The organism is Streptomyces sp. NPDC018031, assembly GCF_044327625.1.
Classification (GTDB): Bacteria; Actinomycetota; Actinomycetes; order Streptomycetales; family Streptomycetaceae; genus Streptomyces.
The window spans coordinates 1-57671 of record NZ_JBIRFT010000003.1; the positions used below are offsets into that span (position 1 = coordinate 1).

At 73.9% G+C, this 57671-nt stretch carries 47 protein-coding genes and 1 riboswitch (1 of these 48 running past the window's edge); of the genes, 16 read left to right on the forward strand and 31 right to left on the reverse strand.

Going from position 1 to position 57671, the window contains the following annotated elements:
• The first annotated feature begins 268 nt into the window (after nucleotides 1–268).
• On the forward strand, nucleotides 269–1906 hold the full coding sequence (locus ACH4B3_RS10290; RefSeq protein ID WP_398462356.1) for an alkaline phosphatase D family protein: 1638 nt from the start codon (nucleotides 269–271) through the stop codon (nucleotides 1904–1906).
• A gap of 124 nt (nucleotides 1907–2030) precedes the next feature.
• Here the strand turns inward: ACH4B3_RS10290 and ACH4B3_RS10295 are convergent, their stop codons facing one another.
• Nucleotides 2031–2669, reverse strand: coding sequence for a dienelactone hydrolase family protein (locus tag ACH4B3_RS10295; protein WP_398462357.1), 639 nt, complete (start codon nucleotides 2667–2669; stop codon nucleotides 2031–2033).
• 81 nt (nucleotides 2670–2750) lie between these two features.
• On the opposite strand from ACH4B3_RS10295, the gene ACH4B3_RS10300 reads away from it, so the two are divergent.
• Nucleotides 2751–3833, forward strand: coding sequence for a mechanosensitive ion channel family protein (locus tag ACH4B3_RS10300; RefSeq protein ID WP_398462358.1), 1083 nt, complete (start codon nucleotides 2751–2753; stop codon nucleotides 3831–3833).
• Here ACH4B3_RS10300 and ACH4B3_RS10305 read toward each other — a convergent pair.
• The 5 genes from ACH4B3_RS10305 to ACH4B3_RS10325 all read right to left on the reverse strand — a co-directional run bounded on the left by ACH4B3_RS10305 (nucleotide 3795) and on the right by ACH4B3_RS10325 (nucleotide 8603).
• Nucleotides 3795–5384 (reverse strand): Na+/H+ antiporter, encoded by a 1590-nt coding sequence (locus tag ACH4B3_RS10305; RefSeq protein WP_398462359.1) that lies wholly within the window; start codon nucleotides 5382–5384, stop codon nucleotides 3795–3797. The genes ACH4B3_RS10300 and ACH4B3_RS10305 overlap by 39 nt on opposite strands.
• A 221-nt stretch (nucleotides 5385–5605) precedes the next feature.
• Entirely contained in the window at nucleotides 5606–6094 is a 489-nt protein-coding gene (locus ACH4B3_RS10310; protein WP_398462360.1) for a GNAT family N-acetyltransferase, read from the reverse strand.
• Nucleotides 6094–7035, reverse strand: coding sequence for an RluA family pseudouridine synthase (locus ACH4B3_RS10315; protein ID WP_398462361.1), 942 nt, complete (start codon nucleotides 7033–7035; stop codon nucleotides 6094–6096). Before ACH4B3_RS10315 ends, ACH4B3_RS10310 begins: the two co-directional genes overlap by 1 nt.
• A 124-nt stretch (nucleotides 7036–7159) precedes the next feature.
• Nucleotides 7160–7795: a signal peptidase II gene (locus ACH4B3_RS10320; protein ID WP_398462362.1), complete on the reverse strand. Its 636-nt coding sequence runs from the start codon at nucleotides 7793–7795 to the stop codon at nucleotides 7160–7162.
• Between the two features lie 79 nt (nucleotides 7796–7874).
• Nucleotides 7875–8603 carry a TraR/DksA family transcriptional regulator gene (locus ACH4B3_RS10325; RefSeq protein WP_398462363.1) on the reverse strand — a complete coding sequence of 243 codons (729 nt, stop codon included), beginning with the start codon at nucleotides 8601–8603 and terminating at the stop codon, nucleotides 7875–7877.
• A 620-nt stretch (nucleotides 8604–9223) separates the two neighbouring features.
• On the opposite strand from ACH4B3_RS10325, the gene ileS reads away from it, so the two are divergent.
• Nucleotides 9224–12361 carry an isoleucine--tRNA ligase gene (ileS, locus tag ACH4B3_RS10330; protein WP_398462364.1) on the forward strand — a complete coding sequence of 1046 codons (3138 nt, stop codon included), beginning with the start codon at nucleotides 9224–9226 and terminating at the stop codon, nucleotides 12359–12361.
• A gap of 409 nt (nucleotides 12362–12770) precedes the next feature.
• Here the strand turns inward: ileS and ACH4B3_RS10335 are convergent, their stop codons facing one another.
• The 16 genes from ACH4B3_RS10335 to rsmH form a co-directional block, all read right to left on the reverse strand.
• The gene (locus ACH4B3_RS10335) at nucleotides 12771–13859 is read right to left on the reverse strand and encodes a DivIVA domain-containing protein (RefSeq protein ID WP_398462365.1); all 1089 of its coding nucleotides are present in this window, start codon (nucleotides 13857–13859) and stop codon (nucleotides 12771–12773) included.
• 49 nt (nucleotides 13860–13908) lie between these two features.
• The gene (locus ACH4B3_RS10340; protein WP_398462366.1) at nucleotides 13909–14205 is read right to left on the reverse strand and encodes a YggT family protein; all 297 of its coding nucleotides are present in this window, start codon (nucleotides 14203–14205) and stop codon (nucleotides 13909–13911) included.
• Nucleotides 14206–14280: 75 nt separating this feature from the next.
• On the reverse strand, nucleotides 14281–14922 hold the full coding sequence (locus tag ACH4B3_RS10345) for a cell division protein SepF (RefSeq protein WP_398462367.1): 642 nt from the start codon (nucleotides 14920–14922) through the stop codon (nucleotides 14281–14283).
• Between the two features lie 123 nt (nucleotides 14923–15045).
• Complete coding sequence (locus ACH4B3_RS10350; RefSeq protein WP_398462368.1) at nucleotides 15046–15765, reverse strand: YggS family pyridoxal phosphate-dependent enzyme; 720 nt, start codon at nucleotides 15763–15765, stop codon at nucleotides 15046–15048.
• Nucleotides 15762–16529: a peptidoglycan editing factor PgeF gene (gene pgeF, locus ACH4B3_RS10355; protein WP_398462369.1), complete on the reverse strand. Its 768-nt coding sequence runs from the start codon at nucleotides 16527–16529 to the stop codon at nucleotides 15762–15764. Before pgeF ends, ACH4B3_RS10350 begins: the two co-directional genes overlap by 4 nt.
• 12 nt (nucleotides 16530–16541) lie before the next feature.
• The gene (gene ftsZ, locus ACH4B3_RS10360) at nucleotides 16542–17792 is read right to left on the reverse strand and encodes a cell division protein FtsZ (protein WP_398462370.1); all 1251 of its coding nucleotides are present in this window, start codon (nucleotides 17790–17792) and stop codon (nucleotides 16542–16544) included.
• Nucleotides 17793–18080: 288 nt separating this feature from the next.
• Nucleotides 18081–18872, reverse strand: coding sequence for a cell division protein FtsQ/DivIB (locus tag ACH4B3_RS10365; protein ID WP_398462371.1), 792 nt, complete (start codon nucleotides 18870–18872; stop codon nucleotides 18081–18083).
• Nucleotides 18873–18949: 77 nt separating this feature from the next.
• Complete coding sequence (gene murG / locus ACH4B3_RS10370) at nucleotides 18950–20044, reverse strand: undecaprenyldiphospho-muramoylpentapeptide beta-N-acetylglucosaminyltransferase (protein WP_398462372.1); 1095 nt, start codon at nucleotides 20042–20044, stop codon at nucleotides 18950–18952.
• A gap of 6 nt (nucleotides 20045–20050) precedes the next feature.
• Nucleotides 20051–21487 (reverse strand): putative lipid II flippase FtsW, encoded by a 1437-nt coding sequence (gene ftsW, locus ACH4B3_RS10375; RefSeq protein WP_398462373.1) that lies wholly within the window; start codon nucleotides 21485–21487, stop codon nucleotides 20051–20053.
• A gap of 57 nt (nucleotides 21488–21544) precedes the next feature.
• Nucleotides 21545–23029: a UDP-N-acetylmuramoyl-L-alanine--D-glutamate ligase gene (murD, locus tag ACH4B3_RS10380; protein ID WP_398462374.1), complete on the reverse strand. Its 1485-nt coding sequence runs from the start codon at nucleotides 23027–23029 to the stop codon at nucleotides 21545–21547.
• Nucleotides 23026–24090, reverse strand: a complete 1065-nt coding sequence (mraY, locus tag ACH4B3_RS10385) for a phospho-N-acetylmuramoyl-pentapeptide-transferase (protein ID WP_398462741.1) — start codon at nucleotides 24088–24090, stop codon at nucleotides 23026–23028. The genes murD and mraY overlap by 4 nt, the downstream gene beginning before the upstream one ends.
• Entirely contained in the window at nucleotides 24087–25517 is a 1431-nt protein-coding gene (murF, locus tag ACH4B3_RS10390) for a UDP-N-acetylmuramoyl-tripeptide--D-alanyl-D-alanine ligase (RefSeq protein WP_398462375.1), read from the reverse strand. Before murF ends, mraY begins: the two co-directional genes overlap by 4 nt.
• Nucleotides 25518–25580: 63 nt before the next feature.
• A complete protein-coding gene (locus ACH4B3_RS10395; RefSeq protein ID WP_398462376.1) occupies nucleotides 25581–27329 on the reverse strand; it encodes a UDP-N-acetylmuramoyl-L-alanyl-D-glutamate--2,6-diaminopimelate ligase in 1749 nt (582 codons plus the stop codon).
• 11 nt (nucleotides 27330–27340) lie between these two features.
• A complete protein-coding gene (locus tag ACH4B3_RS10400; RefSeq protein ID WP_398462377.1) occupies nucleotides 27341–29359 on the reverse strand; it encodes a peptidoglycan D,D-transpeptidase FtsI family protein in 2019 nt (672 codons plus the stop codon).
• 112 nt (nucleotides 29360–29471) lie between these two features.
• The gene (locus ACH4B3_RS10405; protein ID WP_398462378.1) at nucleotides 29472–29891 is read right to left on the reverse strand and encodes a septum formation initiator family protein; all 420 of its coding nucleotides are present in this window, start codon (nucleotides 29889–29891) and stop codon (nucleotides 29472–29474) included.
• Nucleotides 29892–29946: 55 nt separating this feature from the next.
• The gene (rsmH, locus tag ACH4B3_RS10410; protein ID WP_398462379.1) at nucleotides 29947–30906 is read right to left on the reverse strand and encodes a 16S rRNA (cytosine(1402)-N(4))-methyltransferase RsmH; all 960 of its coding nucleotides are present in this window, start codon (nucleotides 30904–30906) and stop codon (nucleotides 29947–29949) included.
• Nucleotides 30907–31299: 393 nt separating this feature from the next.
• Between rsmH and ACH4B3_RS10415 the strand changes: the two genes are divergently transcribed.
• The 4 genes from ACH4B3_RS10415 (at nucleotide 31300) to ACH4B3_RS10430 (ending at nucleotide 36995) form a co-directional block, all read left to right on the forward strand.
• The gene (locus ACH4B3_RS10415; protein ID WP_398462380.1) at nucleotides 31300–31866 is read left to right on the forward strand and encodes a beta-class carbonic anhydrase; all 567 of its coding nucleotides are present in this window, start codon (nucleotides 31300–31302) and stop codon (nucleotides 31864–31866) included.
• Between the two features lie 196 nt (nucleotides 31867–32062).
• Nucleotides 32063–33178: an AAA family ATPase gene (locus ACH4B3_RS10420; protein ID WP_398462381.1), complete on the forward strand. Its 1116-nt coding sequence runs from the start codon at nucleotides 32063–32065 to the stop codon at nucleotides 33176–33178.
• Entirely contained in the window at nucleotides 33178–34551 is a 1374-nt protein-coding gene (locus ACH4B3_RS10425; protein ID WP_398462382.1) for a DUF58 domain-containing protein, read from the forward strand. Before ACH4B3_RS10420 ends, ACH4B3_RS10425 begins: the two co-directional genes overlap by 1 nt.
• Nucleotides 34548–36995 (forward strand): transglutaminaseTgpA domain-containing protein, encoded by a 2448-nt coding sequence (locus tag ACH4B3_RS10430; protein ID WP_398462383.1) that lies wholly within the window; start codon nucleotides 34548–34550, stop codon nucleotides 36993–36995. The genes ACH4B3_RS10425 and ACH4B3_RS10430 overlap by 4 nt, the downstream gene beginning before the upstream one ends.
• A 1172-nt stretch (nucleotides 36996–38167) precedes the next feature.
• On the opposite strand, the gene ACH4B3_RS10435 is transcribed toward ACH4B3_RS10430, so the two are convergent.
• From ACH4B3_RS10435 to ACH4B3_RS10445, 3 genes are all read right to left on the reverse strand, one after another.
• A complete protein-coding gene (locus ACH4B3_RS10435; RefSeq protein ID WP_398462384.1) occupies nucleotides 38168–38569 on the reverse strand; it encodes a DUF3040 domain-containing protein in 402 nt (133 codons plus the stop codon).
• Between the two features lie 267 nt (nucleotides 38570–38836).
• Nucleotides 38837–39628 carry a methyltransferase gene (locus tag ACH4B3_RS10440; protein ID WP_398462385.1) on the reverse strand — a complete coding sequence of 264 codons (792 nt, stop codon included), beginning with the start codon at nucleotides 39626–39628 and terminating at the stop codon, nucleotides 38837–38839.
• Nucleotides 39629–39904: 276 nt separating this feature from the next.
• Nucleotides 39905–40477 (reverse strand): SAV_6107 family HEPN domain-containing protein, encoded by a 573-nt coding sequence (locus ACH4B3_RS10445; RefSeq protein ID WP_398462386.1) that lies wholly within the window; start codon nucleotides 40475–40477, stop codon nucleotides 39905–39907.
• A 309-nt stretch (nucleotides 40478–40786) separates the two neighbouring features.
• Between ACH4B3_RS10445 and ACH4B3_RS10450 the strand changes: the two genes are divergently transcribed.
• The 4 genes from ACH4B3_RS10450 to ACH4B3_RS10465 all read left to right on the forward strand — a co-directional run bounded on the left by ACH4B3_RS10450 (nucleotide 40787) and on the right by ACH4B3_RS10465 (nucleotide 46540).
• A complete protein-coding gene (locus ACH4B3_RS10450; RefSeq protein WP_398462387.1) occupies nucleotides 40787–41776 on the forward strand; it encodes an ATP-binding cassette domain-containing protein in 990 nt (329 codons plus the stop codon).
• Nucleotides 41748–43832 carry a YhgE/Pip family protein gene (locus ACH4B3_RS10455; RefSeq protein WP_398462388.1) on the forward strand — a complete coding sequence of 695 codons (2085 nt, stop codon included), beginning with the start codon at nucleotides 41748–41750 and terminating at the stop codon, nucleotides 43830–43832. Before ACH4B3_RS10450 ends, ACH4B3_RS10455 begins: the two co-directional genes overlap by 29 nt.
• Before the next feature lie 53 nt (nucleotides 43833–43885).
• Complete coding sequence (locus ACH4B3_RS10460) at nucleotides 43886–44524, forward strand: TetR/AcrR family transcriptional regulator (protein ID WP_398462389.1); 639 nt, start codon at nucleotides 43886–43888, stop codon at nucleotides 44522–44524.
• 474 nt (nucleotides 44525–44998) lie between these two features.
• The gene (locus tag ACH4B3_RS10465; protein ID WP_398462390.1) at nucleotides 44999–46540 is read left to right on the forward strand and encodes a phytoene desaturase family protein; all 1542 of its coding nucleotides are present in this window, start codon (nucleotides 44999–45001) and stop codon (nucleotides 46538–46540) included.
• Between the two features lie 167 nt (nucleotides 46541–46707).
• Here ACH4B3_RS10465 and ACH4B3_RS10470 read toward each other — a convergent pair whose 3' ends face one another.
• From ACH4B3_RS10470 to ACH4B3_RS10490, 5 genes are all read right to left on the reverse strand, one after another.
• Entirely contained in the window at nucleotides 46708–47721 is a 1014-nt protein-coding gene (locus ACH4B3_RS10470; RefSeq protein ID WP_398462391.1) for a hypothetical protein, read from the reverse strand.
• Nucleotides 47722–47760: 39 nt separating this feature from the next.
• On the reverse strand, nucleotides 47761–48681 hold the full coding sequence (gene metF / locus ACH4B3_RS10475; RefSeq protein ID WP_398462392.1) for a methylenetetrahydrofolate reductase [NAD(P)H]: 921 nt from the start codon (nucleotides 48679–48681) through the stop codon (nucleotides 47761–47763).
• Nucleotides 48682–48835: 154 nt separating this feature from the next.
• Entirely contained in the window at nucleotides 48836–49510 is a 675-nt protein-coding gene (gene thiE / locus ACH4B3_RS10480) for a thiamine phosphate synthase (protein ID WP_398462393.1), read from the reverse strand.
• A 70-nt stretch (nucleotides 49511–49580) separates the two neighbouring features.
• Nucleotides 49581–49946: an Rv2175c family DNA-binding protein gene (locus tag ACH4B3_RS10485; RefSeq protein WP_398462394.1), complete on the reverse strand. Its 366-nt coding sequence runs from the start codon at nucleotides 49944–49946 to the stop codon at nucleotides 49581–49583.
• Nucleotides 49947–50045: 99 nt separating this feature from the next.
• Nucleotides 50046–51383: an NAD(P)/FAD-dependent oxidoreductase gene (locus tag ACH4B3_RS10490; RefSeq protein ID WP_398462395.1), complete on the reverse strand. Its 1338-nt coding sequence runs from the start codon at nucleotides 51381–51383 to the stop codon at nucleotides 50046–50048.
• 159 nt (nucleotides 51384–51542) lie between these two features.
• Nucleotides 51543–51657: riboswitch (TPP riboswitch) on the forward strand.
• Here ACH4B3_RS10490 and thiO point away from each other — a divergent pair.
• From thiO to ACH4B3_RS10515, 5 genes are all read left to right on the forward strand, one after another.
• Nucleotides 51654–52871 carry a glycine oxidase ThiO gene (gene thiO / locus ACH4B3_RS10495; protein ID WP_398462396.1) on the forward strand — a complete coding sequence of 406 codons (1218 nt, stop codon included), beginning with the start codon at nucleotides 51654–51656 and terminating at the stop codon, nucleotides 52869–52871. It overlaps the preceding riboswitch by 4 nt.
• Nucleotides 52868–53068, forward strand: coding sequence for a sulfur carrier protein ThiS (thiS, locus tag ACH4B3_RS10500; protein WP_398462397.1), 201 nt, complete (start codon nucleotides 52868–52870; stop codon nucleotides 53066–53068). The genes thiO and thiS overlap by 4 nt, the downstream gene beginning before the upstream one ends.
• Nucleotides 53069–53070: 2 nt before the next feature.
• A complete protein-coding gene (locus tag ACH4B3_RS10505) occupies nucleotides 53071–53871 on the forward strand; it encodes a thiazole synthase (protein WP_398462398.1) in 801 nt (266 codons plus the stop codon).
• Between the two features lie 337 nt (nucleotides 53872–54208).
• Nucleotides 54209–56146 (forward strand): Stk1 family PASTA domain-containing Ser/Thr kinase, encoded by a 1938-nt coding sequence (gene pknB / locus ACH4B3_RS10510; RefSeq protein WP_398462399.1) that lies wholly within the window; start codon nucleotides 54209–54211, stop codon nucleotides 56144–56146.
• A 294-nt stretch (nucleotides 56147–56440) separates the two neighbouring features.
• Nucleotides 56441–57283, forward strand: coding sequence for a deoxyribonuclease IV (locus tag ACH4B3_RS10515; protein WP_398462742.1), 843 nt, complete (start codon nucleotides 56441–56443; stop codon nucleotides 57281–57283).
• A gap of 283 nt (nucleotides 57284–57566) precedes the next feature.
• Here ACH4B3_RS10515 and ACH4B3_RS10520 read toward each other — a convergent pair whose 3' ends face one another.
• Nucleotides 57567–57671 carry the 3' portion of a MerR family transcriptional regulator gene (locus tag ACH4B3_RS10520; protein WP_398462400.1) on the reverse strand. It continues 246 nt past the right edge of the window, so 105 of the gene's 351 nt are visible here — the last part of the coding sequence; its start codon lies off the right edge, out of view; the stop codon is at nucleotides 57567–57569.

The window sequence follows — 57671 nt, forward strand, 5'->3', positions numbered from 1 at the left end:
CGTCACGGGGGATAGGCGGACCTGGCACATGTCCCGCCGGTTGGCGTACTGGGGGGGGTGGTCCGCCATCTTTATGTTTGCGGCGGGGGGGGGGGGGGGGGGGGGGGCGGGGCGGGCCGGCCCGCCCCCCGCCCACCGTGAACCACCGGGCGTTCCCGGTGGCGGCCGCCGGCCCGGTGGCCCACCGGATGACGGGCGGACGAACTCTTGGATTTCGTCCGCCCGTTCGACTTACCAGCGGCCCTACTTGGCAGTAGGGTGTGCGCCCGTGACCCCCCGAGACCCCATTTCGCGCCGCTCCGCCGTCACGGCCGTAGCCGCCACCGCCGCAGTCCTGCCGTTCGCCACCGGTGTCACGGCCGCCCGAGCCGACAGCGGCGGCCCGGAGTTCCTGCACGGAGTCGCCTCCGGTGACCCGCTCCCGGACGGCGTCCTGCTGTGGACCCGGGTGACGCCGGAACCCGGCGCCGAGCCCGGCTCCGGGCGCGGCCCGCAGCTCGACGTGGAGTGGCAGGTCGCCGAGGACGAGGCGTTCGGCCGCATCGTGGCGAAGGGCACCGTGCGGGCGTCGGCCGCCGCGGACCACACGGTGAAGGCCGATGTGCGCGGGCTGCGGCCGGGCACCGCCTACTTCTTCCGGTTCACCGCGGGCGGGGCGCAGTCACCGGTAGGACGCACCCGGACCGCGCCGGCCGAGGCCGACGCCGCCGGCTCGGTGCGGTTCGGCGTCGTGTCCTGCGCCAACTGGGAAGCCGGCTACTTCTCGGCCTACCGCCATCTGGCCGACCGCCGCGACCTGGACGCGGTGCTCCATCTCGGCGACTACATCTACGAGTACGGGACCGGCGCGTACCCCGAGGAGAAGTACGCCGTCCGGGCGCACTCCCCCGCGCACGAGATCACCACGCTCGCCGACTACCGGGTGCGGCACGGCCGGTACAAGACCGACTCCGACCTGCAGGCGATGCACCGGGCCCACCCGGTCATCGCCATCTGGGACGACCACGAGTTCGCCAACGACGCCTGGGCGGGCGGCGCGGAGAACCACACCCCGGGCGCGGAGGGCGACTGGGCGCGGCGGGTGGCCGCGGCCAAGCAGGCGTACTTCGAGTGGATGCCGGTCCGCCCGTCCATCGCGGGCACCACCTACCGCCGGCTGCGGTTCGGCTCGCTCGCCGATCTCCACCTGCTGGACCTGCGCTCGTTCCGCTCGCAGCAGGCCGGCGTCGGCAGCGGCGCGGTGGACGACCCGGACCGCACGCTCACCGGGCGCGCCCAGCTCGACTGGCTGAAGTCGGGCCTGGCCGCCTCGAACGCCTCCTGGAAGCTGGTGGGCACCTCGGTGATGATCTCGCCGGTGGCCTTCGGTTCGGTACCGGCGCATCTGCTGGGGCCGATCGCCGAACTGCTCGGGCTGCCCAAGGAGGGGCTGGCGGTCAACGTCGACCAGTGGGACGGCTACACCGACGACCGGCGCGAGCTGCTCGCCCACCTCACCGACCGCGGCATCGACAACACGGTCTTCCTCACCGGCGACATCCACATGGCCTGGGCGAACGACGTGCCGGTGAAGGCCGCCACCTACCCGTTCTCCCGGTCCGCCGCCACCGAGTTCGTGGTCACCTCGGTGACCTCGGACAACCTCGACGACCTGCTGCACGTGCTGCCGGGCACCCTGTCGGTGGTGGCGGCGGGCGCGGTCAAGGCCGCCAACCGCCATGTGAAGTGGGTGGACATGGACCACCACGGCTACGGGGTGCTCGACGTGACCGCCGAGCGCGCCCAGATGGACTACTTCACGGTGTCCGACAAGACCGACCCCGGGGCCACCTCCGCCTGGGCCCGGTCCTACCGCACCCGCTCCGGGACCCAGCGGGTGGAGCGGGTGGACCAGCCGGTCCGGTGACGGCGGTCCGCTGACGTCCGAAGCCCGGCGGCTCCGGCCGGAACGCCGGGCCGGAACGCGCGGCCCGGCCGCCGCGCCCCGCCGGGCACCCGGACCCGCGACACCGGCCGGCCGGGCCCGCGGTTCAGCGGCCGGCGCCGGGCCCGCTCAGCTCGGCCAGGAAGCCGAGCGCCACCCGCCAGGTCTGCTCGGTCGCCTCCGCGTCGTGATCCGGCAGCTCCGGGTCGGTGTAGAGGTGCCCGGCGCCCGGGTAGCGGAACACCTCGACGTCGGCACCGGCCCGGTTCATCCGCAGGTACCAGGCGTTCAGCCAGTCGTGCGGCTCGAACGGGTCCGGGTCCGCGACGTGCAGCTGGACCGGCAGCCCGTCGGTCGCGGCGTCGTCGGCCAGGTCCGAGGTGCCGTGCAGCAGCAGCAGTCCGCGCGCCCTGTCGTCGGCGAGCGCCAGGTTCTGCGCGAGTGAGCCGCCCAGCGAGAACCCGGCGTAGATCACCCCGCGGTCGGACAGCGGCGCGGCGGCCGCGACGGCGCGCCGCAGCAGCTCCTCGCTGCCGATCGCGTCCTTGATCGCCATGCCCTCTTCGACGGTGCCGGCGATTCTCACCGGCTGTCCCGCGTACAGATCGGGTACGTGAACCTCGTACCCGGCCGCGCGCAGCCGGTCCGCGGCGGTGTGCACCGCGGGCCGCAGCCCGAACGCCGAGTGCAGAAGAAGAATCGTCGCATGGTCCGCGCTGTCCGGGGCAGCCGAGGTTTCCGTCACTGCTTTTCACTTCCCTGTCGATGATGGCCGGCTTGTGAACCCATCGTGCCAGGTAGGCACCGGAGAGAGGATGATCGCTCCATGCAGGACGTGCTGCGTCCGCTCATCGTCGTCGGCGGCTCGCTCGGCCTCACCCTGGCGGCCGGCTGGGCGGCCGACCGGCTGCTGCGCCGGGCCGACGCCCGGCATCCCGAGACCCCGCTGTGGGGGCTGCTGCGCCGTTGCCGGATACCGCTCCAGGCGGTGGTCGCGATAGCCGCGCTGCGTGGCTTCTACGACCAGGCGCACCTCGCCGAGGACCACGCGCCCACCATCCGCCAGATCCTCACTCTCGCGCTGATCGCCGCCGCCGCGTGGCTGACGGTGCGCGGTTCGGCCGCCGCCGTGGAGTCCACGTACTCCCGTTACGCGGCCACCGCGCACGACCGGGCGCGGGTGCGCCGGGTCCGCACCCAGGTGACGCTGACCCAGCGCGTGGTCACCGCGGTGATCGGGGTGGTGGCGGCCGCGGCGATGCTGCTGACCTTCCCGGCGATGCGGACCGTCGGCACCTCGATGCTCGCCTCCGCCGGGATCGTGGGCATCGTCGCCGGTATCGCGGCCCAGTCCACGCTCGGCAACCTCTTCGCCGGGCTGCAGATCGCCTTCGGCGACATGGTGCGGATCGGGGACGAGGTGGTGGTCGACGGCGAATGGGGCACCGTGGAGGAGATCACCCTGACCTTCCTGTCGGTGCGCACCTGGGACGAGCGGCGGATCACCATGCCGGTGTCGTACTTCACCAGCAAGCCGTTCGAGAACTGGTCGCGCGGCGGCTCGCAGATGACCGGGGCCGTCCTGTTCCACCTGGACCACTCCGCGCCGATCGACCGGATGCGGGAGAAGCTCGGCGAGATCGTCCGGAAGTCCTCCGCCTGGGACGGCCGGGACTGGAACCTGGCCGTCACCGGCACCACCCCGAGCACCATCGAGGTGCGGGCCCTGGTCACCGCCAGGGACGCGGACGCGGCGTGGACGGCCCGCTGCGAGGTGCGGGAGCAGCTGATCCGCTGGCTGTGCGCGGAGCACCCGTACGCTCTGCCGCGGATCACCACCGGGCCGGCCGCGGCCCCGCCCGCGCCCCGCTCAGTGCAGCCGCAGACTACGCATGTCGAGCTCTCGTAGCACCCGGTCCACCACCTGCGGGTCGGTGCCCGGCTCGCCGCGCACGGCCAGCACCTCGTGCCGGGCGGCCGACAGCAGCTCCCCGTGGACGCGCTGGATCTGTTTGATCCGCTGCACCCTGCGCCGGTGGGCCTCGCGCCGTTCGTCGTCCACGATGTCCGGCGAGATCCACGCGCCGAGGTCGAAGACGCGCCGGTTGAGCTGCTCCACCAGTTCCTCGGAGAGCTCCTCGGCCGGGGCGATCTCCCGCAGCCGCTCCCTGGCGGCCCGTATCACCCGGGTCGCCAGCTCCCGCTCCAGGGCCTCCTCCGCCGCCGAGTCCTTCTCCACCCGAAGCCGGCGGACCAGCCAGGGCAGGGTGAGGCCCTGCAGGACGAGGGTGGTGAGGACCACCGTGAAGGCGACGAAGACCAACTCGTCGCGGGCCGGGAAGTCACCGCCGTCGTCGACGGTGAACGGGATCGCCAGGGCCAGCGCGACCGAGGCCACCCCGCGCATCCCCGACCACCACATGACCACGGTCTCCCGCCAGGTCAGCGGGATGTCCTCGGTGTCACGGTCCCGGTGCAGCCGTTTGGCGAGCCAGGCCGCGGGCAGCAGCCACAGCAGCCGGACGAGCACCACCGCGCCGGCCACCGCGGCTCCCGCGCCGATCAGCGTGCTCCAGCGGCCGGCGGCGGTGGCGAAGAGCGTGTGCAGCTCCAGCCCGATGAGGCCGAAGGCCACGCCGGTGACCAGCGTCTCGACGACCTCCCAGAAGGCGTTGCCGGTCAGCCGGCCGAGCACGTCGTCCGGGTCCACCGCGTGCTCGGCGAGGAACAGCGCGGCGGTGAGCACCGCGAGCACCCCGGACCCCCGGAACTCCTCGGCCAGCAGATACGCGCCGAACGGCACCAGCAGGGTCATCCCGACCTGCAGGGTCGGGTCGTCGAGGAGCCCCATCAGCTTGTTCGCCGCCCACCCCACGGCGATCCCGGTGACGACCGCGACCACCGCGGAGAGCACCAGGGCCACCCCGGCGCCGGGCAGCGAGAAGCTGCCGCTGACCGCCGCGCCCAGCGCCACGTGGTACAGCACGATGGCGGTGACGTCGTTGAACAGCCCCTCGCCCTCCAGCAGCGACACCATGCGGCGCGGCAGCCCCAGCCGGCCCGCGACCGCGGTGGCCGCCACCGGGTCGGGCGGTGCGACCAGCGCGCCCAGCACCACGGCCGCGGCCGGCGTGACCCCGGGCACCACGGCCCGCGCGACGGCGGCGACCGCGGCGGTGGTGACGAAGACCAGTGCGACCGCGAGCAGGAAGATGGCCCGCTTGTTGGTGGCGAACTGCCGCCACGAGGTGCGCTGCACCGCCGCGTAGAGCACCGGCGGCAGCACCAGGGGAAGGATGAGGTCGGGCGGGATGTCGACGTTCGGTACGAACGGCAGCAGGGCGAGGACGACGCCCAGCAGTGTCATCAGCACCGGCGGGGGCACCGTCAGCCGCTCGCCCAGCGGGACCGTGACCACGGCACCCAGCAGCAGGGCGAACAGCAGGGCGAGCTGGTCCACGGGGTGCCCTCCCGGGCCGGGGTGCCGTCGGGAGCTTCCACCCTGCCACGAGTTCCGCGCCCCGGCCGGTCCGGCGGTGCCGCGCCCGGCGAGGGGCGGCCCGGGGCGCCTCGGCCGGTGGTCGGCCCGGGAACGTCACCCACGGTGGCCGGGCGCCGCCCCGCTCACCCGCGCCGCGGCCCGGGACGCGGCCGGAGACCGCCGAGGCGGCGCCGGTGCGCTCAGAGCGCGCACCGCATCGCGCGGTGCGGGATGCCGCTGCCCTCGTCGAACTCCGGTCCGAACGCGACGTAGCCGAGCCGCTCGTAGAAGCCCAGCGCATGGGTCTGCGACTCCAGGTACACCGCGGTCAGCCCCAGCCGGCGCGCCTCGGCCTCGACCGCGCGGACCAGCGCCGCGCCGAGCCCGGTGCCCCGGGCCGCCCGGCCGACGGCGAGCCGGCCGAGGACGGCGGTGGTGCGCCCGTCGATGCCGGTGTGGCCGTACTTCCGGACGGCGGCCGGGCCGTACAGGAAGCGGACGGTGCCCACCGGCCGCCCGTCCGGTTCGGTCGCGAGCAGGTGGACGGCCTCGGCGTCGTAGGCGTCCAGCTCCTCCTCCGGCGGGATGTCCTGCTCCACGATGAACACCTCGCGGCGGACCGCGTGGCAGCCGGTCAGGTCGCCGTCACGCACCACGGCGATGCGGTGCCGTCCGGCGGGCCCGGTCATCAGGCACTCTCCGCCCGCACCCGGTCCAGCGCCCCCTGGAGGTCGTCGGGATAGGAGCTCTGGAACTCCACCCAGGAGCCGTCCGCGGGGTGCTCGAATCCCAGGCGCACCGCGTGCAGCCACTGCCGGGTGATCTTCAGCCGCTTGGCGAGCGTGGGGTCGGCACCGTAGGTGAGGTCGCCGACGCAGGGGTGGCGGTGGGCGGCCATGTGCACCCGGATCTGGTGGGTGCGGCCGGTCTCCAGCTTGATGTCGAGCAGGCTGGCGGCCCGGAACGCCTCGATGAGGTCGTAGTGGGTGATGCTCGGCTTGCCCTCGGCGATCACCGCCCACTTGTAGTCGTGCTGCGGGTGGCGGCCGATGGGCGCGTCGATGGTGCCGCTCAGCGGGTCCGGGTGGCCCTGCACCAGCGCGTGGTACCGCTTGTCGACCGTGCGGTCCCGGAACTGCTGCTTGAGCAGGGTGTAGGCCCGCTCGGACTTCGCCACCACCATCAGTCCGGAGGTGCCGACGTCCAGCCGGTGGACGATGCCCTGGCGCTCCGCGGCGCCGGAGGTGGAGATGCGGTAGCCCGCGGCGGCGAGCCCGCCGATCACGGTCGGCCCGGTCCAGCCGGGGCTGGGGTGCGCGGCGACCCCGACCGGCTTGACGATCACCACGATGTCGTCGTCGTCGTGGACGATCTCCATGCCCTCGACGGGCTCGGCGACGATCCGCACCGGCGGCGCGGCCTGCGGCATCTCGACCTCGAGCCAGGCCCCGCCGGAGACCCGGTCGGACTTTCCGGCGACGCTGCCGTCCACCTGGACCTTCCCGGCCGCGGCGAGTTCCGCCGCCTTGGTCCGAGAAAAGCCGAACATACGGGCGATCGCGGCGTCGACGCGCTCGCCTTCGAGGCCCTCGGGCACGGGCAGGGTACGGATCTCGGGAATCGTGCTCACCCGTCGAGTATGCCGGACCCCGCGCGGCCCCTCGTACAACAGTCCTCGGGCGACGGCCCGGGAGACCGCCGACGGGCCGGGCCGCACCGGCCGGGTGCCCGGGGCCGTGCCCCGTTCCCCGGGATCAGTCCTTGTGCACGGTCCCGTCCGGGTCCAGACCGCGGAAGGACAGGATGACGATGAGGAAGCCGCCGCACACGATGGCGGAGTCGGCGAGGTTGAAGACCGCGAAGTGCGCCGGGGCGATGAAGTCCACCACCGCGCCCTGCAGACCGCCCGGGGCCCGCAGCACCCGGTCGGTCAGGTTGCCGAAGGCCCCGCCGAGCAGCAGGCCGAGGGCGATGGCCCAGGGCACGCTGTAAAGCTTGCGGGCGAGCCGGGCGATCACCACGATCACCGCGGCCGCGATCACGGTGAAGACGATGGTCATCGCCTCGCCGAAGCCGAACGCCGCGCCCCGGTTGCGGACCACCTCGAACTGCAGCCAGCTGCCGAGCACCTCGACCGGCGCGTGGTGCTCCAGGTGCGCGACCACCAGGAGCTTGCTGACCAGGTCGAGCAGGTAGGCGATGGCGGCCACGCCGAGCAGCACCGCGACCCGCCGCCTGCCGCGCCCGGGCGTCGGGCCGGCGGCGTCGGGCTCCCCCGAGCCGGGGTGCCGCTCCTCCGGCTCCGCGGCGCCCGCGGCCGGCTGCGCCTCGTCGTCCCTGTCGGCCTTGTCGGGGTTCGGCGTACCGATGGCCTGCTCCGCCTCTGTCACGTGAGTCCCTCAACGTCTGCGTCCGGCACCAAGCCGCCGCCTGGCTGAGGACGAGGGTACGGCACACCCGTACGAGCGGTCAGCGGCGCTCCTGCCGCTGCTTGCACTCGACGCACAGGGTGGCCCGCGGGAAGGCCTGCATCCGGGCCTTGCCGATGGGCCGGCCGCAGCTCTCGCAGAGTCCGTAGGTCCCCGCGTCCAGGCGCTCCAGCGCCCGCTCGGTCTGCAGCAGCCGTTCCCGGGCGCTGGAGGCCAGGGCCAGCTCGTGCTCGCGGGTGATGTTCTTGGTGCCGGTGTCGGCCTGGTCGTCCCCCGCCCCGTCGCCGGAGTCGCGCATCAGGCCGGTGATCGCGGCCTCGGAGGCGAGGATCTCGGCGCGCAGCCGCTCCGCGTCGGCCCCCAGCCCGGTACGGGCCTCGGCCACCTCCTCCGGGGTCCAGGGCTCCTCCCCCGGGCGTACCGCCAGCTCACCGGGGTCGGCCGCACCGCGCGCCTTGGGCAGCGCGTTCGCCGCCGCGGCGGCGTCCTTGCTCGCCGACGATGCGCCACCCGGAGTCTTCTTCAGCGCCACTGTGCTGGCTCCCGTCTTCTTCGCGGGCACCGCCTTCTCGGCCGGTGCGGCCTTCCTGGCTGCCGTCTTCGCCGCCGCGGTCTTCGCCGGGGCCCTCGCCGTCGCGTTCTTCGCCGGGTTCCTCGCCGCCGTACCGGTGGAGGCCGCGGCCGTGGTGTCCTTCGCCGGCGCGGCCGGCTCGCCCGGGGTGCTCTTCGACGCGGCCTTCCCGGCCGGTGCGGTCTTCTTGGCCACCATGGCCGCACCCCCTTCACCTGGTGTGATCCAGCTCGCGAATCGTGCCGGAACGATAAATCGACTCCGGCCACGCGGCAACGGGGCACGCCGCCCGATTCGCCCGGCTTGCTCGTATGAGAAGCCGGTGTCATCCGTTGTGCCCCACGCCATGCCGGGTAATCCGCCCGGCCGCTCGCGTCACCCGCCCAGGTACGGCGCCGAACCGCCCCGCCGCCGGGCCGGCCGGGCCGGCGGCGGGGCGGAAAACCGGTCGGCCGCAGCCCGTCCGGGCCCGTACACTGTGGGGGCTCCCTCCTGCTCGAGCGATGCCGAGAGCCTGGGGGAGCAGCGAAAGGCGTGGATGGGGACGAGTAGCTTCGTACGCAGCCAGGAGCGACCCGGGGACGGTGTGAGCCCGGGGGCCGGCGCGAAGTGAAGGATCACCCCGGAGCCGCCGGAAGAAAGCCTCGGACAGTGGGCTGCGCCCACGGGCCGCCGCGGGCGAGTAGAACCGGCTTCGCGAACCTCAATGAGCGGACCGGGAGAGCACGCCTCACGGTCAAGGAGGGTGGTACCGCGGGAGCGCAGCTCTCGTCCCTCCGACGGAAACGGAAGCGACGTATCCGCCGGAGGAAGCCCCGATGAATCCGCAGCCGCAGTACCGACAGGTCCCCGCCCAGGTGGACCTGCCCGCCCTGGAGCACTCCGTGCTCGACTTCTGGCGCGAGAACAAGGTGTTCGCCCGCAGCCTGGAGCAGTCTGAGGGCCGCCCCGAGTGGGTGTTCTACGAGGGACCGCCCACCGCCAACGGCATGCCCGGCGCCCACCACATCGAGGCCCGCGTCTTCAAGGACGTCTTCCCCCGCTTCCGCACCATGCAGGGCTACCACGTGGGCCGCAAGGCCGGCTGGGACTGCCATGGACTGCCGGTCGAGCTCGCGGTGGAGAAGGAACTCGGGTTCAACGGCAAGAAGGACATCGAGGCGTACGGGATCGCGGAGTTCAACGCGAAGTGCCGGGAGTCGGTGACCCGGCACACCGACGCGTTCGCCGAGCTCACCAGGCGGATGGGCTACTGGGTCGACCTCGACGACGCCTACCGGACCATGGACCCCGAGTACGTGCAGTCGGTGTGGTGGTCGCTGAAGGAGATCTTCGGCAAGGGACTGCTGGTCCAGGACCACCGGGTGGCCCCCTGGTGCCCGCGCTGCGGCACCGGGCTGTCCGACCACGAGCTGGCGCAGGGCTACGAGACCGTGGTCGACCCCTCGGTCTTCGTCCGCTTCCCGCTCACCTCGGGCCCGCTCGCCGGCACCGCGTCGCTGCTGGTGTGGACCACCACCCCGTGGACCCTGGTGTCCAACACCGCGGTCGCCGCCCACCCGGACGTCACCTACGTGGTCGCGACCGACGGCGAGGAGCGGCTGGTCGTCGCCGAACCGCTGCTGGGCAAGGCGCTCGGCGAGGGCTGGGAGGCCACCGGCCAGACCTTCACCGGCCGGGAGATGGAGCGCTGGACCTACCAGCGGCCGTTCTCGCTGGTTCCGCTGGACGGCGCGCACTTCGTGGTGAACGCCGAGTACGTCACCACCGAGGACGGCACCGGTCTGGTCCACCAGGCACCGGCCTTCGGTGAGGACGACCTCAGGACCTGCCGCGCCTACGGTCTGCCGGTCGTCAACCCGGTCCGCCCGGACGGCACCTTCGAGGAGGGCCTGGACCTGGTCGGCGGGCAGTTCTTCAAGAAGGCCGACGAGGCCCTCACCGCCGACCTCAAGGCGCGCGGTCTGCTGTTCCGGCACGTGCCGTACGAGCACAGCTACCCGCACTGCTGGCGCTGCCACACCGCGCTGCTCTACTACGCCCAGCCCTCCTGGTACATCCGCACCACCGCGGTCAAGGACGCGCTGCTGCGGGAGAACGAGCGGACCAACTGGTTCCCGGAGTCGGTCAAGTACGGCCGGTTCGGCGACTGGCTGAACAACAACATCGACTGGGCGCTGTCCCGCAACCGCTACTGGGGCACCCCGCTGCCCATCTGGCGCTGCGCGGAGGACCACCTCACCTGTGTCGGTTCGCTGGCCGAGCTGACCGAGCTGACCGGCACCGACCAGTCGGAGCTGGACCCGCACCGGCCGTTCATCGACGAGGTCACCTTCCCCTGCCCGACCTGCTCCGGCACCGCGACGCGGGTCCCCGAGGTGATCGACGCCTGGTACGACTCGGGCTCGATGCCGTTCGCGCAGTGGGGCTACCCGTACAAGAACAAGGACGTCTTCGAGAAGCGCTACCCGGCGCAGTTCATCTCCGAGGCGATCGACCAGACCCGCGGCTGGTTCTACACGCTGATGGCCGTCGGCACCCTGGTCTTCGACAAGTCCGCGTACGAGAACGTGGTCTGCCTGGGCCACATCCTCGCCGAGGACGGCCGCAAGATGTCCAAGCACCTGGGGAACATCCTGCAGCCGATCCCGCTCATGGACCAGCACGGCGCGGACGCGGTCCGCTGGTTCATGGCGGCCGGCGGCTCGCCCTGGGCGGCCCGCCGGGTGGGCCACGGCACGATCCAGGAAGTGGTCCGCAAGACCCTGCTCACCTACTGGAACACGGTCGCCTTCCAGGCGCTGTACGCCCGCACCTCGGGCTGGGCGCCCAGTGCGGCCGACCCGGCCCCGGCCGACCGGCCGATGCTCGACCGCTGGCTGCTCGGGGAGCTGAACACCCTGGTCGAGCAGGTCACCGAGGCCATGGAGGCGTACGACACGCAGCGCTCCGGCAAGCTGCTGTCGGCGTTCGTCGACGACCTGTCCAACTGGTACGTGCGCCGCTCCCGCCGCCGCTTCTGGCAGGGGGACGCCGCCGCGCTGCGCACCCTCCACGAGTGCGTCGAGACGGTCACCCGGCTGATGGCGCCGATGGTCCCGTTCATCACCGAGCAGGTCTGGCAGGACCTGATCGTCCCGGTGACCCCGGACGCGCCGGACTCGGTGCACCTGTCGAGCTGGCCGACCGCCGACCGGGAGCTGATCGACCCGGCGCTCTCGCAGCAGATGCAGCTGGTGCGACGGCTGGTCGAGCTGGGCCGGGCGACCCGGGCCGAGTCCGGGGTGAAGACGCGGCAGCCGCTGTCCCGGGCGCTGGTCGCGGCCGCGGGCTTCGACGCGCTGCCGGTCGAGCTGCACGCCCAGATCACCGAGGAACTCAACGTCTCCTCGCTGGCGTCGCTCTCCGAGGTCGGCGGTTCGCTGGTGGACACCACCGCCAAGGCCAACTTCCGTGCGCTGGGCAAGCGTTTCGGCAAGGGGGTGCAGGCGGTGGCCAAGGCGATCGCCGAGGCGGACGCCGCCGCCCTGTCGTCGGCGCTGCGCGACGGCACCGCGTCGGTGACGGTCGACGGGGAGCCGGTCGCCCTGTCGCCGGAGGAGGTCATCATCACCGAGACCCCGCGCGAGGGCTGGTCGGTCGCCTCCGACGCGGGCGCGACCGTCGCCCTCGACCTGGAGATCACCCCGGAGCTGCGGCGCACCGGCGTGGCCCGCGACGCGATCCGGCTGATCCAGGAGGCCCGTAAGAACAGCGGGCTGGACGTCGCCGACCGGATCGCCCTGCGGTGGCGCGCCACCCAGCCGGAGACCGAGGCGGCGCTCGCCGAGCACCACGCGCTGATCGCGGACGAGGTGCTGGCGGTGGACCTGGCGGCCGGCGAGGCGGACGACTCCTACGGCCGGGAGTTCGCCGACGAGGCCCTCGGGTTGACCTTCCGGCTGCGCAAGGCGTAGCCGCACGGCGTGCGGGCCCGGCCGGGACGTCCCGGCCGGGCCCGCGGCCTTTCCCGCTCCGTTCCCGAGGCAACCACCGCCCCCGTTCCCGAGGCAACCACCGCCTCCGGGACCGCATCCCGCGCTCTGCTCCCCGGCGTGGCGGTCCCGGCGGAGGCGCATCCGCTCCGCCGGCGGGACGGGGCGTCGGGGCGCTCCGCACGAAGGCGCGGTCCCGCACCGCACCGCCCGGCGAGGTGCCGGGTGGCCACCCCGCACGAGAAGACGGCCCCGCCTCGCCCCTCTCACCGGCCTCACCAGCTTCATCAGCCGCTCGGCGGCGCCATGGCGACGGCAACGGGCCGGGCCCCTGGGAGATCCCAGGGGCCCGGCCCGTACAGCGACTACGCGTAACGCTCCGCGTGCGGCGTCAGTTGTCGTCCTCGTCGATCAGGAAGCCCCGCATCGGGCTCGGCGCCTGCTGCATCGGCTGCGGGCCCTGCGGCCGCACCGGTGCCATCGGCTGGGTCATCGCCGGGGACATCTGCTGCTGGCCACCGTAGGACGGGGGGCCGCCCGCCTGGGTGTGGCCGCCCATGGAGGGGTTGCCGCCCATGGTGTGCCCGCCCATCGGTCCGGCCGCGGCCGTGGCCATCGACGGGGACGGCGGGAGCGAGGCGGCCGCCGGGGTGCGCGGCGGGGCCAGCGAGTCGTCGGCCTGGTTCTCCAGCTGACGCAGCTGGCTCTCCAGGTACGACTTCAGGCGGGTCCGGTACTCGCGCTCGAAGCCGCGCAGGTCCTCGACCTTGCGCTCCAGCGTGGCGCGGGCGGACTCCAGCGAGCCCATCGCGACACGGTGCTTCTCCTGCGCGTCCCGCTCCAGCGCGTCCGCCTTGGCGCGGGCGTCGCGCTCCAGGCCCTCGGCGCGGCTGCGGGCCTCGCCGACGATCTTGTTGGCCTCGGAACGGGCCTCCGCGATCGCCTGGTCGGCCGTCTGCTGCGCCAGCGACAGGACGCGGGCGGCGCTGTCGCCACCGGGGCCCTGGCCGGGCTGCGGGAGCTGCGGGCCGGGACCACCCGGACCGCCCATCGGACCCTGCTGGCCCATCGGGCCGGGACCCATCGGGCCGCCCATCGGGCCGGGACCGTGCGGACCCTGCGGGCCGTGACCGCCGGGGCCGGGAGGCAGCTGGGGTGCACCGCCGGGCAGCTGGGGCGGACCGCCCATCTGCTGCTGCTGCGGGGGCACCGGCTGCGGGCCCGATATGGCGGCGGGCACCGGAGCGCCCGGCCGTTCCTGTTGCTCGGGAGGTTTCCGCATACCCTGCTGCTGGTTCTGCGCGGCGGCTCGGGTCGCGGCGGCCAGCTTGGCCCGCAGGTCCTCGTTCTCGCGCAGCAGTCGGGTCAGTTCGGCTTCGACCTCGTCGAGGAAGGCATCGACCTCGTCCTCGTCATAGCCTTCTCGGAGGCGGACGGTCGTGAACTGCTTGTTCCGCACGTCCTCGGGGGTCAACGGCATCTCTTCTTCACCTCAACGTAGTCGTCGGCAGTCGGCTCGACCGTATCGCTCACACGTTGCTCGCAACGTTGCTCACGACGGTGATCAGGATGTAGACGATGATCATCAGTACGAAGAAGGACAGGTCGAGCGCAATGCCCCCGAGACGCAATGGCGGGATGAACCGCCTCAGAAGCTTGAGCGGCGGATCGGTGACAGTGTAGGTGGCCTCAAGGACGACCACCATCACCTTCCCAGGTTGCCACGAACGGGCGAACTGGAAGACGTAGTCCATGACCAGCCGGAAGATCAAAACGATCAGGAAGCAGTACAGCGCGATGTAGATCACCTGCAGTGCGATGTCCATCCCCGCGCGTCCCTCTCCCCTTGCTCGTACCTCGGCCTCGCGGCCGGATCTGCTCCGTGCTACCGGTGTTGCGTCTCAGCTTTGGTTGAAGAACCCGCCCTCAGCGATACGGGCCTTGTCCTCCGCCGTGACATCGACGTTAGCAGGCGACAACAGGAACACCTTCTGTGTCACCCGCTCAATACTCCCGTGGAGACCGAAGACCAGACCGGCGGCAAAGTCGACAAGTCGCTTCGCGTCGGTATCGTCCATCTCCGTGAGATTCATGATCACCGGAGTGCCCTCACGGAAGTGTTCCCCGATGGTACGGGCTTCGTTGTAGGTCCGGGGGTGGAGTGTGGTGATGCGGTAGGGCTCCCGCTCGGACACAACTTTGGGCATGATCACCGGCGCGTTCTTCTCCAGGGTCTGGCGTTCGGGTGTGATGGATGCCACGGGGGCGATTCTTCCTGCTCGCCCCCCTTCGGGGAGGAGGGAGGCGGATCGTCCACTTTCCGCTGCGAGCGGGGCGGGTTCACGTTGAGCGGGCGGCAGGGCGACTCGTACCGATTCGTCCCTCTCCGCGCGTGGTTCGGGGGGCGACTGGTGCCGCCTGCGGTCACGCTCGGGCTCCGGTTCGGGCTCGAACTCGTCGTCGGGGTCGAAGCCCCGGCCGTCGTACCCATCGTCCTCCACGAGGCCGAGGTAGACCGCCATCTTGCGCATCGCGCCGGCCATTCTCTGCGTCCTCCGCTCTGTGGTGGATCGGCTCCGCCACCGGATGCCGTGGATCCACGTGGCCCGCCCGCCTTTTGACGGGAATGACCATATTTTCTACTGTGGCCCGACTTCTTGGCGACGTTACCGGAGCCGAGGTCGGACTCCGAGTACCGCAGTACCGACGCGCACATGTGTCGCTCCCGCCGCCACCGCGTCCTCGAGGTCCGCGCTCATTCCTGCCGAGACCATGTTCGCAGCAGGATGGTTGACGCGCAGGCCGGTTGAGATTTCCATCAGCCGGTCGAATGACGCGCGCGGCCGGCCCGCGTACGGCCCGGCGAGCGGAGCGACCGTCATCAGACCGTCCAGCCGCAGCCCTTGGGCCGCGGCGATCGCGTCGGCCAGCTCGGCCACCCCGTCCGGCGCCACCCCACCGCGCCCGGACCGCTCGCCCGCCTCGGCGTCGAAGGCGACCTGGATCAGGCAGCCCAGCTCCCGGCCCCCGCGCACCGCCGCCGCGGACAGGGCGTCGACCAGTCGCAACCGGTCGACGGACTGCACGATATCGGCATAACTCGCCACCGAACGAACCTTGTTCGTCTGCAATTGCCCGACGAAATGCCAACTCAGTGGCAAATCCGAGCATTCAGCCGCTTTGGGCGCGGCGTCCTGGTCGCGGTTCTCCGCCACCTGCCGCACGCCCAGCTCGGTCAGCAGCCGGACGTCGCTCGCCGGGTAGGTCTTGGTGACCACGATGAGGGTCACGTCCTCGCGCCGGCGGCCGGCCGCGGCACAGGCCGCCGAGATCCGGTCCTCCACGCCGGCCAGGTTCGCGGCGAGTTCACTCTTGCGGTCGGTCACAGCTCCGCCTTCATCCCAGCCACCGGCCCGGGGGCGTCCCCGCACCAGACATAACTCGCGAGCCGCCCCGTCGTGCGGTCGCGCCGGTACGAAAAATGATCGGTCGACTCCAGGGTGCACACCGGGGAGGATGCGTCGATTCTCACACCGTGCCGGGCGAGTTGGGCGGTCACCCCGGCCGCCACGTCCACCGCGGGGGTGCCCCAGCTGGTCGTCGACCACGCCTCGGGGACCACCTCGGCCACCGCGGCCCGCATCGCCTCCGGCACCTCGTAGCAGCGTCCGCAGACGGAGGGGCCGGTGCGCGCCCGGATCCGGGCCGGTTCCGCGCCCAGCTCCAGCATCGCCTCGACCACCGCGGGCACCACTCCGGCGACCAGTCCGGGCCGCCCGGCGTGCGCGGCGCCCGTCACCCCGGCGACCGGGTCCGCGAGCAGCACCGGGGTGCAGTCCGCGGTGAGCACCGCCAGGGCCAGGCCCCGGCGGGTGGTCACCACCGCGTCGACCGCGGGCACCTCGCCCGAGGACCACGGACCGTCGACCACCGCGACGTCCCGGCCGTGCACCTGGTTCATCCAGACGACCGCCGCCGGGTCCAGACCCAGGGACTTGGCGGCCAGCTCCCGGTTGGTGCGTACCGCGGCGGAGTCGTCACCGACCGCCCCGCCGAGGTTCAGCTCTTCGTACGGAGCGGCGCTCACTCCGCCCCACCGGTCGGTGAAGGCGAAGTGCGCGCCGCTCGCTTCGTGCTGCTGCCCTATCACTTCAGGCGGTGCTTACTTGAGGAAGTCCGGAACGTCCAGCTCCTCGGCGCTGTCCTGGTACGGACGGGCCGGCGGGACCTGCGGGGAGCTGACCGGGGGGAGCGGCGGCTCCTTCCCATAGGGAGAGGAGGTGATGTCGCCGACCGGGGCCGGATCGGTGATCGGCTCCTCGTCCCGCTGGGTGACGCTGCCGAGTCCGCCGAACGACGGACGGCTGGGCTCGGCCGGGGCGACCGGGCGGGAGGGCGCGGAGGCGGTGGACTCCTCGCGGCCGCCGTACGAACCGAGTCCCTTCTCGCGGCTCTTGGCCGGCGGCTGACCGCCGTCGAAGCCCGCCGCGATGACGGTGACCCGGACCTCGTCGCCGAGCGCGTCGTCGATCACCGCGCCGAAGATGATGTTGGCCTCGGGGTGGGCGGCCTCGCTGACCAGCTGGGCGGCCTCGTTGATCTCGAACAGACCGAGGTCCGAGCCGCCGGAGATGGAGAGCAGGACGCCCCGGGCGCCGTCGATGGACGCCTCCAGCAGCGGCGAGGAGATGGCCATCTCCGCCGCGGCCACCGCGCGGTCGTCGCCACGCGCCGAGCCGATGCCCATGAGCGCCGAGCCCGCCTCGGACATCACGGACTTGACGTCCGCGAAGTCCAGGTTGATCAGGCCCGGGGTGGTGATCAGGTCGGTGATGCCCTGGACACCCGACAGCAGCACCTGGTCCGCGGACTTGAACGCGTCCAGCACGCTCACCTGGCGGTCCGAGATGGACAGCAGTCGGTCGTTGGGGATCACGATGAGGGTGTCGACCTCGTCGCGCAGCTGCGCGATGCCGTCCTCCGCCTGGTTCGCCCGGCGGCGCCCCTCGAAGGTGAACGGGCGGGTGACCACACCGATCGTCAGCGCGCCCAGCGAGCGGGCGATGTTGGCGACCACGGGCGCGCCGCCGGTGCCGGTGCCGCCGCCCTCGCCCGCGGTGACGAAGACCATGTCGGCCCCCTTGAGGACCTCCTCGATCTCCTCGCGGTGGTCCTCCGCGGCCTTGCGGCCGACGTCGGGGTTGGCGCCGGCGCCGAGGCCGCGGGTGAGTTCCCGGCCGACGTCGAGCTTGACGTCGGCGTCACTCATCAGCAGGGCCTGCGCGTCGGTGTTGATCGCGATGAACTCGACGCCCTTGAGCCCGACCTCGATCATCCGGTTGATGGCGTTGACGCCACCGCCGCCGATGCCGACGACCTTGATGACTGCGAGGTAGTTCTGCGGTGCTGCCACGTCGAAGGCCTCTCGCCTCGATTTACGTGTCGCCACCCCGCAGTTGCTGCGGTGCGCCGACTGATGCCGAATGGGGCGGTCCTCTTGGCCGACCCCAACCCTAAAGGTGAAGTTTAGGGTTACCAGTGCTGCTGTTCCCTGGGTTCCTGGAACAGGACACTAAGTCGACAAGCGGCGCGCGTTCAATGAACACGCCGAACCTCCCGTTTTTCTTTTCACCCTATGTGATCACCCCTGAGGGTAGCCAACCAGGGTGCTGGCCTGCCGGGATATCGGTCCACGCAGAGGTCAACTATCAGCCACGGCGGGGGCGCTCGGGGCACTCACGTCGAAGTGGCGCGCCTCCGGCGCCGCTTTCATCAGCGCGGTGAGCGCCCGCGCCTTGGCCGGGTTCCGCTCGCCGCTCCCCCACATCACCGTCCGGCCGCCGGTCAACTCCAGACTGATGGCGTCATAGGAGCGGACCCGGACGACCCGGGTGGCCCGGTGGACCGGAGCGGGGAGCGCGGCGGCCACCCGCACGCCCTCCCGGCGCAGCCGGTCGGTGCCGAACCGGCGCGTGCTCGGCGAGTCCTCGATGTCCAGTTCGAGGAGCGGAACCCCCTTGGGGGCCGCCTCGGAGGTGGCGAACCGGACGCCCTCGGCGTCGACTTCGGTGAACCCGTCCCGGGTCCGCAGCACCGCCTCCGGCTTCCGCTCGGTCACCTCCAGCCGGATGGTGTGCGGCCACGAACGGACCACGTCCACGTCCGCGATCCGGGGCAGCCGCTCCTTCAGCCGGCGCTCGATCGCGCCGGTGTCCACCGAGACCATCGGGGAGTCCAGCGGCACCGCCGCGGCCTTCCGGACCTCCTCGGCGCCGAGCACCCCGGTGCCGGAGACGTTCACCCGCTCGGCCCGCAGCCAGCCCGAGCCGTAGAGGACCCAGGTGCCGGCGCCGCCGAGCAGGACGGCGCCCACCAGGGCGAGCACCACCGTGCGACGGGCCGGACGGCGCAGCCGGCGGCGCGGCCGGGCCGCCGGAGGCCGGGCGGCCGGCGCCTGTCGTCCGCCGCGCTCGGCGGTCCTGGGTCCGGCCACGCTGCCTGCCTCCTTCCGGCGGGTGCCCGGGGCGGCCCCGGGCACCTCGCCTCACGCCTGGCGGCGCACCCGCCCGGTCACGCCTGACGGCGCTGGGCGATCGCCTCGTACACCATGCCGACGAGCAGTTCGTCGGCGTCCCGGCGGCCGAACTCGGCGGCGCGCCGCGACATCTCGTACAGCCGGTGCGGATCGCCGAGCACCGGGAGCACGTTGCCCTGGATCCACTCGGGCGTGAGCTCGGCGTCGTCGACCAGCAGACCGCCGCCCGCCTTGACCACCGGCTGGGCGTTGAGCCGCTGTTCACCATTGCCGATGGGCAGCGGGACGTAGGCGGCCGGCAGCCCGACGGCGGAGAGTTCGGCGACGGTCATCGCACCCGCGCGGCAGAGCATCATGTCGGCAGCGGCGTACGCGAGGTCCATCCGGTCCACATACGATACCGGGATGTACGGCGGCATTCCGGGCATGTTGTCGGCGTGCGGCAGTTCGTTCTTCGGGCCGACCGCGTGCAGGATCTGGATCCCGGAGCGCTGCAGGAACGGCGCCACCGCCTGGACGACCTCGTTGAGCCGGCGGGCGCCCTGCGAGCCGCCGGACACCAGCAGCGTTGGCAGGTTGGGGTCGAGCCCGAAGGCCGCGCGGGCCTGCGGCCGGATCGCCGCCCGGTCCAGGGTGGCGATGGAGCGGCGCAGCGGGATGCCCACGTAGTGGGCGTTGCGCAGCTTGCTGTCCGGGGTGCTGACCGCGACGAACTTGGCGTAGCGGGAGCCGATCTTGTTGGCGAGACCCGGCCGGGCGTTCGCCTCGTGGACCACGATCGGCACCCCGAGCCGCTTGGCCGCGAGGTAGCCGGGCAGCGCCACGTAGCCGCCGAAGCCGACCACGCAGTCGGCCTTGGTGCGCTCCAGGATCTGCTCGGCGGCCTTGATGGTGCCGCGCAGCCGCCCGGGGACGGTGATCAGCTCGGGGGTCGGCTTACGGGGCAGCGGGACGGCCGGGATGAGCCCGAGTTCGTAGCCCCGCTCGGGTACGAGCCGCGTCTCGAGCCCCCGCTCCGTGCCGAGCGCCGTGATCCCCACGGTCGGGTCCTGCCTGCGCAGGGCGTCCGCGAGGGCGAGCGCGGGCTCGATGTGGCCGGCGGTCCCCCCACCGGCGAGTACGACATGCACCGAAATTCACCGCTCTCCGGACGGTCGCTTCTTGACGCGCCGTCTCATCGTCTTCCATCTCAGCCCAGCCCGCTTCTTACCGAACACAGGCTGCCGCATGGCCAAGGCCGCTCGGGCACCGGGTTCCGATCTCGCGAAGGCGATCAGCAGACCGATGGCGAACATGGTCGGCAGCAGGGCGGACCCTCCGTAGGAGAACAGCGGGAGCGGGACGCCGGCGATCGGCAGCAGACCGAGCACCGCACCGATGTTGACCACGGCCTGGGCCGTGATCCAGGTGGTCACGCCTCCCGCGGCATACCTCACGAAGGGGTCCTCCGTGCGTCCGGCCACGCGGATACCCGCATAGCCTAGAGCCGCGAAGAGGGCGAGGACCGACAGTGTCCCCGCGAGGCCGAGTTCCTCCCCGGTAATGGCGAAGATGAAGTCGGTGTGCGGTTCGGGGAGTTCACCCCATTTCTCCATGCTGGCACCCAGCCCGGATCCGAACCATCCGCCGTTGGCCAGGGCGTAGATGCCGTGCACCGCCTGCCAGCACTGGTCGCCCGGCCCCGGCTCGGTGGCGCCGATGCAGGCGAGCCGGGACATCCGGTTGGAGCTGGTCTTGATCAGCAGGAAGCCGATCAGCACCGCGAAGCCCAGCACCCCGGCGAACAGCCGGGTGGGCGCGCCCGCCAGCCACAGCACCCCGAAGAGGATCGCGGTGAGGATGATCGCGGTGCCCATGTCACCGCCCAGCATGATCAGGCCGAGCAGGATGAAAGTGGCCGGAACCAGCGGCACCAGCAGGTGCTTCCACTGGGTCAGCAGCCGCTTGTCCTGTTTGCGCGCCAGCAGGTCCGCGCCCCACAGCACCAGGGCCAGCTTGCCGAACTCGCTCGGCTGGAGCTGGAACGGGCCGAAGGAGATCCAGTTCTGGTTGCCGTTGACCGCCACCCCTATCCCGGGCACCTGGACCAGGCACATCAGGAAGACCGAGGCGGCCAGCAGCGGATAGGCGAAGGCCCGGTGCAGCCGCACCGGGGTGCGCGCCGCGAAGAGCATCAGCGCTCCGCCGAGCACGGCCGCGAGCAGCTGCTTACGGAAGAAGTAGGAGGGCGCCAGCCCGGACTGCAGGGCCTTGATCTGGGAGGCCGAGTAGACCATCACCAGGCCGAGCACGATGATCAGCAGGCTGCCGCCGAGGATCACGTAGTAGGCGGTGAGCGGCCGGTCCCAGGCCCGCCGTGCCTTGTCGAGCAGCTGTCGCGGCCCGCCCCCGGCCGGGGTGCGGGGCGCACGGGGCGTGCGCGGGGCGCGCCCCGCGGCCGCCGGACTGCCGCGGCGGGCCGGGGAGCCGGGGCGGCCACCCGCCGCGCCGCGCGCCGGGGCCGCCGGGCGGGCCCGGCCCCGGGGGGCGGGTGCCACCCGGGGCCGGGCCGCCGCGGACTCGTCACGGGTCATCTCGTCGCTTCCCTCCGTAAGGCCCGCGCCGGCGGTCCTCGCGCAGGGACCGGCGGGTCAGTGCCGTGGAGAATCCTGGTCGTGGCCGCCGTCGCCGGAGGCCAGTTCGCGGACCGCGGCGGCGAAGGCGTCACCGCGCGCGTTGTAGTTCACGAACATGTCCATCGAGGCGCAGGCCGGGGCCATCAGGACGGTATCCCCCGGCTCGGCGAGCCGTGCCGCTTCGCGGACGGCCGCGGCCATCGCCCCAGTGTCCGTCCGGTCGAGGTCGACCACCGGGACCTCGGCGGCGTGTCGCGCGAGGGCTTCGCGGATCAGCGCGCGGTCGGCGCCGATCAGCACCACGCCGCGCAGCCGCTTCGCCGACGCCTCGACCAGGCCGTCGAAGGTGGCTCCCTTGGCCAGGCCCCCGGCGATCCAGACGATCGACTCGTACGCCGCCAACGACGCCTCGGCGGCGTGGGTGTTGGTGGCCTTGGAGTCGTCGATCCAGGTCACGCCGCCGACCTCGGCGACGTACTCGATGCGGTGCGGGTCCGGGCTGAAGGCCCGCAGTCCGTCGCGCACCGCCGCCGGCTCCACGCCGAAGGCGCGGGCCAGCGCCGCCGCCGCCAGTGCGTTGGCGATGTTGTGCGGGGCGGGCGGCGGCCCCTCGTCCCCGCCGCGGGCGGTGGCGGCGATGTCCGGGATCCGGGCGAGTTCCTGGGCCTGCTGCTGCCGGTTCGGCACGAAGGCCCGGTCGACGAGGAGGTCGTCGACGACGCCGAGTTGGGACGGGCCGGGAGTGCCGAGGGTGAAGCCGATGGCCCGGCAGCCCTCCTCGACGTCGGCCTCGCGCACCAGTTCCTCGGTGGCCGGGTCGGCGGCGTTGTAGACGCAGGCGACCCGGTTGCCCTCGTAGACCCGCCCCTTGTCGGCCGCGTACGCGGCCATCGAGCCGTGCCAGTCGAGGTGGTCGGGCGCGAGGTTGAGGACGGTCGCGGAGTGGGCCCGCACCGAGGGCGCCCAGTGCAGCTGGTAGCTGGAGAGCTCCACGGCGAGCACGTCGTACTCCGTCTCGCCCATCACCACGTCCAGCAGCGAGACGCCGATGTTGCCGACGGCCGCGGTGCGCAGTCCGGCGGCGGTGAGGATCGACGCGAGCATCCGGACGGTGGTCGTCTTGCCGTTGGTGCCGGTGACCGCGAGCCAGGGCGCCGGCTTCCTCGCCGGGTCCCGGTCCCGCAGCCGCCAGGCCAGCTCGACGTCGCCCCAGACCGGCACGCCCGCCGCGGCGGCCGCGGCGAAGAGCGGACTCGACGGCTTCCAGCCGGGGGTGGTGACCACCAGCTCGGTGCCCTCGGGCAGGGTGTCCCCGTCACCGAGGCGCACCCGGACGCCCAGCTCGGCCAGGTCCGCGGCCTGGGCGCGCTCCCGCTCCCCGTCGCCGCTGTTGACGACGGTGACCTCGGCGCCCAGCCCGCGCAGCACCCGCGCGGCCGGGACCCCGGAGACGCCGAGTCCGGCGACGGTGACGTGCTTGCCGTGGAGTTCCGGGGTCACTTGGCCGCCCGCCAGCCCGCGTAGAAGATGCCGAGGCCGACGATCACGCACATGCCCTGGATGATCCAGAATCTGACCACCACCAGGACTTCGCTCCAGCCTTTCAGTTCGAAGTGGTGCTGGAGTGGCGCCATCCGGAAGACCCGCCGGCCGGTGAGCCGGAACGATCCGACCTGGATGACCACGGACATGGTGATCAGGACGAACAGGCCGCCGAGGATGGCGAGCAGCATCTCGGTGCGCGAGCAGATGGCCAGGCCGGCGAGCGCGCCGCCGAGCGCGAGCGATCCGGTGTCACCCATGAAGATCTTGGCCGGCGAGGTGTTCCACCACAGGAAGCCGAAGCAGGCGCCCATCAGCGCGGAGGCGACGACGGCCAGGTCCAGCGGGTCCCGTACCTCGTAGCAGGCGGGTCCGGCGGTGGGCTGGTTGGCGCAGGACTCCTGGAACTGCCACACGCCTATGAAGGTGTACGCGCCGAACACCATCACCGAGGCGCCGGTGGCCAGGCCGTCGAGGCCGTCGGTGAGGTTCACGCCGTTGGACATCGCCAGGATCATGAACAGCGCCCAGATCACGAAGATCACCGGGCCGATCTGCCAGCCGAAGTCCTGGGTGAAGGAGAGCCGGTCGGAGGCGGGCGTCTGCCCGCGCGAGTCGGCGAAGTTCAGCGAAAGCACCGCGAACGCGATGCCGACGATGAGCTGCCCGGCCATCTTCGCCTTGGCACGCAGGCCGAGGCTCCGCTGCTTGACGATCTTGATGTAGTCGTCCAGGAAACCGACCAGGCCCATACCGGCGAAGAGGAAGAGCACCAGCACGCCCGAGAAGGTCGGGTCGCTGGAGGTGATCACCTTGGTCAGGGCGTACGCGATGATCGTGGCCAGGATGAAGGAGATACCGCCCATGGTGGGCGTGCCCTTCTTGCTGCCGTGACTGCGCGGGCCGTCGTCCCGGATGTACTGGCCGTAGCCCTTGCGGGCCAGCAGCTTGATCAGCAGCGGCGTGCCGATCAGCGTCAGGAAGAGCCCGATGGCTCCGGAGAAGAGGATCTGCCTCATGCCCATCGGCCGGCGACCTCGCCCTCACCATCGAGCAGTTCCAGCGCGACCCGCTCCAGCCCCACCGACCTGGACGCCTTCACCAGCACGACGTCCCCCGGGCGCAGTTCTCTGCGCAACAGGTCGACCGCCGCCCGCACGTCGGACACGTGCACCGACTCCTCACCCCACGAACCCTCGTTCTTGGCACCCATGTCGAGCCAGGCGGCCTCCTGGCCGCCGACCGCCACGAGCTTGCTGACGTTGAGCCGGACGGCCAGCCGCCCGACCGCGTCGTGCTCGGCGAGTGACTCCTCGCCCAGCTCGGCCATCTGGCCCAGCACCGCCCACGTACGCGCCCCCCGGGCCTGGTTGGCCCGGCCCATCGCGACCAGCGCGCGCAGCGCGGCTCGCATGGAGTCGGGATTCGCGTTGTAGGCGTCGTTGACGACCGTCACGCCGTCCGCGCGCTCGGTGACCTCCATCCGCCAGCGGGAGAGCTGTCCGGCCTCGGAGAGCGCCACGGCGATCTCTGATACGGACATGCCCAACTCATGCGCGACGGCGGCCGCGGCAAGCGCGTTCGACACGTGGTGCTCACCGTACAGGCGCAAGGTCACGTCGCTGCACCCGGTGGGGGTGTGAAGCGTGAAGGCAGGCTGACCTTCCGTAGTGAGCCGGACATTCTCGGCGCGCACATCGGCGTCCTCGGCCTCGCCGAACAGCACCGTACGGGCCTTGGTGCGGTCCCGCATGGCCCGGACGAACGGATCGTCCGCGTTGAGGACCGCCACGCCGCCCTCGGCGGCCGCCGGCAGGTCCTCCACGAGTTCGCCCTTGGCCAGCGCGATCTGCTCGCGCCCGCCGAACTCCCCGATGTGCGCGGTACCGACGTTGAGCACCAGGCCGATGCGGGGCGGGGTGAGCCCGGTGAGGTACCGGATGTGCCCGACGCCGCGGGCGCCCATCTCCAGCACCAGGTGCCGGGTGGACTCGTCGGCGCGCAGCGCGGTGAGCGGCAGGCCGATCTCGTTGTTGAGCGAGCCGGGCGTCCACACGGTCGGCGCGTGCCGCTCCAGGACCTGGGCGATCAGGTCCTTGGTGCTGGTCTTGCCGGACGAGCCGGTGAGGGCCACCACGGTGGCGCCCAGGCGCTCCACGACGGCCCGGGCCAGCGCGCCCAGGGCACGCTCCACGTCGTCGACGACGATCGCCGGCACGCCCACCGGGCGGGCGGCCAGAACCGCCACCGCGCCCGCCTCGACGGCGCGCCCGGCGAACTCGTGGCCGTCGGCGCGCTCACCGGCGAAGGCGGCGAACAGGGTGCCCGGTGCCGCCTCCCGGGAGTCGATCACCACCGGCCCGGTGACCTGCTGCTCCAGATCCGGTACGTCGTGCGGCCGTCCACCGACGATGCCGGTGATCTCGGCGAGGGACAGTGGGATCACTGGTCACCTCCGGCGGTCCCGAGAAGCTTCCTGGGGGAGGCTGGTGCGCGCATGTCGATCAAGTCATCCCTGGTCGTGACGGTGCGGTGCGGTGTCCACTGCCCGGGCTTCCGCCCGGGCCCGCTCGATGGCCCGCCGCAGGACCTGGCGGTCGTCGAAGGGGCGTACCACCCCGGCGATGTCCTGGCCCTGCTCGTGGCCCTTGCCCGCGATGAGGACGGTGTCCCCGGGCTCGGCGCGGGCCACGGCCGAGGCGATGGCGGCGGCCCGGTCGGCGTCCACCAGCACCTCGCCGCGCTCGTGGGCGGGCACCGAGGCGGCGCCCGCGAGCATGGTGGCGAGGATCGCCAGCGGATCCTCGGAGCGGGGGTTGTCGGAAGTCAGTACGGCGGTGTCGGCGAACCGGGCGACCGCGGCGCCCATCGGGGCGCGCTTGTGCGGGTCCCGGTCGCCGCCGCAGCCGAGCACGGCGTGCAGGCGGCCCTCGGTGACCTTGCGCAGCGCGCGCAGGACCGATTCGACGGCGTCGGTCTTGTGGGCGTAGTCGACCACCGCGAGGTACGGCTGCCCGGCGTCCACCCGCTCCAGACGGCCCGGTACGCCGGGCACGGCGGCGACGCCGTCGGCCGCGGTCTGCGGGTCGATCCCGGCGACCACCAGCGCGGTGACCGCGGCGAGCGCGTTGGCGACGTTGAACGGGCCGGCGATCGGGGACGCGGCGCGCACCCGCTCGCCCGCCGGGCCGAGGATGGTGAAGGTCGAGCCGACCGCGCCGATCTCGACGTCGGTGGCCCGCCAGTGGGCGTCCGGGTGGCCCTCGGCGGAGAAGGTGGTGACCGGGACCTCGCTGAGCGTGGTCAGGCGCCTGCCGTACTCGTCGTCCAGGTTGACCACCGCGGCCCGGCTGCGGGCCCGGGTGAACAGCTGCGCCTTGGCCTGGAAGTAGTCCTCCATGTCGGAGTGGAACTCCATGTGCTCCGGGCTGAGGTTGTTGAAGACCGCCACGTCGAAGACGCAGCCGTCGACCCGGCCCAGCACCAGGGCGTGGCTGGAGACCTCCATGACCACGGAGTGGACACCGCGCTCGCGCATCACCGCGAACAGCGCCTGGAGGTCGGTGGCCTCCGGGGTGGTGCGCTCGGACTTGACGCGCTCGTCACCGATCCGCGACTCGACCGTGCCGATCAGCCCGGTCAGCCGCTCCTGGCCGGCCGCCGCGGCGCGCAGCCCTCCCGCCCGTCGCCCGCCACCACCCTCAACGGACGCTGCGCGCAGCCCTCCTTCGACCAGGTAGGCCGTGGTGGTCTTGCCCGAGGTGCCGGTGATGCCGATCTGCAGCAGGCCGGCGCCCGGCTCGCCGTAGATGGTGGCCGCCAGCGCGCCCATCCGGGCCCGGGGGTCGGGCACGGTCAGCACCGGCAGCCCGGTGGCCGCGGCCCGCTCCTCGCCCGTCGGGTCGGTCAGCACGGCGACCGCGCCGAGGTCCGCGGCCTGGGCCGCGAAGTCGGCGCCGTGCAGGCGGGCGCCGGGCAGCGCGGCGTAGAGGTCGCCCGGCCGGACGGCGCGCGAGTCATGGGTGATCCCGGTGACCGGCTTCCCTTCCGGGGCGGCGATGCCCAGCTGACCGGCCAGCTCTCCCAGCGGGGTGGGGGAGACCTGGAGGGGACGGGGCGCTCCCGGGAAAACCGCGGGAACGTCCTTCTCGGAGGTTTGGGACTGATCAGCGTGTGGCACGGCGGTGAGCGTACCGGGCGTACCCGCCTGGTCGCGAAATCGGCGGCGGTTCCCGGAGCCCGGGGTGATCGTCGTCACGGTGACACCGCTCAGGAGCCCGGGGAGTAGCTCACGGGCAGCCGGGCGGGCTCCTTCCCGGACGGCGGGACCCGCAGCGTCTTCAGCGCGAACTCCATGACCTGCTTGTAGACCGGGCCGCAGACCTGGCCGCCGAAGTAGCTGCCGCTGGTCGGGTTCTGCACCGCGCAGTAGACGGTCAGCCGCGGCTGGTCGGCGGGCGCGAAACCGGCGAAGGAGGCCGTGTAGCCGTGGTAGCGGCCGGTCTTCGGATCCACCCGGTTGGACGTGCCGGTCTTGCCCGCGACGCGGTAGCCGGAGATCTTCGCCTTGGTGCCGGTGCCCTCGTTGTCGTCCACCACGGACTCCAGCATGGTGGCGAGCGTCCTGGCGGTCTGCCGGCTCACCACCCGGGTCCGCTCCGGGGCGGGTGCCGCGGTGAACCGGCCGTCCGGCCCCCTGGTGCCGCGCACCAGGGACGGTTCGATGCGTTCGCCGCCGTTGGCGATGGTGGAGTAGACGGAGGTGGCCTGCACCGCGTTGAGGGAGAGCCCCTGGCCGAACGGGATGGTGTACTGCTGGGAGGCGCTCCACTCCCCGGGCCTGGCCAGAATGCCCCGCGACTCGCCGGGGAAACCCAGGCCGGTGTACTGGCCGATACCGAATTTCCGCAGGTAGGAGTAGAGGACCCGGTTGGCCCGCGGCTGGCTGTCGCCCAGCTGCTCGGTGGCCAGGATGGTGCCGATGTTGCTGGACTTGGCGAGCACCCCGTTGAGGGTGAGGTACCAGGTGGGGTGGTCGATGTCGTCGGCGAACGCCCGGTCGGCGCGGGGCAGCCGGTTGGGCACCTCGACCCGGGTGTCCCAGCGGGCGGCGCCCTCCTCCAGGACCGCGGCCATGGACATCACCTTGCTGACGCTGCCCGGCTCGTAGGCGTCGGAGAGCGCGGCGTTGCCGAGGGTGGCGGAGTCGGCCGCGGACACGTCTCCCGGGTCGAAGCCGGGGGCGTTGGCGAGGGCGAGGATCTGCCCGGTGCGGGTGTCCTGCACCACGACGTAGCCCCGGTCGGCCTTGGACTCGGCGACCTGCTCGCTGATGGCGCGCTGGGCGGCCCACTGGATGTCCCGGTCGATGGTCAGCTCGACGTCCGAGCCGGGCACCGCGGGCTGCTCGTCGACGTCGGCGGTGGGGACCTGACGGCCGCCGGACTGGGCGTACACCCGCTTGCCGTCCTTGCCCGCGAGCTTCCCGTCCAGCTGCCGCTCGATGCCTCCGGCGCCCTTGCCCTGGGCGTCCACGAAGCCCAGTATCCCGGCGGCGAGTTCACCGTTGGGATAGACCCGCCTGCTGTGCGCCTCCCGGTTGACCCCGGCGAGCACGTTGACTCCCCCGGTCTGCTCGGCCTTGTCGGCCAGCGCCTGCTTGAGGTCCTTGATCTGGTTCCACACCTGCGGCGTCTGCTGCCGGGCGAGCACCACGTACTTCGACTTCGGGTTGGCGCTGAGCTTGTGCTCCAGGTCCGACCGCTTGGCGCCGAGGATCGGCGCGAGCAGTTCGGCGGCCTGCCGCGGCGCGTCGTCGATCCGGGCGGTGCCCGGGGTCAGCAGGTCCGGCGCGGCGGTGATGTCGTAGGCGTCGACGGTGGTGGCCAGGGCGATCCCGGACCGGTCGGTGATGGTGCCGCGTTCGGCGGCGAGCCGCACCGGGACGTACCGGTTGATGTTGGCCTTGGCGGCGTAGGCGTCGGCGTCGACGGCCTGCACCTGGAGCAGCCGGATGACGAAGGCCAGCATCACCAGGGTGAGCGCGAGGCTGATCAGCCGCAGCCGCGGGCGCGGGCTGCCCAGCCGCAGCGGCTGGGCTCTGCCGCCGCGGGCCGGTCCGCCGGGGCGGGCCGGGCGGGAGCGGGCGGCGTCGCGGGCCGGGCGGGGGCCGGGGCGGCGGGTGCCGGGGCGGGCCGGGCGGGACGCGCCGGAGCCTGACCGGGGGGTCTCGCCGCGGGGCCGGGCCGGGCGCGGCACGCGGCGCCCGGGGTCGCGGGGGGTGCTCATCGGGCGGCCACCGCCCCGGCCGGGCGGCGCGTGCGGAGGCCGGCCGCCACTCCGCGCGGCCGTCGTGGGCGGAGGTACCGGGGGCGCTTCCCGAGGGGGTGCGGCACGTGCGTCACCTACCGGAGGTCGGGGCGGGTTCGCGGGGGTCCTGGGCGGTGCCGGTCAGGGCCGGGGGCAGGGCGGGCGCGGGCAGCCGCAGCACGGAGGTGTCGCCGGCCGGCTCCGGCGCCCCGCGGACGGTGCCGTCCGGGTCGAGGAAGACCGGGGTGCCGCCGGGGACCAGCCCCAGCTCCCGGGCCCGCCGTTCCAGGGCGTCCGGGGCGGCGAGCCGGTCGACCTCCTGCTGGAGGGCCTGCCGCTCGTCGTCCAGGTCGGTGGTGCGCTTCTCCAGCCGGTCGAGTTCGAAGGAGCCCTGGTTCAGGGCGGAGTTGAGCATCAGCAGGCTGATCAGCCCGGAGCCCAGGAGGACCACCACGAGCAGCACGAAGGGTGTCCGCCGGGCCGCCGTGCCCGGACCCGCGGAGGCGGTCATGCCGCCTCCCGGCCCGGCTCGGCCCCGCGCCGGGGGCGGCCGGCGGGCAGCCGGCTCACCGGGCGTCCTCCCGGATGCGCTGGGCGCCGCGCAGCCGGGCGGGGGCGGCCCGCCGGTTCTCGGCGACCTCCTCCTCGGTGGGCAGCTCGGCGCCGCGGGTGAGCAGCTTCAGGCGGGGCTGGTACTGCTCGGGGACGATCGGCAGCCCGGGCGGCGCGGTGTTCGCGGCACCGGCCGCGAACACCTGCTTGACCAGGCGGTCCTCCAGCGAGTGGTACGACAGGACGGCGATCCGGCCGCCGACGGCGAGCGCCGCGACGGCCGCCGGGACGGCCCGCTCCAGCACCGCGAGCTCCCCGTTCACCTCGATGCGCAGGGCCTGGAAGGTGCGCTTGGCCGGGTTGCCGCCGGTGCGCTTGGCGGCCTGCGGCAGCGCCGCGCGGATGAGTTCGACCAGCCGGGCGCTGTTGCTGAACGGTTCCTTCTCGCGCTCCCGGACCACCGCCTCGACGATCTTCCGGGCGAACTTCTCCTCGCCGTACGAGCGCAGGATGCGGACCAGCTCGCCCGGCGGGTAGGTGTTGAGGACCTCGGCGGCGCTGATCCCGGTCGTCTGGTCCATCCGCATGTCCAGCGGCGCGTCCTGCGCGTAGGCGAAGCCGCGGCCGGCCTCGTCCAGCTGCATGGAGGACACCCCGAGGTCGAACAGGACGCCCTGGACCTTGGGGATGCCGAGCCGGTCGAGGACCTCGGGCAGCTCGTCGTAGACCGCGTGCACCAGGGTGGCGCGGTCGCCGTACGGGGCGAGGCGGTCCGCCGACAGCCTGAGCGCCGCCGGGTCGCGGTCCAGGGCCACCAGGCGGGCCGCCGGGAAGGTGCCGAGCAGCGCCTCGCTGTGGCCGCCGAGGCCGAGGGTGCAGTCGACCACCACCGCACCGGGCTCGGCGAGGGCGGGGGCGAGCATGTCCAGGCAGCGCTGGAGCATGACGGGAACGTGGAGAGCGTTGCTGCTCATGCGCCCTTCTGCAGGTCCGGCGCGAGAGGTACGCACCGCCGGGTCCCCACCCGCTCGAAGGGGAAGAGGCCCACTGGCGCCGGGGAAGTGACGTCAGGAGACCGGGAGCGGGAGGAGGCCGAGTGGTACGTACGCGCCGCGCACGTTCGGTGTCGGTGTCCTAGGGGAGCGTCACGCCTCCCACTTCGCGTCACTTTAGTCCACTCGTCCCCTCGGTCAACCAACCGGCCGGGGCGTGCCCCGGGGCACGGGTGCCGCTACCGTCACCCGGTCGGCGCAGGCCACTCCACTCATGTGGGTTACCTCACAACGGCGCATCGGGGCGCGTTGTGCCCGTGTTTGCCCGACCTCACGACCCTCCGCGGCAGCGTGGTTCCGCATACCTTCGTAGCCATGTCGATATCCGCGCCTCAGCCGGTTCCCCACTCCGCCGACGACCCCGCCGCCACGGGAGGCACGGTCACTGACCGTCTCGTCGAAGCCAACCGCCGGTACGCCTCCGATTTCCACGACCCGGGCATGGACGCCCGCCCGGTGCTGAAGGTCGCCGTCGTCGCCTGCATGGACGCCCGGCTGGACCTGCACGCCGCACTGGGACTCGAACTCGGTGACTGCCACACGATCCGCAACGCCGGCGGTGTGGTCACCGACGACATCATCCGGTCGCTCACCATCAGCCAGCGGGCGCTGGGCACCCGCAGCGTGGTGCTGATCCACCACACCGGCTGCGGTCTGCTCAACCTCACCGAGGACTTCCGGCACGAGCTGGAGGCCGAGGTCGGCCAGCGCCCGGCCTGGGCGGTGGAGGCGTTCAAGGACCTGGACCAGGACGTGCGTCAGTCGATGCAGCGCGTCCGCACCTCCCCCTTCCTGCTGCACAAGGACGACGTGCGAGGGTTCGTGTTTGATGTGCACACGGGCTTGCTGCGCGAAATCGACCCCGTCGAATCGCAGGATTGAGCCCATTTTCACGCCCTAATCGGGGCAATCCCGTCGAATCCCCCTGGGTTATCCACAGGCGAGTGACGGGATGCCGCGGGGACGGCAAGAATGCGTATGTGGCATCAGCCCCCTGCGGGGGGCCGGTGTCCGCATTTCGGGGTGGGCCGGGTCCGTATCGAGGGCGCCGGCCCGGGAAAGGGCCGAGGAGGGCCGGGTGACGACCTATGACGAGCGAGCGAGCCTCAGCGATCTGACCACCACAGCGGAGCGGGTCCGCAGGTCGGTGGAGGGCGTGATCGAGGGCAAGCCCGAGGTCGTGCGGCTCTCGCTGACGGTGCTGCTCGCCGAGGGACATCTGCTGATCGAGGACGTCCCCGGCGTGGGCAAGACGATGCTCGCCAAGGCGCTGGCCCGGTCCGTCGACTGCTCGGTGCGCCGGATCCAGTTCACCCCCGATCTGCTCCCCTCGGACGTCACCGGGGTGAGCATCTACGACCAGCAGCGCAAGGAGTTCGAGTTCAAGCCGGGCGCGATCTTCGCCCAGATCGTGATCGGCGACGAGATCAACCGCGCCTCGCCCAAGACCCAGTCGGCGCTGCTCGAATCGATGGAGGAGCGGCAGGTCACCATAGACGGGCAGACCTACGAGCTGCCCAGCCCCTTCATGGTGGTGGCCACCCAGAACCCGGTGGAGATGGAGGGCACCTACCCGCTGCCGGAGGCGCAGCGCGACCGGTTCATGGCCCGGGTGTCCATGGGGTACCCGAGCCCCGAGGCCGAATTGCAGATGCTCGACGTGCACGGGTCCGTGTCGCCGCTGGACACGCTGCGGCCGGTCGCGCAGGCCCAGGACATCGTGAAGCTGGTGGACGCGGTGCGCGGGGTGCACGTCGCCGAGGCGGTCCGGCGGTACGCCGTCGACCTGGTCTCCGCGACCCGCAGCCACCCCGACCTGCGGCTCGGCGCCTCACCGCGGGCCACCCTCCATCTGCTGCGGGCCGCGAAGGCGGCGGCGGCACTGGCCGGACGCGAGTTCGCGCTCCCGGACGACGTGCAGTCGCTCGCCGTCCCGGTGCTGGCGCACCGGCTGCTGCCGACCGCGCAGGCCCAGCTGAACCGGCGCACCTCCGAGCAGGTCGTGGCGGAGATACTGCACCGCACCCCGGTGCCCACCGCGGCTCCGCGCGGGGCGCAGCCGATGCCCCACCACACCGCGGCGATGCCCCCGGTCGCCCCGCCCGCCATGCCCCCGGCCATGCCGCAGGGAATGCCACCGGGCATGCCGCCGGCCGAGTACGGCCACCAGCCGCCGGGCGCCCGGAGGATGTGATGAGTGCTGGGGGGATTCCGCCGACCGGCGGTGACGACGACAAGGGCGGTGTGCGGACCGCTCTCGCCGGGCTGACCACCCGCGGGCGGTCCTTCCTCGCCGCCGGTATCGCGGCGGCGGTGTGCAGCTACGTGCTGGGCCAGGACGACCTGCTCCGGGTCGGACTGCTGCTCGCCGTGCTGCCGGCGACCTGCGCGGCCGTGCTGTACCGCACCCGGCACCGGGTCGCCGGCAGCCGGCGGCTCAACCCGGCCCGGGTGCCGGCGGGCTCCGAGGCCCGGGTCCACCTGCGGATGGAGAACGTCTCCCGGCTGCCCACCGGGCTGCTGATGCTGCAGGACCGGGTGCCCTACATGCTGGGCCCGCGGCCCCGCTTCGTGCTCGACCGGATCGAGCCGTCGGGGCGGCGCGAGGTGTCCTACCGGGTCCGCTCGGACCTGCGGGGCCGCTATCCGCTGGGGCCGCTCCAGCTGCGGCTCTCCGACCCGTTCGGCATGTGCGAGCTGACCCGCGGGTTCAGCACCTACGACACCCTGACCGTGGTGCCCCGGGTGGAGCCGCTGCCGGCGGTGCGGCTCGCGGGCGAGGCCGCCGGGTACGGCGACGGGCGGAACCGCTCGCTGGCGCTCGCGGGCGAGGACGACGTCATCCCGCGCGGCTACCGCCACGGCGACGACCTGCGCCGGGTCCACTGGCGCTCCACCGCCCGCTACGGCGAGCTGATGGTCCGGCGCGAGGAGCAGCCGCAGCGGGCGCACTGCACGGTCCTGCTGGACACCCGGGCCGTCGCGCACCACGGTGCCGGGCCGGACTCCGGGTTCGAGTGGGCCGTGTCCGGCGCCGCCTCGGCGGCGATACACCTGCTGGAGCGCGGCTACGCGGTCCGGCTGCTGACCGACACCGGCAGCTCGGTGCCGGGTGGGGAGGCGAGCGGTTTCGCCGGGCCGTCCCTGGAGTCGGCCGAGACCTCCGGGATGCTGCTGGACGCCCTCGCCGTGGTCGGCCACTCGGACGGCACCGGCCTCTCCCCCGCCTACGACGTGCTGCGTGGCGGCGGTGAGGGGCTGCTGGTGGCGTTCTTCGGCGAGCTGGACGAGGAGCAGGCCGCGCTGGCCGCGCGGATGCGGCAGCGCAGCGCGGCGGCGATCGCCTTCGTGCTGGACGTTGCCGCCTGGTCGCCCGGGGCCCGGAGGGCCGACGCCCACCGCGCCGAGGAGCGGCTGGGCCTGCTGCGCGAGGCGGGCTGGACGGCGCTGCACGTCGGCCCCGGGGTCCCGCTGGCCCATCTGTGGCGGCACGCCGGTGCCGGGGGCGGGAGCCGGGCGGACGCGGGAGCCGCGACGGCGGCGGGCAGGACGGGGGTGTGGTCGTGAGCGGACGCACACGGCTCGCGGTGTGCGCGGCGTTGGCGACGCTGGCCGCTTCGTGCGCCTTGATCCCGCTGGTGAACAAGTCCGGGTGGATCCTCCAGGCGGCGCTGCTGCTGGCCGTGCAGAGCGCGGTGGGGGCGGCGGCCCGGCGGGTGCCGCTGGCCCGCCCGCTGACCATGGCCGCGCAGCTGCTGGCGACGCTGCTGCTGGTCACCGTGGTCTTCAGCCGGGAGCAGGCGTTCGCCGGGCTGCTGCCCAGCCCGACATCGGTCGAGCACCTCGGCCGGCTGGTACGGCAGGGCGCGGACGACGTCGCGCTGTATGCCAGCCCGGCGCCGCTCACCGACGGCATCCGGCTGCTGCTGATCGGCGGTGTGCTGCTGATAGGCCTGGTGGTGGACGCGCTGGCGGTCACCTACCGCAGCGCCGCGCCCGCCGGGCTGCCGTTGCTGGCGCTGTACTCGGTCGCGGCCGGGCTCTCCGAGGGCGACCGGGACTGGCTCTGGTTCCTGCTCGCGGCGAGCGGCTATCTGCTGCTCCTGCTGGCCGAGGGCCGGGACCGGCTGTCCCAGTGGGGCCGGCTGTTCTCCGGCGGGGGCGGCGGGCCGCGCCCGCCGGAGGGGGCCGGCTCCGGCCTGGACGCCCCGGCCGGGCCCGCTCTCGCGCCGGTCCGCACCGGGCGCCGGATCGGTGCGCTGGCCCTGGGTATCGCGCTGGCGGTGCCGGCGGTGCTGCCGTCCCTGGACGGCGGGCTGCTGGACAACGAGGGCGACGGCCCCGGGAAGGGCGGGGGCGGCGGCACCATCTCCGCGGTCAACCCGCTGGTGTCGCTCCAGGACAGCCTCAACCAGCCGGAGAACAAGGAAGTACTGCGGTACAAGACCACCGCCGAGCGCACCCAGGACATGTATCTGCGGATCCTGGCGCTCGACAAGTTCGACGGCTCCACCTGGAAGCCGTCGGAGCGGCCGGTGGGCGACGTGCCGCCGGAGTTCCCCTGGCCGGCGGGCCTGGACACCGACATCCGCACCACCCGGGTGAACACCACCATCGCGGCCGCCGAATGGTACGCCCAGGACTGGCTGCCGATGCCCTTCCCGGCGACCCGGGTGGACATCGACGGACGCTGGCGGTTCGAGCCGGAGGGCCGCACCGTGGTCGGCGACCACCGGCAGACCACCCGGGGCGTGCGGTACACCGTCTCCAGCATGCGGGTCCAGCCGACCGCCGGGCAGCTGGCGGCGGCGCCCGAGGCCCCGCCGCGGCTGCTCCGCGAGTACACCGAGGTGCCGGACTCGCTGCCGCCGGTGGTGGCCGACACCGCCCGGGAGGTGACCTCCGGGGCCAGGAACTCCTACGAGCAGGCCGTCAAGCTGCAGGACTGGTTCTCCTCCGACGGCGGGTTCCGCTACGACACCCAGGTGGAGGCCGGCAAGGGGCCGCAGGCCATCGCGAACTTCCTGCGCCAGCGCGAGGGCTTCTGCGTCCACTTCTCCTTCACCATGGCGGCGATGGCGCGCACGCTGGGCATTCCGGCGCGGGTCGCGGTCGGGTTCACGCCGGGCACGGCCCAGACGGACGGCACGATGTCGGTCGGCATCCGGGACGCGCACGCCTGGCCCGAGCTGTACTTCGAGGGACTGGGCTGGACCCGGTTCGAGCCCACTCCCAGCCGGGGCACCCAGCCCGACTACACCGAGACGCCGATCCCCTCCGAGGACCCCACCGAGGTGCCGGACCCGGATCCCACGACGTCCGACCGGCCTTCGTCGGAGCCGTCGGCCAAGGAGAGCTGCCCGCCCTCGGCGAAGAAGCTCGGTGACTGCGACGACGCCGCGCCGGCCGGGCCGACCGACGACGGCTCCTCCGGCGGCTGGAGCTGGCAGCAGCGTTCGCTGGTGGCGGCGGCCACCCTCGCCATGGCCCTGCTGGTCCTCGCACCGCTGCTGCCCATGCTGTGGCGGCTGCGGGTGAGGGCGCGGAGGCTGAACGGGTCCGCCGGGCGCACCCCGGCGGACGCGGCGGACCGGACGCTGGCCGCCTGGCACGAGCTGACCGACTCCGCCTGGGACCACGGGGTGGCCCCGGACGACTCGCAGACCCCCCGGAGGGCGGTGGCCCGGATCGTCCGGGCCGGCCGGCTCGACCCGCCGACGGCCGAGGCGGCCCAGCGGGTGGCGGTGGCGGTGGAGCAGGTGCTGTACGCACCGCACCCGCATCCGGTGTCGGGGCTGGCGAGCGACGTACGGCAGGTGATCGCGGGGCTGCGGGCGGCGTCCGACCGCCGGACCCGGCTGCGCGCCCTGCTCGTGCCGCGCTCCTCCGTGCGGCTCGTCTGGGCGGCGTCCCGGCGGTGGTCCGAGCGGACCGCGCGGTGGAGCGCGTCCACCGCGCGATGGACTCGCTGGACGAACGGGATACGCCGGCCGGGCCGGCAGCGCGGCTGACCGCGCCACCACATCGGGCGGCCGGTGCCCAGGCCCGGGCACCGGCCGGGCCTGGGCACCGGCCCCGCCGGTGGCGGCCCTCAGGCGGCGGCCTGGCCCAGGTGACGGCCCTCGGGTGGCGGACTGGCCCAGCTGGCGGCCCTCGGGTGGCGGACTGGCCCAGGTGGCGGCCCTCCGGTGGCGGCGCTGCCAGAGTGCGGCCCGGTCTCGGTGGCGGCCCTGCCCGGTGGCGGCCCGGTCGGGGGCGGCAGTGTCTGGCCGATCGCCGATGATCAGCCGGCGCCCCCGATGGCGGCGCGCTGCGCCCACGGCCCGGGGCGCCGGGCCGGTGGCCGACCGCCCGGTGCCCGGGTGCCGTTCTCGCCCGTCCGACGCCCGGGACACCTGGGCCACTGGACGCTGGCCGCCCATCCGGAGCCCGGAGTGCCGCCCCCGGCCGGGCCGATGCCCGGGAGACTCGGGCCACTGCCCGCTAGCTGCCCTGCCCATCCGGTGCCCGGGGTACCGCCTCGCCCGTCCAATGCCCGGGACACTCGGGCCACTGGCCACTGGCCGCCCATCCAGTGCCCGGGGTGCCGTTCTCGCCCGTCCGACGCCTGGGGCGCCCGGGCCGGTGGCCGACCGCCCGGTGCCCGGGTGCCGCCCTCACCCGCCCGATGCCCGGGACACCCGGGCCACTGGCCGCCCATCCAGTGCCCGGGGTGCCGTTCTCGCCCGTCCGACGCCTGGGGCGCCCGGGCCGGTGGCCGACCGCCCGGTGCCCGGGTGCCGCCCTCGCCCGCCCGATGCCCGGAGCACCCGGGCCGCCGGCCGCTCATCCGATGCCCGATGGTCTGGGTGCCGGATGCCGTCGACCGGTCCTCCGTCCGGTACTCGTCGCTCCGGGTGCGCGGCCGTCCGTCAGTTGGACGGGCATGGCTACCGGGGCTCGCCCACCCGCCCCGTCCCGGCACCGGCCGGAGGCGGGGGCCGCCGCTGGGACCAGGTGCGAAGGCGCGAGCGAGCACGCGAGGGCACGCTCGGCAGGGGTCCCAGCCGAGCGCGGAAGCCCGGGCGGTCGCCCGGGTACACACGACGGAGGGCGGGCGCCTTGTGGCGCCCGCCCTCCTCAAGCCTTGATCAAGCGTTCTGTCACCCGCCACCGCCCGGGCAGGGCGGGTACGGTGCGGTGCTCAGTGGCCCTGTTCGTCGCGGCGGCGCTGCCACCGTTCCTCGATCCGGTGCATCATCGAACGGCGCTGGCGGCCCGGATGGCGACGTCCCGCGCCCTCACCGGCTCCGGCCGACCGCTGTTCTCCGGGCTTGGGGGCCTTGCGCCAGCCGGTCACCGCGAGCACGGCGCATCCGAGCATGACGAGGAAGCCCACCACGCTGACCCAGATCTGCTGGACAGCCACGCCGACCATGAGGAGCGCGATGCCCACCAGAAAACCAGCGACCGCCTGGTAGACCCGTCGACGGGTGTACGTGCGCAGGCCGCTACCCTCAAGCGCTGTCGCGAACTTGGGATCTTCGGCGTACAGCGCTCGCTCCATCTGCTCGAGCATGCGCTGCTCGTGCTCCGAGAGCGGCACGGAGTCCTCCTACTCGTCGGTCGCGGGGGGCGACCGGGTGCGACCCTTTCAGGATAGGCAGGGAATCGCCCCCGTGAAACCCGCCCCTCTGCGCCAATTCACCCACCGGTACCGCTGTGGTGGACGGTGGCGCTGAAAGCTCCATTCCCCACCCGCCGATCCGCCATGCGGGACGGTGTCCCTCGATCATACGGGGCGAACCGGCTGATCGGGTGGGCTGTGGCCCAGCGCACCGTCCGGAACCGCAGCTCGGCGGGGGTGGCGCGGTCAGCCCCGCTCGGCGAGGACGTGCAGCTGGGTGGCGATGGAGTGGAAGGCGGGCAGTTCGGCGGCGGCCGACTCCAGCTGGAGCAGTGCCTCCAGCGCGCTGGGCTCGGTGTCCACCAGTACGCCGGGGACGAGGTCGGAGAAGACCCGTACCCCGTGCACCGCGCCCACCTCCAGACCGGCCGCCGTGACCAGCTCGGTCAGCTGGTCGGCGGTGAAGCGGTGCGGAATCGGGTCGCCCTCGCCCCAGCGGCCCGCCGGGTCGGTCAGGGCGTGCCGGGCCTCGGAGAAGTGCCCGGCGAGCGCGCGGGAGAGCACGGCACCGCCGAGACCGGCGGCGAGCAGGCTGAGGGTGCCCGCCGGACGCAGCGCGGCGACGGCGTTGCGCAGCCCCTCGGCCGGGTCGTCGACGTACTCCAGCACGCCATGGCAGAGGACCACGTCGTACCCTGCGGGCCGGACCACCTCGAACAGCCCGTGCGCGTCGCCCTGGACGCCGCGCACCCGGTCCGCGACGCCGGCCTCGGCGGCCCGGCGTTCCAGCGCGAACAGGGCGTTGGGGCTGGGGTCGACCACGGTGACGCGGTGGCCGAGCCGGGCCACCGGGACGGCGAAGTTGCCGGTGCCGCCGCCGGTGTCCAGCACGTCGAGGACTCCCCCGGCCGCCGGATCGGCTGTCTTGACCCGGCGGTCCAGGGCGTCCTCGAGGACCTCCCACACCACTGCGGTGCGGAGGGACGCGCGGGGGCGAAGTGGGATCTCCCCGCCGGGGTTAGGGGAAGGCTCGGGCACGGCGGATGGCTCCTCGGCGCGGGTGTCGTCGCCGCTCCCGCGGTGACGACCGATTGCTGACGTCGACGGCCCCAGCCTATTGCCTCACCAGGGGTGTGGCGGCGCGCGGGGCACCCGCCGCGCCCGGCAGGTACCTCCCGGCCGCCCACGGCGGATCCGCAGGCCTGGCCGGTCCGGTGGCGGCGGCGCCCCGGCCACCCACCGGGCGGCATCCGCGAGGCGCTCTCCCGCCCCGGGTGCGCCCAGGGCGGGCCCCGGGCGCACCCCCGGGGCGGGTCAGCCTCCGGTCACCGGTGCCTCCCGTTCCTCCTCCGGCCCGTCGGTCCGGGTGGTCGGTCCGTCGGTCCGGGCGGTCTGCTGAGGGAGGGTCGGCTGCAGCGCCAGCATCCGCTCGACGATGCGGAGGAACATGCCGACTGCCCGGAACAGGTCGTCGGCGTCCCGGGCGCTGGCCGCGCCGGCTATGCCCGCCTCGGCCCGGGCCCGGCGGTCGGCTCCGGAGGCGAACAGGGCGCTCCATTCGGTCAGCTCGGGGGCGACCTCCGGCAGCACCTCCCAGGCGCTGCGGATGCGCGCCCGGCGACGCGCGGTGGGTTCGGGGCGGCCGCGCACCGCGAGGACGGCGGCGGCGGTCCGCAGTGCCGCCAGGTGGGCGGTGGCGAACCGTTCGTTGGCGGTCTCCAGCAGGGCGGCTTCCTCCAGGCCGAGGTGGGCCTGGGTGAGCAGTCCGAGCGCGGCCGGCGGGGCCGTGGCGCGGCGCAGGACGGGGTGGACATCGGTCGCGGGTCCGGTCAACGAAGGGGCGGTGCCGGCGGCACGGTGCCGGCGCGCGGCAGCGGTACTGGCCATGACGAACCTCCTGTCGTCCCAGGGCGGACCCCGCCGGTGATGACGGTGGCCGCCGTGTGTGCCCATCGTCCGGCACACCACTGACAATCGGCCCTGACCTGCACAAACGTCCCCTTCCCGGGCGATCGGGCCACCTTGCCCGCAGGCACCGCCCCCGGGCTCCTTCGCCGTCGCCACGGGCAGCCCGGCGCCCCGGCGCCGGCGGTCCGGCCCTCGGCGCGGTACCCCTCCGCCGCCCCGCCGGCAGGCCCGCTGCTACAGTTTTTGAACTGACCGGTCAGTTCAAAGAGTCGGCTTCCGGAGGGATTCTTGGACACCACCGCACCATCCGACGCCCCGGGCGCCGCCGCGGTATCGGCCGAGGGACTCGGCGTCCGCGGCCCGCGCGGCTGGGCGTTCCGCGACGTCCGGCTGAGCGCCGGCCCCGGTTCCCTGATCGCCATCGCGGGGCCGTCCGGCTCCGGCCGTACCTCTCTCCTGCTCGCCCTGACCGGCCGTATGCGTGTCGCGGCCGGGCAGGCGGTGGTCGCCGGACACCGGCTGCCCCGGCGGATGTCGGCGGTCCGCCGGGTGTGCGCACTGGCCCACGTCCCCGGGGTGACCGAACTGGACCCGGCCCTCACCGTCGCCGAGCACCTGAGGGAACGCGCCCTGCTGGAGCGGCGGTTCACCGGCTCCCCGCTGGCGCTGCTCCGACCGCGGGGGGAACGCGCGGCGGCCCGGGCACGGATCGACGCGGCGCTGGCGTCGGCCGGCCTGGACCTGGACACCCTGCCGAAGGGCCCGCGGACCGCCGTCCGGGACCTGGACAGGCTGGAGTCGCTGCGGCTGTCGGTGGCGCTCGGCCTGATCCGGCGCCCCGCCCTGCTCGCCGTCGACGACACCGACCTCAAGCTCTCGGACTCCGAGCGGGAGCGGGCCTGGGAGCTGCTGCGGGGGCTCACCGCGGAGGGCGTCACGGTGCTGGCGGTGTGCAGCGAGGCGCCGGAGGGGGCGGTGGTCGTCCCGACCGGCCCGCCGGACGCGACCGAACCGGCCGAAGCGACCGAACCGGATGGATCGACCGAACCGGCTGACCCGACCGGACCCGCCGAACCGGCTGACCCGACCGGACCTGCCGAACCGACCGAACCGACGGCACCGACCGAACCGGCCAACCGCACCCGGCCGGCCGAGCAGACCGAGCAGACCGGGCAGACCCGGCCCGCCGGGAAGACCGAGCAGGCCGTGCGGGAGCCGGCGGCCCCGCGGAACGAGGAGGGGGCCGGGGATGCGATCTCCGAAGCTGGCCGCGCTTGAGCTGAAGCGCTTCGGCAGGGGACGGATGCCCCGGGCGGCCCTGGTCGCCCTGCTCCTGCTGCCGCTGCTGTACGGCGCGTTGTACCTCTGGTCGTTCTGGGACCCGTACGGGCGGCTGGACCGGATCCCGGTGGCGCTGGTCAACGCCGACCGGGGCGCCGAGGTCCAGGGGAGGAAGATCACCGCGGGCGACGACATCGCCGAACGGCTGCTGCGGAGCGACACGTTCGAGTGGCATGAGACGAGCGCCGCCGAGGCCCGTGCGGGCGTCGAGAACGGCACCTACTACCTCTCGCTCACCATGCCGGAGGACTTCAGCAAGCAGATCGCCTCCAGCTCCGGGGAGAACCCGGCGACGGGCGCGCTGCGGGTACGGACCAACGACTCCAACAACTACATCGTCGGCCAGATCTCCCGGACGGTCTTCTCCGAAGTGCGGGCGGCCGCCTCCGCCAAGGCCTCGCGCGGCTTCTACGACCGGATCTTCATCTCGTTCTCCGACATCCACGGCCGGACGGAGCAGGCAGCCCAGGGCGCCGACAAGATCGACAAGGGGCTGGGCAAGGCGCAGCGGGGCGCCGGCAGCCTCGCCGAGGGCCTGGCCAAGGCGAAGAAGGGCAGCCGGTCCCTGAAGAACGGCCTGACCAAGCTCGACAAGGGCGCGGGCAGGCTGGAGACCGGCGCCGTCGACCTGGCCGAGGGCACCCAGACCCTGGCGGACAAGGTCAACGGGGTCGCCGACCGGATCCGGCCCTTCCTCAAGGAGAACGGCAAGGAGATCGGGGAGGTCTCCCAGTTGGTCGCCGACGCGTCCGCGAAGGCGTCCGAGGACCTGGGCAAGCTCCCCGAGGCGGCCGCCACGGCCGCGCTCCAGGCCCGCACGGCCGCGGACGACCTCGCCGCGGAGTACGCGCGCCGCTGCGAGGGACCGGTGCGGACGGACCCCGACTGCCCGGCGCTGAAGAAGGCCAAGGAGGCCGCCGGGACCGCCGCGGACGTGGCGGAGGACGTCGACGACCTGGTGCAGCGGCACACCACCGACCTGGACACCCTCGGCGGCCACCTGGACGACCTGCACGAGAAGGCCGCCTGGCTGGCGAAGAAGGCGCCGCACCTGGACGAGGACCTGGACACCGCCGTCTCCAAGATCAACGCTCTCAACACCGGGGCGCACAAGGTCTCCAAGGGCGCGGACGACGTGCACACCGGCCTGACCTCCGCCAAGAAGGGCTCCAAGACCCTGGACAGCGGGCTGGGGACGCTCCGGGACGGCGCCGAGACCCTGGACTCCGGCCTGATCAAGCTGGTCGACGGCTCCGGGAAGCTCGCCGACGGGCTGCACAAGGGCGCCGAGCGGATCCCCGACTACGGCAAGGACGACCGCGACGCGCGCACCGAGGTGATGGCGGATCCGGTGCGGCTGGCGTCGAACTCGCTCCACTCGGCCCCCAACTACGGCACCGGTTTCGCGCCCTACTTCATCCCGCTCGCCCTCTGGGTGGGCGCGATGGTGGCCTACATGCTCATCCAGCCGCTCAATCGCCGGGCGCTCGCCGCGGGCGCCTCCGCCTGGCGGACAGCGCTCGCCGGATGGCTTCCGGTGGCCGTGATCGGGGCCCTGCAGACCGCCGCGCTGATGTCCGTGCTGCACTGGTCGCTGGGGCTCCGGATGGCCCGGGCCGGCGGTACCGTCGCCTTCCTGCTGCTGGTCACCGCCTGCTTCGCGGCCATCGTGCAGTGGCTCAACGCCCGCTTCGGCCCGGCCGGCCGGATCCTGGTGCTGGCGCTGCTGATGCTCCAGCTCACCTCCGCCGGCGGCACCTATCCGGTGCAGACCAGCCCCGGGTTCTTCAACGCGCTGCACCCGTTCCTGCCGATGAGTTACGTCGTGGCGGCGCTGCGGCGGCTGATCACCGGGGGTGGCCTGGGGCCGGTGTGGGAGGCGTGCGCCGTCCTGACCGCCTTCACGGTGGCGGCGCTGGCGCTGACCGCCTGGTCCGCGCGGCGCAAGCAGGTGTGGACGCTGGACCGGCTGCACCCGGAACTCACCCTGTGAACCGGCCCGGCGAGGGGCGTGCGGGGCACTGTCCAGCAGGGAGAATCGGGGGCATGGACAGCAGCAGCACACGCCGTCAGGCCACCCGGCGGAAGCTCTTCGAGGCGGCGGTCACGCTCATCGCCGAACAGGGCTTCTCCTCCACCACGGTGGAGGAGATCGCCGAGCGGGCCGGGGTGGCGAAGGGCACGGTCTACTACAACTTCGCCAGCAAGACCGTGCTCTTCGAGGAGTTGCTGCGGCACGGCATCGAGCTGCTCACCGACTCGCTGCAGCACGCCGCCGACGAGACCGCGGAGCGCGGCGGCAGCCATGTGGACGCGCTGGACGCGATGATCCGGTCCGGGCTGGACTTCATCTCCCGCTACCCGTCGCTCACCCAGCTCTACGTCGCGGAGCTGTGGCGCACCAACCGGGCCTGGCAGTCGACCCTGATGCTGGTGCGCAAGCGCGCCATCGCGGTGATCGAGACCGTGCTCCACGAGGCCGTCGCCGACGGCGAGCTGACCGCGGAGATCGACATTCCGCTGACCGCTTCGGCGCTGTTCGGGATGGTGCTGGTGGCGGCCCTGGACTGGCAGTCCTACCAGCCGGAGCGGTCGATCGACGACGTGCACGCGGCGCTGTCGCGGCTGTTGCAGGGCCGGGTCAGCGGGCGGCCGCCGGGCGCCCGGGAGCTGCCGCGGGCCTAGCGGCCGGACGGTGCGCGGCGGGGCCGCGGTGGGCGGCCGGAGCGGTCGGCGGCGGGAACGGGACCGCGGCCGGGCGCGGTGCGCCCGGTGGACGCGCCCGGTGGGGCGTCCCGGCCGGAACGGTGTACGTCCTCGATCGCCGGGGGCGTGTCGCCACGCCCGTCCGCCGATCGAGGACGAACCCCGTTTTCCCCCTGGCCACCCGCCGAGTCCCCCTGGCTCCCGCTGGTGGCTTCCCCCTGGTGCGTCCGGGTCGCCGCGCCGTTCCGCCACCCCGTGTCGGCGGTGCCGGCGCCGCGCCCCTTCCGTGGGCACCACTCTCCCGTCCGGGCGGGTGGCCGATCATCCGCGCGGCTACTCATCTGCGCCGCTAGGTACAGCTACTCAGGTCTGAGCACCGGCTCCGGCCGGGCCGGGGTACCCCGGCGGGACCTGCGGCCCGGCGTGACCGGTGGCGCGGATAGGGTCACGGACATGGCACGGATTGCGGTGATCGGCGCCGGGATGGGCGCCATGGCTGCCGCTGCCCGGCTGGCCGTCGCGGGCCACCGGGTGGCGGTGTACGAGCGGGGACCGACGCACGGGGGCGCGCTCGGGCGTTTCGAGCGGGACGGTTTCGCCTTCGACACCGGCCCCGGTCTGCTGCATCTGCCGGCGGTCTACCGCGACCTGTTCGTCAAGACCGGCAAGGAACCGCTGGAGCGGTGTGTCGAGCTGTCCCAGGTCGACCCCGCCGCTGACCACGTGTTCCCGGACGGCACCCGCCTCCGGTTGCCGAACGCCTCCCGGGGCGGGGTCCTCGCGGCGCTGGACGGTGCCTTCGGCGCGGGTTCCGGCGAGCGCTGGAGCGAGCTGGTCAACCGCGCCCGGGACACCTGGGACGCCACCCGCCGGCCGCTGCTCGAGGAGCCGCTGCGGGCCGACTGGTCGGCGCTCCGCCGGGACCCGTATCCGGTGCCGCCGCGGCGCGGCTGGTTCCGCCGGGGCGCGGGCCGGCCGGCGACCCTCGCCGACATCGCCGCGCGGGAGCTGGGCGACCCGCGGGCGGTCGCCCTGCTGGAGAGCCACGCGCTGGCCCAGGGGCTCGATCCGCGTGCCGCGCCGGCCGGCGCGACGGTGCTGCCCTACCTGGAGCAGACCTTCGGCAGCTGGTACGTGCGCGGCGGGATGCGGGCGCTGGCCGACGCGGTGTACGAGCGGTGCCGGGCGCGGAAGGTGGAGTTCTCCTTCGGCACCGAGGTCACCGGCATCACGACGGCGGACGGGCGGGTGACGGGGCTGCTGCTCGGCGGCGGCGCTCCGCCGGTGGCGGCGGACGCGGTGGTCGCGGGTGTCCACCCGGCGGTTCTGCCCGCCTTGACGGACGGGGCGTCGCCGTGGGCCGAGGGTGACGTCCGGCCGGCGGGCGGGGCGGCGGACGGCCCGCCCGGCCGGCTGACGGTCCTCCTCGCGCTGTCCGGGGCCCGGCCCGCGGGCACCGCCCACCGCACGGTCGTGCACGCCGGGGACCGGGACGCCGAGCTGTCCGCGGTCTTCGGCGGCCGTTCCGCGCCCGGGGCTCCGGTCGGGCGTCCCACCGTGACGGTGCTCCGCCCGGACGACCCGGCCACCCGGCCGGACGAGGACCACGAGGCGGTGACGCTCACCGCCACCGTGGCCCCGCACGGCGCGGTGGACTGGGCGGACCCGGCGGTGGCGGAGGCGGCCGCCGACCGGTTGGTGGCCGCCGCCGGGGCCGCGATCCCCGGGCTGGCCGGGCGGGTGCTCTGGCGGGAGGTGCGCACGCCGCACGACGTCGCGGCCGGCACCGGTGCGCCGGGCGGCGCGGTGCCGCCGCCCGCGCTGGCGGGGGTGGACGGGCGGCTGCTGCGGCCCGCCAACCTGACCCGGACACCGGGGCTGTACCTGGCGGGCGGCTGGGCCCATCCGGGAGGCGGCCTGCCGCACGCGGGGATGTCCGGGGCGCTGGTCGCCGGGCTGATCGTCGAGGGCGCGGGCTGGCGCGGTTCCCAGTAGCCCGCCGCCCCGGCCGCGTGCGGCGCCGGGCGGGCACGACGCCCGGCGGGTACGACGTCGACCCCCTGCGGCGCCGGGCGGGTGCGCCCCGGAGCCGCCCGGCGGGCCGCACCGGGCGCTCGCCGGTGGCCGGCCGCCGCCACCGGTGCGGTGGCGGCGGCCGGCGGTCAGTAGCGGTACTGGCCGTCGTAGCCGCTGGGCCCCGGCTCCTGCTGGTACGGGTAGTGCGGCGGCTGCTCCGGCGGCGCGGCCGGCACGTCCCCGTCCCGCTGCTGCGGCACCCAGACCCCGCCCGGCGGGGTGTCCTCGGGCCCGACCGGATACGGCTGGGCCGCCGGGTACGGCTGCTGGACGTAACCCGGGGCGGCGTACCCGTCCTGGGCGGCGTACCCGTCCTGGGCGGCGTAGTGGTCGTCGGCCGCGGTGCCGTACTGCGGCTGTCCGTAGACGTCGTAGGCCTGCTGGTCGTATCCCGGGTAGGGCTGCTGCGCGGCGCCGTACGGGCCGGCGTCCCGGTAGATCCCGGCCTCGCCGTACCCGTGGTCCGCGGTGGCGTAGCCCGGGGTGCCGTAGGGGTGCCCGCCGTCGGGCACCGGCGCCGGGCCGGGCGCGGCGCCGAAGTCCTGCCCGGCGCCCTGGTCGCCGTGCTCGCCCGGGGTCTGCGGGTAGCCGTATCCGTCGTACCCCTCGTATCCGCCGTATCCGGCCTGGGAGGTGGTGAAGGCGTCGTAGCCCGGTTCCGGTTCCGGCTCGGGCGCCGGCTCGGGGCTCCGGTAGGCGGCGTACCCGCCGGTGTCGTCGGGCATCGGCTCCGGCTGGTAGGTGGGCAGCGGAGGCTGCTCCGGCCCGGGCGCCGGGGCCGGGCCGCCGGCTTCCGGGACGGGTTCCGCTTCCGGCCGCGCGGGGCGCCGCCCGGCGGAGCCCCGCTTGTTCCTGATCACCCAGCCCGCGGTGAAGCCACGGCGGTAGGAGAGGGTCACGTAGGTCTGGCCGACGGCGAACGCGGCCGCGCCCACGCCGATCACGATCACGGAGGCGAGCAGCACCCCCGCGACCACGCCGAGGAACCCGGTGAAGGCCAGCAGCCGCCAGCGCAGCCGTGCCTTGTTCTGCAGCAGCACCTCACCCAGCAGCCACAGCGCGACGATGCCGAACGCGATGTAGAGGACCGCCCAGCCCATGTACGCCCCTCTCGTACGGCGGCCGTGTGCCGTCCGCCGTCATCCGGACCGCTGGTGCAGTCCGAGGTTCTCGTAGATTTCCAGGGTCGCCGTGGAGTGGTTGAGGGTGATGAAGTGCAGCCCGGGGATCTCCTCGGCCATCAACCGCGCACACAGGTTCGTGGCGTAGTCGATGCCGACCGAGCGTACCGCCGCCGGGTCGTCCTGTACCGCGAGGATCCGCTCTGCCAGGTCGGGCGGGAACGCGGCATTGCTGAGCTGGGCGAACCGCTCGATCTGCCGGACGTTGGTGACCGGCATGATCTCGGGGATGATCGGGGTGTCGCAGCCCGCGGCGGCGACCCGGTCCCGCAGCCGCAGATAGTCCTCGGGGTAGAAGAACATCTGGGTGATCGCGAAGTCGGCGCCGGCCCGGCACTTGTCCACGAAGTGGCGGACGTCGGTGTCCCAGTCGGTGGAGCGCGGGTGCATCTCGGGGAAGGCGGCGACGCCCACGCAGAAGTCGCCGGACTCCTTGATCAGCCGGACCAGCTCGGCGGCGTAGCTGACGCCCTCGGGGTGGCGGATCCACTCGCCCATGGGGTCGCCGGGCGGGTCACCGCGGACGGCGAGCATGTTCCTGATGCCGGCGTCGGCGTACTGGCCGATGATGTTGCGCAGTTCCGCCAGGGAGTGGTTGACGGCGGTGAGGTGGGCGACCGGGGTGAGCGTGGTGTCGGTGGCGATGCGCTCGGTGGCGCGGACGGTGCCCTCCCGGGAGGAGCCGCCCGCCCCGTAGGTCACGGAGACGAAGGTCGGGGAGACCGCCTCGATGCGGCGAATGGCGTTCCACAGGGTCCGTTCGCCTTTCTCCGTCTTCGGGGCGGCGAACTCGAACGAATAGGACTGTTCGCCGGAGGCGAGCAGTTCGCGCACCGTGCGTGCGCGGTCTGTCCTGGTGGAAGCAGTGCCTAGGGCCATACCGGCAGGTTAGCCAGCGCCGTCACGCACGCCCAGCCGACCGAGGCGATATGCCCGTTTCGTCGGACCCCTGTCCGCAGTGCGGACACTTTTCCGGGATGCGGAGCGTCCGGGCGGGCGGCCGGCCGCCGCACGCCCGGATGGGGCCGCCGGATCAGCCGGCCGCGGCCGCGCGCACCCGCTCGGCCAGCGCGGCGGCGGCGGCACCGGGGTCGTCCGCCTCGGTGATGGCACGCACCACCACCACCCGCCGGGCACCGGCGTCCAGCACCTCGTCGAGGTTGGCCGCGTCGATCCCGCCGATGGCGAACCACGGCCGGGCGGGCTGCCGGGCGGCGGCGTACCGCACCAGCTCCAGCCCGGGGGCGTGCCGTCCCGGCTTGGTGGGGGTGGGCCAGCACGGGCCGGTGCAGAAGTAGTCGACGCCGGGCTCGGCGATCGCCGCGTCCACCTCCGCCTCGGCATGGGTGGACCGGCCGATCAGCACCCGGGGGCCCAGGATCGCCCGGGCCGCCGGCACCGGCAGGTCGCCCTGCCCCAGGTGGAGCACGTCGGAGCCGATGGCGTGCGCGACGTCGGCGCGGTCGTTGACCGCGAGCAGCTTGCCGTGCCGCCGGCAGGCGTCGGCGAAGACCGCGAGGTGCTCCAGCTCCGCACCGGCTTCCATGCCCTTGTCGCGCAGCTGGACGATGTCGACGCCGCCCGCCAGCACCGCGTCCAGGAACTCCGGCAGGTCGCCCTGGCGCCTGCGGGCGTCGGTGCACAGGTAGAGCCGGGCGTCGGCGAGCTGCCGGTGCGCGGCCTCGGCGGTGACGGCGACGGTTGCCATGGGCGGTACCCCCCAGATCGGCGGGGTGCGGGCCGGTTGTCCGGCCCGCACCCCGTGACGGCTCCTCGGTTCAGACGGCGAGCGCCTGGGCGCGGCGCTTCACCTCCGTACCGCGATTCTCGCGCAGGGCCTCCGCGGGGGTGCCGGGCAGGGTGGGGTCGGGGGTGAAGAGCCACTCCAGCATCTCCTCGTCGCTGAAGCCGTCGTCCCTCAGCAGGGTCAGCGTCCCGCTGAGTCCCTTGACGACCTTCCCCTCCCCGATGAACGCGGCGGGGACCATGAGAACCCGGTTCTCGCCCCGCCGCACGGCGATCAGCTGGCCTTCCTTGACCAGCTGCCGGACCCGGGTCACCTCGACGTCGAGGCGTTCGGCGATGTCGGGGAGGTTGAGCCAGGCGGGCACCAGGGCATCGATCTTTGCGTCAATCTCGGTCACGGGAACAAGCCTGCCATCCACCACGGACTCATCGCGAACGCTCCGCGTCCCATGGGGGCACGGTGGCCCACCGGTCGGCCACCGGTGGGCGAGGGGGCGTCAGGCGCCGGCGGCGTCGCCGAGGACCGCGGACTTCAGCGGCACCGAGGCGTCCGCCGCCCGGGCGCGGTCGATCAGCGCGCCGCGCTCCACGAGCTTGCGCCCCTGGGCCAGGTCCCGGGGCCGGCCGACGGCCAGCAGGGCGACCAGGCGACCGTCCCGCAGCCAGCACACCGACCAGGCGGCGCCGCCGGGGTCGCCGCGCCACAGCAGCTCGTCGTCGGCGGTGTGGTGTCCGGCGTACTGCACGAAGCGGCCGAACTGCTCGGACCAGAAGTAGGGCACCGGGTCGTAGACGGCACCGGTGAACTGCGGCCGCCGCGAGCCGACCAGGTTGGCGGCGACGGTGCGCGGCCCCTGCAGGGCGTTGTCCCAGTGGTGGACCAGCAGCCGTTCGCCGTAGCGGGCGGAGGGGAAGGAGGCGCAGTCGCCGACCGCGTACACCTCCGGGGCGGAGGTGCGCAGCCACTGGTCCGCCCGCACCGAGCCGTCCGCGGCCAGCTCGACGCCGGATCCGGCGAGCCAGTCGGTGGCGGGCCGGGCCCCGATCCCGACGACCACCGCGTCGGCGCGCAGCCGGGTGGTGCCGTCCGCGCCGCCGCCTTGGCCCTCGCCCCCGGCGATCAGCACCCCGGACTCGTCCACCCCGACGACCCGGGCCCCGGTGATGAGCGCGGCGCCGCTGTCCAGGTACCAGCCCGCGAGGTAGGCGGCGACCTCCGGCGGCAGCGCGCCGGCGAGCGGCCGGTCGGCGGCCTCCACGACGGTCACCGCGCAGCCCGCCTCGCGCGCCGCGGTGGCGAACTCCGCGCCGATCCAGCCCGCGCCGACCACCACGACGTCATGCTGCCGGGCGAGTACCGGACGCAGGCGCTCCGCGTCGTCCAGGGTGCGCAGCAGATGGATGCCGGGGCCGCCCTCGGCGGGCCGCTCCCCCGCCGCGGGCCGCTCCTGGCCGGGCAGCAGGAGGGGTTCCGCGCCGGTCGCGAGGACCAGGTGGTCGTAGCCGACGGGTCCGGAGTCGGTGAGCAGCAGCCGCTCGCCGGTCCGCAGCGCGGTGGCGCGGCGGCCGAGGTGGAGTTCCACCCCGAGGCCGGCGAAGTCCACGTCGAACGCCGAGCCGTCGGCCTTGCCCAGCAGCACGGCCTTGGACAGCGGCGGGCGGTCGTACGGCTGGTGCGGTTCCGCCCCCAGCAGCACGATCTCCCCGGACCAGCCCTCCTCGCGCAGCGCGACCGCGGTCTGCACTCCGGCCACCCCGGCGCCGACGATCACCACCCGTCCTCCGTCGGTGCCCCGGGTGCCGGTCGGTGTCGGTGTCCTCAGCCCATCGCTCACCCGATCACTGTAGGACGGGGCGGCCGGTCGGCCGGAACACCTCGCGAGGAGATCTCCGGCACACCGGCGGCGCGCCGGGCCGGCCGCACCCCCGGTGGCCCGGGGCGGGGGGACCACGCCCTTCCGGCTCCTTCGGGCGGCGTACTAGGGTGGCGGGCACAGAGCACTCGCGGGAGCCCGGACGCACCGGGCTGAGAGGGAGGCTGTCGCGGCCTCCGACCGTACGAACCTGATCCGGGTCATGCCGGCGAAGGGAGGGGCGATCCGCCCATGCATGCGGTATCCGAGCCGTACGACGTCCTGGTGGTCGGCGGCGGCATCATCGGCCTGGTCACGGCCTGGCGGGCGGCCCAGCGCGGGCTGAGCTGCGCGGTGACCGACCCCGAACCCGGCCAGGGCGCCGCCCAGGTGGCGGCCGGCATGCTGGCCGCGGTGACCGAGCTCGCGCACGGCGAGGAGACACTGCTCGGCCTCAACCTGGCCTCCGCGGCGCGCTATCCGGAGTTCGCCGCCGAACTGGAGGCGGCGAGCGGCCAGGACATCGGTTTCCGCGCCTGCGGCACCCTGGCCGTGGCCCTCGACGCCGACGACCGGGCGCAGTTGCGGGAGTTGCACGCGCTCCAGCAGCGCTGCGGGCTGGAGGCGGAGTGGCTGACCGGACGTGAATGCCGCCGCCTGGAGCCGATGCTGGCGCCCGGGGTGTGCGGCGGGCTGCGGGTGGAGGGTGACCACCAGACCGATCCGCGGCGGCTGGCCGCCGCGCTGGTGACCGCCTGCCGGCGGGCCGGGGTGGCCCTCCACCGCACCCGGGCGGAGCGCCTGGTGCTGGACGGCGACCGGGCGGCCGGGGTGGTGACGGCGGACGGCACCCGGCTGCCGGCGCACCGCACGGTGCTCGCCGCGGGCAGCCACAGCGGCCGGCTCGCCGGGGTCCCGCCCGAGGTGCTGCCGCCGGTGCGCCCGGTGAAGGGCCAGGTGCTGCGGCTGCGGGTGCCCGCCGGCTACGCGCCGTTCCTCTCCCGCACCGTGCGGGCCGTGGTGCGCGGCGGGCACGTGTACCTGGTGCCGCGGGAGAACGGCGAGCTGGTGGTCGGTGCCACCAGCGAGGAGATGGGCTGGGACACCACGGTCACCGCGGGCGGGGTGTACGAACTCCTCCGCGACGCCCACGAGCTGGTGCCCGGCATCACCGAACTGCCGCTCACCGAGACCCGTGCCGGGCTGCGGCCCGGCTCCCCGGACAACGCCCCGCTGCTGGGCCCCACCGACCTGCCCGGCCTCCAGCTGGCGACCGGGCACCACCGCAACGGCGTGCTGCTCACCCCGGTCACCGGCGACATCATGGCCGAGGCGCTCACCACCGGCGAACTCCCCGCCCACGCCCGCCCGTTCTCCCCCCGGCGCTTCTCCTCCCGGCGCCCGTCCGCACCCTCCCCCGCGGCCGGCGGGGCGGGGCAGGTACCACCACGTCAGGAGCAGCCCGCATGACCGTCAGCGTCAACGGCGAGACCCGCGAGATCCCCGACGGCTTCACCCTCGACCTGCTGGTGGCCACGCTCACCCCGGCCGCCGGCGGTGTCGCCGCCGCCGTCAACGAGAGCGTGGTGCCCAGGAGCCAGTGGCCCCGTACCCCGCTCGGTGACGGCGACCGGGTCGAGGTCCTCACCGCGGTCCAGGGAGGCTGAGCATGGCTGACGATCCGCTGGTCATCGGCGGGGTGTCCGTCGACTCCCGACTGATCATGGGTACGGGCGGCGCGCCCAGCCTGGAGGTGCTGGAGCGGTCCCTGGTCGCGAGCGGCACCCAGCTGACCACCGTCGCGATGCGGCGGCTGGACCCCACCGTGCAGGGCTCGGTGCTGTCCGTGCTGGACCGGCTCGGGATCCGGGTGCTGCCCAACACGGCGGGCTGCTTCACCGCGGGCGAGGCGGTGCTCACCGCCCGGCTGGCCCGGGAGGCGCTCGGCACCGACTGGATCAAACTGGAGGTGGTGGCCGACGAGCGGACCCTGCTCCCGGACCCGGTGGAGCTGCTGGACGCCGCCGAGATCCTGGTCGACGACGGGTTCACCGTGCTGCCGTACACCAACGACGACCCGGTGCTCGCCCGCAAGCTGGAGGACGTGGGCTGTGCTGCCGTGATGCCGCTGGGGTCGCCCATCGGATCCGGGCTGGGCATCCGCAACCCGCACAACTTCCAGCTGATCGTGGAGCGGGCGCAGGTGCCGGTGGTGCTGGACGCGGGCGCCGGGACGGCCTCGGACGCGGCGCTCGCCATGGAGCTGGGGTGCGCGGCCGTGATGCTGGCGTCCGCGGTGACCCGCGCCCAGGAGCCGGTGCTGATGGCGGAGGCGATGCGGCACGCGGTCGAGGCGGGCCGGCTGGCCCACCGGGCCGGCCGGATCCCGCGCCGCCACTTCGCCCACGCCTCCTCACCGACCAGCGGCCTGGCCGACTTCGACCCGGAACGCCCCGCCTTCGGGAGCTGATGTGCGCGCGGTGCGCGGCTGACCGCTCGGGCGCTCGCCGCCCCCGCGGCACCGCCCACCGGGCCGGGGCCACAAGGCTTGTCCGGGCCGCCGGGCCCGTCCGGGCCGAGGCCGCAGGGCCCGTCCGGGCCGGGGCCGCAGGGGCGGACACCGGGCACCCGCGGGCGCGCGGCCGGCCGCCCCGGGACCGCGGTCGTCCCGGGCGCCCGCTGGCCTGGCGCCCGCCCCGCCCGCCGGGGTGGGCGCCATGGCGGCATGTCACTGTTCGGCTGCAGTAGCAGCCGGTCGCGGCGCAGGTGGCACAGGGTGTCGAGGACGGCTCGTAGACTCCTGTCCCGTGGATACGACCCTGCAGGATCCGCTCGTCGGCCAGGTGCTCGACGGCCGCTACCGCGTCGACGCGCGGATCGCCGTGGGCGGCATGGCCACGGTCTACCGGGCCGTCGACACCCGTCTGGACCGGGTGGTCGCCCTCAAGGTGATGCACCCGACGCTCGCCGCCGACGGCGCCTTCGTGGAGCGCTTCATCCGTGAGGCGAAGTCCGTGGCCCGGCTCGCCCACCCCAACGTGGTGGGCGTCTTCGACCAGGGCACCGACGGCCGCTACGTCTTCCTGGCCATGGAGTACGTCGCCGGGTGCACGCTGCGGGACGTGCTGCGGGAGCGCGGGGCGCTGCAGCCGCGCGCCGCGCTGGACATCCTGGAACCGGTGCTCGCGGCACTGGGCGCGGCGCACCGGGCCGGTTTCGTGCACCGTGACATGAAGCCGGAGAACGTGCTGATCGGCGACGACGGCCGGGTCAAGGTCGCCGACTTCGGGCTGGCCCGCCCGGTGGACGCGGCCACCGGCACCGACACCCAGTCGATCATGGGCACCGTCTCGTACCTGGCCCCGGAGCAGATCGAGCACGGCACCGCGGACACCCGGGCGGACATCTACGCCTGCGGCGTGGTGCTGTACGAGATGCTGACCGGCGCCAAGCCGCACGCCGGGGGCACCCCGGCACAGATCCTCTTCCAGCATCTGCACGAGGACGTCACACCGCCGTCGGTGCTGGTCCCGGGGCTCGCGCCGCAGTTGGACGCACTGGTCACCGGGGCCACCGCCCGCGATCCGGAGCTGCGTCCGGCCGACGCGGTGGAGCTGCTCGGGGTCGCCCGGGCGGCTCGCGCCGCGCTCACCGACGCCCAGCTGGACCTGCTGCCGCCCGGCGCGGGGGACGGCGCGCGGGACGGCTCGGAGGACCGCACGAGCGTGATCGCACGGCCGCCGGCCGGTCCCGCAGCGCCGGGCGGCGGAACCGGGGACGTGAGCCGCACCAGCCGGCTGGAGCGACCCGCTCCGCCACCGGCCGGGGGCTCCCGTCCGGCGCTGCGCGACCGGCTGCCGCGCCGCCGGGTGCTGGCGCTGATCACCGCGGTGCTGCTGGCGCTCGGGGTGGGGGCCGGTGTGTGGTACATCAGCTCGGGCCAGTTCACCAAGGTGCCCGGGGTGATCGGGCTGACCCAGGCCAAGGCGGAGCGGAAGCTCACCGACAAGGGCCTTGAGGTGAAGGTCGTCCGCGAGTTCAGCGACGTGGTGGACAAGGGGAAGGTCATCGAGACCGACCCCGGGGTCGGCGAGCGCATCCGCAACACCGGCACGGTGACCATCCGGATCTCGCAGGGGCCGCCCCGGGCCACCGTGCCCAATGTGGTGGGCATGCCGATCACCGAGGCCCGGGCGAAGATCAAGGACGCCGGGCTGGCCGTCGGCAAGGTGACCCGGCATTTCAGCAACGAGACCCCGGCGGGCCAGGTGCTCGCCACCGACCCGCGGGCCGGGGTGGAGCGCAGGCCGGACAGCGCGGTGTCGATCAAGGTTTCCATGGGCGAGCCGATCTCCGTCCCGGACGTGGTCGGCGAGTCGGCGGCCGACGCCGAGTCGGACCTGCGGGACGCCGGATTCAAGGTCGAGTTCGCCGAGGACCGGGTGTTCTCCGAGGAGGACGCCGGTGCGGTCGCCAAGCAGTCCCCGTCGAGCGAGAAGGACGCGGCCAAGGGCGACACCATCACCCTCACCCTCTCCAAGGGGCCCCGCATGATCGAGGTGCCGGACGTCGAGGGGGACGACGTGGACGACGCCACCGAGGAGCTGGAGGCCCTGGGCTTCGAGGTCCATGTGGACCGCCCGCTGCTCTTCCCCGGCGACACGGTCACCGACCAGTCGGTGGACGCCGGTGAGCGGGCCCCGGAGGGCAGCGAGATCACCATCAAGGTCAAGGGCGTCTTCTAGCCGCGTCACCGTCGGGTCGAGGGCGCCTTCCAGCCGTCACGCCGCCGGCCACCTCGGTCCGGCGCGGCGCACCGCCGTCCGCCTCCCTTCCGGGGCGGGCGGCGGTCCGCGTCCGGCGCCCCGGCCGCGGCCGGGTGCCGCCGGTGGCCGGCGCCGGAGGGACGGCCGGGTGCGATCGACGTCCGCGCGCCTGGCACCCTGGATACGGTGAGCACGTCTGCGACCTCCCCCGCCCCCTCCGCCCCGGGCCGTCCCGAGCCGTCCCCGGAGGGCGCCCTCCGCGCCCGCAACCCGATCGGCGCCCACGTCAAGGTGGCCGGCGGGCTGGCCACCACCGGCCTGCCGTACGCCCGGACGATCGGCGCCGAGACCGTCCAGGTCTTCGTCGCCAACCCGCGCGGCTGGGCCACCCCGGCCGGCACTCCGGCCCAGGACGAGAAGTTCCGCGCCGGCTGCGCGGCGGAGTCCCTCCCCGCGTACATCCACGCGCCGTACCTGATCAACTTCGGCTCCCACACCCCTGCGACGGTGGAGAACTCCACCGCCTCGCTGCGCCACTCGCTGCGCCGCGGGCGGGCCATCGGCGCGCTGGGCGTGGTGGTGCACACCGGGTCCGCCACCGGCGGGCGGGGCCGGGCCGAGGCGCTGGCCCAGGTGCGGGAGCGGATGCTGCCGCTGCTGGACGAGCTGGACCGGGAGGACGACCCGTGGCTGCTGCTGGAGCCGACCGCCGGGCAGGGCGCCTCGCTCTGCTCGCTGGTGGCCGACCTCGGGCCGTACTTCGACGCCCTGGACCACCACCCGCGCCTGGGGGTCTGCCTCGACACCTGCCATGTGTTCGCCGCGGGCCACGACCTGGCGGGGCCGGGCGGGATGAAGCAGACCCTGGACGAGCTGGTGTCCGTGGTCGGCACCGGGCGGCTGAAACTGATCCACGCCAATGACTCCAAGGACGTGGTGGGCGCCCACAAGGACCGGCACGAGAACATCGGCGCCGGGCACATCGGGGCGGAGCCGTTCCGCGAGCTGTTCACGCATCCGGAGACCGACGGGGTGCCGCTGGTGATCGAGACGCCCGGCCCGGAGGAGAAGTACGCGGCGGACATCGCGACGCTGAAGGGCCTGCGCGACGGCTGACCCGGCGCCCGCCGCCGCGTTCCGCCGCGGACGGTGGCCGATCCGGTCCGCCGGTTACGGGGCGCCCGCGCCGATCCGTCGGCGGTGGAGCGCGTGGGACGAGCGGGCGCGGTGGGGGGCCAGGGGGCACGCCCGGGGCCGCCCGGGGCCGGTTCCCGGCACCCGGACGCGGGCCGTGGCCGTCTCGAACACCGGCGCGTCACCGGCCCGGCCCGCCGCGTCGGCGCTCACGCGCGTTCCCGGGAGTCGCGGGTGCTCGAGCCGCCCGCCCGGGCCCACGTGATCAGCTCGGGTCGGCACCGGACCTGCCGGACCCTTCCTTCGCCGCGCGGCGGTACTCGGCGTTGATGCGCTGAGCTTCTTCGAGCTGGTCCTCGAGGATGACGAT

Coding starts and splice junctions, on each gene's coding strand:
- ACH4B3_RS10300 (WP_398462358.1), top strand. CDS start 2,751: ATGCAGGACGTGCTGCGTCCGCTCATCGTCGTCGGCGGCTCGCTCGGC.
- ACH4B3_RS10310 (WP_398462360.1), bottom strand. CDS start 6,094: ATGACCGGGCCCGCCGGACGGCACCGCATCGCCGTGGTGCGTGACGGC.
- ACH4B3_RS10325 (WP_398462363.1), bottom strand. CDS start 8,603: ATGGTGGCCAAGAAGACCGCACCGGCCGGGAAGGCCGCGTCGAAGAGC.
- ileS (WP_398462364.1), top strand. CDS start 9,224: ATGAATCCGCAGCCGCAGTACCGACAGGTCCCCGCCCAGGTGGACCTG.
- ACH4B3_RS10335 (WP_398462365.1), bottom strand. CDS start 13,859: ATGCCGTTGACCCCCGAGGACGTGCGGAACAAGCAGTTCACGACCGTC.
- ACH4B3_RS10340 (WP_398462366.1), bottom strand. CDS start 14,205: ATGGACATCGCACTGCAGGTGATCTACATCGCGCTGTACTGCTTCCTG.
- ACH4B3_RS10345 (WP_398462367.1), bottom strand. CDS start 14,922: ATGGCCGGCGCGATGCGCAAGATGGCGGTCTACCTCGGCCTCGTGGAG.
- ftsW (WP_398462373.1), bottom strand. CDS start 21,487: ATGACCCGTGACGAGTCCGCGGCGGCCCGGCCCCGGGTGGCACCCGCC.
- mraY (WP_398462741.1), bottom strand. CDS start 24,090: ATGAGGCAGATCCTCTTCTCCGGAGCCATCGGGCTCTTCCTGACGCTG.
- ACH4B3_RS10400 (WP_398462377.1), bottom strand. CDS start 29,359: ATGAGCACCCCCCGCGACCCCGGGCGCCGCGTGCCGCGCCCGGCCCGG.
- ACH4B3_RS10405 (WP_398462378.1), bottom strand. CDS start 29,891: ATGACCGCCTCCGCGGGTCCGGGCACGGCGGCCCGGCGGACACCCTTC.
- rsmH (WP_398462379.1), bottom strand. CDS start 30,906: ATGAGCAGCAACGCTCTCCACGTTCCCGTCATGCTCCAGCGCTGCCTG.
- ACH4B3_RS10415 (WP_398462380.1), top strand. CDS start 31,300: ATGTCGATATCCGCGCCTCAGCCGGTTCCCCACTCCGCCGACGACCCC.
- ACH4B3_RS10425 (WP_398462382.1), top strand. CDS start 33,178: ATGAGTGCTGGGGGGATTCCGCCGACCGGCGGTGACGACGACAAGGGC.
- ACH4B3_RS10445 (WP_398462386.1), bottom strand. CDS start 40,477: ATGGCCAGTACCGCTGCCGCGCGCCGGCACCGTGCCGCCGGCACCGCC.
- ACH4B3_RS10455 (WP_398462388.1), top strand. CDS start 41,748: ATGCGATCTCCGAAGCTGGCCGCGCTTGAGCTGAAGCGCTTCGGCAGG.
- ACH4B3_RS10460 (WP_398462389.1), top strand. CDS start 43,886: ATGGACAGCAGCAGCACACGCCGTCAGGCCACCCGGCGGAAGCTCTTC.
- ACH4B3_RS10465 (WP_398462390.1), top strand. CDS start 44,999: ATGGCACGGATTGCGGTGATCGGCGCCGGGATGGGCGCCATGGCTGCC.
- ACH4B3_RS10470 (WP_398462391.1), bottom strand. CDS start 47,721: ATGGGCTGGGCGGTCCTCTACATCGCGTTCGGCATCGTCGCGCTGTGG.
- metF (WP_398462392.1), bottom strand. CDS start 48,681: ATGGCCCTAGGCACTGCTTCCACCAGGACAGACCGCGCACGCACGGTG.
- thiE (WP_398462393.1), bottom strand. CDS start 49,510: ATGGCAACCGTCGCCGTCACCGCCGAGGCCGCGCACCGGCAGCTCGCC.
- thiO (WP_398462396.1), top strand. CDS start 51,654: ATGCATGCGGTATCCGAGCCGTACGACGTCCTGGTGGTCGGCGGCGGC.
- thiS (WP_398462397.1), top strand. CDS start 52,868: ATGACCGTCAGCGTCAACGGCGAGACCCGCGAGATCCCCGACGGCTTC.
- ACH4B3_RS10505 (WP_398462398.1), top strand. CDS start 53,071: ATGGCTGACGATCCGCTGGTCATCGGCGGGGTGTCCGTCGACTCCCGA.